This is a genomic window from Escherichia sp. E4385 (genome assembly GCF_963883145.1).
GTDB lineage: Bacteria > Pseudomonadota > Gammaproteobacteria > Enterobacterales > Enterobacteriaceae > Escherichia.
The window spans coordinates 1-57,671 of the sequence record NZ_CAWOOJ010000006.1 but is presented as its reverse complement, the minus strand read 5'-3'; the positions used below and the strand labels follow the sequence as shown (position 1 = coordinate 57,671).

Here is a 57,671-nt window from a genome sequence, read left to right as displayed (position 1 = left end):
GCATGGCTGATGCAGGCAAATGAAATTCACGAAAAGCAGATTATTTTGCTGACGGGCAATGACAGCGAACGAGAAGCGAATATTGAGCTGCAATTGCGTGAGCTAACGATACTGCCGCTCAATATTAAACACATGTCTGTGAAGACATTTTTGCAGATTGGCGCGCCGCGCAATGCCGCACTTATTATTGCGCCTTATACCATGCCGCTACCGCTTTTTTCACCACCGCTGATTTATACGGATCTGACCCTGACGGCACATCAACAGGAACAAATCCGCAAAATACTTGAATCAGCATGAGGGAACGACTTTCGGGCGCAAAAACATTGCCGGAAACGCCACCAATGCCATCACCCAGAACACGCCATTCCCCAGATATTGATACAAAAAACCGGCGAAGACGGTCATGATGGCGATACTGCCGCCCATCGCGACGGCAGAATAAACTGCCTGCAAGCGGATAACCTCACTTCCCTGACGAGCGGCAATGTAGCGCATAGCGGCCAGATGGCACACGGTAAAGGTGCCGCAATGCAGAACTTGCACCATAATCAACCACGGCAACTCAGTGGTTGCCCCCATAATGCCCCAACGTACTACCCCGCATACCGCCGAGATCAGCAACATATCACGGGCGCTACAACGGCGGAAAAGCTTATTACTCAGCGCAAAGATAATGACTTCCGCCACCACGCCCAGCGACCACAAATAGCCCACCGCCGAGGCCGAGTAGCCAGCTGCCTGCCAGTAAATGGCGCTAAAACCGTAATAGGCCGCATGCGCCCCCTGCAATAAACAAACGCAGGCCAGAAAACGCCAGTTCTGGCGGACCAGCGCCAACCACGCTGGCCACCCCGTGCTCTCCTGTTGACGGCTGGCCCCTTGTGGCTGAATCGTCGGACGGATAAGAAAGCCGAGCAGCATGGATGCCACGCCCAACGTCAGCAATGCCAGAATAACCCGATAATCGAATACGCTGACCAGTTTCCCCGTTAGCGCCGAGCCAATGACAAACGCCACCGAGCCCCAAAGTCGCACTTTGCCATAATCAAGCGGGAACTGCTTTTGCCAGGTATTCGCCAGCGCATCGGTCAACGGCACCAGCGGTGAGAAAAAGAGGTTAAAACCAACCATCACCACCATCAACCACGCCACATGCGCACCCGCCCAGAAGGCGATGGCAAAGAGTAGCGTCAGCAACGCCAGCACACGCAGCGCAGAAATCAGGCGAGAAGGATCGCTGACGCGAGGCGCAATTATCAAACTACCGAGAAAACGGGCAACCAGTCCGGCCCCCAACAACAGGCCGATGGTTTCTGGCGTTAAGCCAATCCCCTTAAGCCAGACGCTCCAGAAAGGTAGAAAAATACCGTAGCTAAAAAAGTATGTGAAATAACCGAGCGCCAACCAGCGCGTGGATTGCAAAACCATGAGTCCCTCCCGTCAGGAGGCGTTAGTCTGGAGTTAATCGAATGTTGGTGCAAGTTGAAAAATAAGAAAATTCGAGTCTGCTTCCAGTACACAGAGCTGGAAAAAATATCGTTAATACCGCTAACAAAATATCACCTAAAGAAAATGTGCTGGATATTGACCTGGATAATTACCAAATTTCTCATCCGCTGGGGCGTGGCGAGGTGCAAGAGTGTGTATTACGTTTAAATCATATTATCTTGCAAAGGGATTGGTTATGAACTCACTACGTTATTTTGATTTTGGTGCTGCCCGCCCCGTTTTGTTATTAATTGCCCGTATCGCCGTCATCTTAATTTTCATTATTTTTGGTTTTCCCAAAATGATGGGCTTTGACGGGACGGTACAGTATATGGCCTCGCTGGGCGCACCGATGCCGATGCTGGCGGCAGTTATTGCGGTGATTATGGAAGTACCCGCCGCGATATTAATCATACTTGGCTTTTTCACCCGTCCGCTGGCGGTGCTGTTTATTTTCTACACGCTGGGAACTGCGGTGATTGGTCATCATTACTGGGATATGACTGGCGATGCGGTTGGGCCAAATATGATTAATTTCTGGAAGAATATCAGCATTGCTGGCGCATTCCTGCTGCTGGCAATTACCGGGCCGGGGGCAATTTCTCTCGATCGGCGTTAGGAAAGATGCCGGATGCGGCGTGAACGCCTTATCCGGCCGACCGCTCCAACACCAATTGTAGGCCTGATAAGACGCGGCAAGCGTCGCATCAGGCATGGTGCGCCGAGTGCTACAAAATCGAAATTACCCTGTAGGCCTGTGCATCCGGCATTTTATAAATTACAGCCACTCTACCCGCAACGACATCTCTGAGGTTGTTGATTCCCCCGGCGCAAGCGCAATGAGGTCACCACCTTCCGGGCGATGATGGTCATCTGGCGCATGACTCATCGGCTCCAGACAGAAGAAATCAAACGCATACCCTTTATCAAACGCGGGATCGGAGACAAAGATGAAATAGCACGGCGCAGGCGGCGTCGTTTCCATGATGACGGCGTAACCCTCCTGCGGCTGCTCGATGCGGGCCTGACCATTCCATCCGGCAAAACCATTGTTCACCCACTGGCGCGGCAACGGCGCGAGCTGGTTGAAATCCAGTTCTGGCGGTAACTGCTCGCAAAACTCGCCCGCCAACCACTGCTCCCGCTCCAGCCAGTAACCATTCGCCTGTGCCTGAATCCGCGTTTTCGACGACAACGGAAAATAAGGATGCCAGCCAGTACCAAATGGCAGCGTCTCAGTGCCTTCATTGGTGACAGAGAGCGTGACCGTCAGTGAATCCGCCGTTAAATGAAATGCCTGGCTTACACGATAATGATAAACGCCACAGTGATGTTCATACGCCAGACGCAAACTATCATCGCTGCGCGAGACACATTGCCACTGCCCCAACCAGCCATCGCCGTGTAGATAGTGCGCATCCCACTCAACATTCGGTTGCAGTTGATACTCTCGCTCCTGCCAGACAAATCGGTTACCACTCACCCGGTTTGCAAATGGCACCAGCGGAAAACAAGAGGCATCGGTTGCCACACCGCTTTTTTTACCAGGACGTAGCAGCGGCGTCGTATCGCGCCAGAAGCCTTCGATTACGCCGCCCCGGTCAGAAACGTCCAGTTTTAGCGGCCCGTGAGATAAGGTATAGATGGTCATCCGCTAACTCCTTAATCCGGAAAGTTAATCACAACTTTCCCGCACTTGCCGCTCGCCATCAGTGCGTAGGCATCTCCCGCCTGTTCCAGCGAGAAGCGGTGGGTAATGGCGTTACGTGGCCATAGTTTCCAGTCGGTCAGATCGTGAGCGCATTTTTCCATATGGAACAGACTGGTTACCCAGGAGCCAATAATCCGCCGTTGATGGTGCATCAGATCGGCGCTGACTTCGAACTCCACTTTTCCGGTTTCACCAATGTAAACCACGCGCCCCCAGTCGGCGGTGGATTGCAATGCCAGCAAGCGCCCCGCAGCATTACCGGAACAATCGAGCGCAACATCCGCGCCGCCGTGAGTGAGTTCAGCAATTATCTGCGGCAGACCTTCGGTCGTCGCTAAATAACCGTGATCCATCACCCCTAACTGTTTCGCCATTGCCAGACGTTCCGGCAGCATATCAACGCCGATGATCCTTTTTGCACCACGACCTTTCGCCAGCATCATCGCCATCATGCCGACCGGTCCCAGACCGACCACCAGCACGTTATCGCTGCCGGAGACTTCGCCGCGCAAAATCCCTTCATAGGCCGTGCCAACGCCGCAACTGATAAACGCACCATCTTCGTAACTCAGTGCATCCGGCAGGAGGATCAGATCTTTTTCTTCCGCCAGCAGATATTCGGCATGACCACCGTCACGCTGCCAGCCGTAAGCCGCTTTTCCTTTGCCAGTACAAGAGATAGGAAAGCCGCGGCGGCAATTCGGGCAAAAACCACAGCCAGAAATGTGATACACCAGCACGCGATCACCCTCTTTAAAATGGCGACAGCCTTGCCCCATCGCCACAATTTGCCCGCACGGCTCATGACCGTTGATAAAGCCCTGGTATAACGGTTTATCGGGCGCCGCCGCCGTGGCGCGGTGTTGATGGTAGATATAGTGGACATCGCTTCCGCAAATCCCGGAGGATTTCATTTTGATCAGCACCTGGTTAATCCCCGGCGTCGGCACCGCAACTTCCCGCAGATCGACGGTCGAATTTCCTGGTAAATAAGCTGCCAGCATCGTTTTCATAAATCCCTCATTAACAATACGATTAATTTTCATCCCTGCCGCACCCGCGCCAGGGGCGTTAAGGTTTAGCGTTTCGCTTTATTGCTTCGCTGGGTCAGCAAGATATTCGCCAGGACTGCCACCACGATGATGACGCCGCGTACCACCTGCTGGAAAAAAGAGTTAATCCCGAGCAATACCAGACCGTTACCGATTAGCGTAATCACCAGCACACCAAGCAATGTACCGAACAGGGAACCGCGACCGCCGGAAAGTGCCGTACCGCCGACCACGACCGCGGCGATGACGTCAAACTCCAGACCGTTTGCGGCACCTGCGTTACCAGAACCAAGACGCGCCGCCAACAAAATGCCGGTCACCGCCGCTAATAATCCCGAAAGGGTAAAGATAAGAATGCGCACCCGACGAACGTTGATGCCGCACAACTGCGCCGCCGTAGCATTACCGCCAACGGCAAAAACCGAGCGCCCGAAGGCGGTTTTGCGGCTGATGAACACAAACAGCGCAAACAACACCATCATGATCAGCGCGGATACCGGCACTCCGAGAAATTGTCCACCCAGCCAGTCCAGTACCTCGTTTTCGTCAATCGGCACTGGCAGGGCGTTAGTCATAAACAAGCCCATTCCGCGCAGGGCGCTCCACAGCCCCAGTGTGGCCACGAAACTTGGTACGTTAAACACGCCGCGCAGCACCCCGGCCAGCGTTCCCATCAGCGCACCTAACAGCAACACCAGCAGACAAGCAATCGCCAGCGGAACTTCAAATTGCAGCAAAAACGCCAGGCACACTGAAACAAAAGCCACCATCGGCCCAACACTGACATCAATTTCCCCGGAGATAATAATCAGCGTCATCGCCCAGGCGGCGATCCCAATGGTAGCGGCATCGCGCAGCACGTTCATTTGGTTATTCAATGAGATAAAGCCAGGCGCGTTCAGAGAGAAGACCAGATACAAAATGGCAATCACCACCAGCAAACCGATCTCATTAATATGGCGACTGACAAATTGTTTGAGCGAGACGCTCTTGCCCTGCGGCAATGGTAATGACGAAGCAGACATCTTCAGGTTCCTCGGTAAAATTCATCAGTGCACAGACAGAATGGCGGACATCAGCTCATCCACATTGACCGGAGAGTGAAACTCCTGCGAGAACGTACCGTGCTGTAACAACAGGATGCGGTCACACACCAGCGGCAACTCCTCCACTTCACTGGAGATAAACACCACGCTTTTCCCTTCGGCAGCCAGCTCGCGGACGATACGGTAAATCTGCTGTTTGGCTTCGATATCGACGCCGCGCGTTGGCTCGTCGAGCAACAAAATCTGGCTGGCGGCATAGACCCAACGACCGATCACCACTTTTTGCTGATTGCCGCCAGAAAGCGTGCCGATGGGTGTTTCGCTACTGGCAGCCTTAACCGTCATCCGCTGCATCACCTCTTCGGTCAGGCGGCGGATGGTGGACCATTGCAGTACGCCGTTGGCGCTGATTTTTTGCCGATTGGTCAGCACTGTATTTTCGTCAACGCCCAGCCAGGGAATGATCCCCGCTTCTTTGCGGTTTTCTGGCGTATAGCCAATGCCGCGTTTCAGCATGTCGCCGTAATCGGGGCGCGTGATTTTCTCGCCGTTGATAACAATTTCGCCCTGTTCATACGCTTCCAGCCCAACTATCGCTTTCAGCAATTCACTGCGCCCTGCCCCCAGCAGGCCGGCAATGCCGAGCACTTCGCCACGACGCAGTGAAAAACTGATCTCCGTAAGTTTTGGTCTGTGGCGTAACGCGCGAACTTCCAGTACGGTCTGGTCCGCAATCTCCTGAGCTGCAACCGGTGCAATATCAACGTGATCGCGTCCGAGCATCAACGACACAATATGGCGAGTTGAGGTGTTTTCGAGCATCACATCGCCCGCCACCTGCCCGTCGCGCATGACGGTGGCACAGGAAGCGATACGGCGGATTTCCTCCATCCTGTGGCTGACGTAAATCACCGCCACGCCCAGTGCCGACATTTTTTTCACGGCGCTGATCACCAGTTCAACTTCCGCACTGGCAAGCGAGCTGGTGGGTTCATCAAGGATGACCACGCGCGGCTCGCCCTTCATCACCCGCGCAATTTCCACCAGTTGCTTTTGCGCCGGGCTTAGCGTTGAAACAAGTTGTTCAGGGCTAACGTCAACGCCCAGCGCCTGTAAGCAACGTTGGGCATCCTGCGCCATTTGCGGGTAATCAATCATGCCGTTGCGGCGAGGCCATTGACCAAGGCAGAGGTTTTCTGCCACCGTCAGCCCTTCCACCAGACTTAATTCCTGATAAACCGCGCGTACCCCCAGTTCAGCGGCACGGCGAGTCAGCGTAGCTTCGTCGCCTTCCAGTCGCGTCTCGCCAATCCAGATATCACCGCTATCCGGACGTTCGCTACCGGTAAGCATTCGAATGAGGGTCGATTTTCCCGCACCGTTTTTGCCTAACAGCGCGCGAACTTCGCCTTTATTGAGCGTGAAGTTAACGTTATCCAGCGCAACGACGCCGGGGTAACGCTTATTTCCTGCCACCACTTTTGCTACCGGGACTGCCTCTGTTGCCGTGAACATAGGGACCTCTGCGAATCAGCTATTAGGGCAGACCATCAACGTGCGTTGCCAGCCACTGTTTACCGTCTTCAGTTTTGGTATAGAGATCGATTGGCACCTGAATCACTTTTTCACCGTCGGCTTGTTTATTGATAACCTTCAATGTTTGCGCGAAAACAGCATTGCCCATTTTCTTACCGGAAATATCCACTACCGCTTTCAGCACCTGGTTGTTTTCCAGCTCCTGAGCAATTTCAGTGGTCATGTCCGAACCGAAAACGGCAATTTTTCCGGCCTGATTTTGGTTGCGTACTGCTTTTACCGCACCGAGTGTCGCTCCGCCCGATTCACCCATAATGGCGTTGAGATCTGGCGTGGAGATAATCAGTTTTTCACCGACAGAAATCGCTTTATCTAAAACAGTCCCTTCCTGATTAGCGACAATTTGCGCGCCGGGAACGCGGGCTTTTAATACTTCTTCAAACCCTTTACGTCGTTGCACACAAACTTCAAAGGCTTCGCAATTGATGACGGCAATTTTCGGTTGGTCAATTTTGTTGGCAATAAAATAATCGGCGGCAGCGTTACCCAGTTTTTTACCAAATTCCAGCGGATCGCCTACCAGATATGCCGAAACATATTTATCGACACCCTTTTGATTAATACAGGTGTTGTAGCAAATCACCGGAATACCCGCTTCACTGGCGCGACGAACGGTACGGCTGCTACCATTTTCAGACACTGCCGATAAAATAATGGCATCGACATTACGCGCCACGAGGGTATCTACAAAAGTACTTTCTTTCGAAATATCGCCCTGGGCGTTAGTTTCAATTAACTGTACCTGTACTGAAGAATCTTTTGCCGCATCCTGAACGCCCTGACGCACTCCAGCGTAATATCCCTGGGTATCAAGGTATATTGCGCCAATGGTCATTTCTTTATCCGCAGCGTTGGCAAATAGTGCGCTACCTAATAGCGTAGCCATTAATAATAGATTACGGGTTGTTCTCATTTTTTTAGGCATAGTGCCTCCTGTAGGGTTTTTATTTACAACGGCTTATTTTAATTATTTGAGCGTGAGCGGCAGCGCGTGCCGCTCAAATATTACAGTTAATAGGGTTTAGTGAACGCGGTTAAAAATAAAAGGCATCACGGTGGTGAATAATGCCGCTTTCGGCCAGGCCGGATTAATCGCAGTCAATTCAGCGCGAGCAGATTCGTATTGCGCAATCTCCCCTAGTCCCGCGGCCGCCAGCATCGCCACCATCAGGCATTTTTCTTTATGCTGCTGTTGTAAATCGCCATACAGCGACAACAAGTCAGGTTGCGAGACGGCAAAGAAATCCGCCTCGATACTGGTTTTCGCCATCTCTTGCGCCCACTGTTTCATTTCACTAAACAGTTGCTGTGCGGTTTGTTGTTCGCCCAGCAGTCGCAGCGCCATTCCTTGCCAGAAGAGATAATCAACCGGCTGATCGTTGTAATAACTGTGGATGTTAATGGTACGATCGCCGGTCGCCGCCAGACGTAAACAACGCGTCGCTTCAGTTTCATCGCCCTGAGCTTTGGCACATATCGCCTGCCAGAACCAGATGTCGTTGTCAGTTTGCCCCGGTAAACGGCCTTCGCTTAAATTCTCCGGATAGTGCAGCGCGGCATGAAGCAGTTCGCTGGCCTGCTGCGGTTGTCTGGCATCAAGGTGTTGCCAGGCGCGTAACATTTGGTTAAGGATAAACTGACTGGTGACCTTCCCTTCCCCGCCTTCCCACGGGTGGAATTTTCGCGTGGCGAGAATATCCGCCGCTTTGTCGGCCTGACCTGTGAGATGCCACAAATTGAGCAGTTCTGCGGTCATGTCGTCGCGTTTCAGAGCAATTTCCAGATTATTTTCCAGACGTGCCAGTCGTTTCTCCGGTGTGGCTCCGCTTAACTTATCCAGCAAATCCCGTTCGAAAAGCAGACGTGCATCCTGCGGCGCAAGCTGATAAGCATTATCAAGATAACGCGCGGCCAGCTCATAATCGTGTTGCTTATTCCACGCATGGATCGCTAACCCGCGCCAGCCGTCGGCAAACTCCGGTGACATCTCTACGCAACGCAGCCATAAAGAAATGGCTTTGTTGTAGCTACGCTTGTTGTAATAGAAGCAGGCCAGTAAATGACGGGCAAACCAGCACTCTTCAATACTCTCCAGCGCCGCCACTTCTTCCAGCGTATTCGGGAAACGGACAAACTGTGGGAAGACATCAATGGCTTTTGCGACCAGTTCGCCGCGTTCGGCTTTCGGCAGCAAGCTGGCTTGCAGGTAAAGCGGAAGCGTGCGCTGGCAGTCCAGTACGTTCAGCATCTCTGCCGCCAGGGCGGGCATTCCCCAGTTAATCAGTTGCCCGGCGGTCATCAGGGCGTTAACGTCGCGTCCCTGACACAGACCGCGCCACTGCGCGAGGGCTGATTCGCTACGACCATCGAACCAGTTCAGCCACCACAGAGTGGCGTTCAGCGGATAATCACGCAGCAGTTTCTCGCGCTGCAAACGCGCGTTGTCCTGACGACCACTTAACACCAGCAGCAGGTTATGCAGGCAAAGCACTTCCTGATTGGTTGGGCAGGCACGAAGACTTTGTTGGCAAAAATCCAGACCCGCGTCGAAGTTACCATTACGCGCAGCCAGCCGTGCCAGACCATAATAGCCGCCCGCTTTACTATTGCCGCTCCAGACCGCACGCCAGAAATCCTCTTCGGCCTGTTGATATTGTCCCTGACGTTCATAAGCACTGGCGCGAATCAAACTTGCCTGTCCACACTGCGGGTTTTTGTTCAGCGCATGTGCGCGTTTCAGCGCCTGACTGGCATACGCCACCGCTTGCGGGAAATCTGCGCGGTTATATTCCAGCATCGCCAGCGCCAGGTTACAGCGATAATCCAGCGGGTCCAGCGCCACGCCGCGCAGGTAGTAATCGAACGGTGAACGACTGGCGTGATGATATTGCTCCAGATGCTGACCGATAAACCAGGCTTCATCTGTACTGGCAATGTCTTGTGCAGCCAGTGGCGCTTTGGCAACGTCCGGCAACGGCAACTCTTGCGGCTGATGTTCCTGATAACTCAGTACAATATTGCCGTCAGCATCGGAAAGTTCGATGGTCAGTCTGTCAGGATTGATACCGTGCAACACGCCCTGGATGGCGGTCGCTGGTGTCAGGGCCACGGCATCATCGAGCAACGCGTTGCATTTGCCGATTTCGCGGATCGCCAGACGATATCCACTCAACGGGGAGATGGCATACAGCCCCCACTCAATCCCCCGCTCGCTACGCTGGAGTTTTATCACCGCATCGCGGGAGGCATTTTGCACCATGCCCAGAGAATGATAAGGCAGGAAATACTGCTCGAAACGCTTCTCTTCGTAAGCATCAAGCCAGGTAAAATCGGGCTGGTTATCGGCAAAAATACCGGTCATCAGTTCGATATACGGGCCGTTATTGTCAGTCAGGCTCTTATCCCACGCCTGGCCAAATTCACTGTGTCCCCAGCTCCACTGTTTTTTACCTGGCGCAATATGGTGGTTGGCAACGTGCAGCAAACCGCCATCTTCATCGTGACACCACGCACCGACAAAATCGTACTGCGATTTTTCGGCCATATATGAGGTTGGAACAGGCACATTTTTATAGCGAGAAATGTCCACTCCGGCGGAGTAGTCCACTTTGTAGTAGGTGCCGGTGGCGATGGGGAAAGCTGAAACAGCCCGTTTGCCGTGATCAAACACCGCAGTCACATCCGGCGGGAAAACGCTCTGATGCCCTTCACCACCTTTCACTGCCGGGTTGGCCCACCACAAGAAATGACGCGGCGTGGCGTTGCCGTTATAGACGCGGCTGGCGATTTCCAGCGCCGCCCGGTCAGGGCGCAGTGTGAAACCAGTCATCACTTGTAAACCGTGCATCGGCTCCGTTTCGCCGACCCACACCGTCTGTGCGCCGTCGTCATGGGCTTCGATGGTGAAATCAACGGGCATAAAGGTGGTCGGGCGATGGTGTTGTGGCCAGTTAAACTCAATCCCGCCCGAAATCCACGGCCCCAGCAGCCCCACCAGCGCCGGCTTAATGACTTCATTGTGATAGACAAAATCTCGCTGTTTCACTTTATCCCATGCGCGATGCACGCGACCGCCCAGTTCCGGCAGGATCATCACTTTGATGTAGTCGTTTTCCAGCCACACCGCCTGCCAGGATTTCAGGGTTTTCTGCTCGCTCAGCGTATCGGTCACGCCATAGGGATAAACCGCGCCGGACGATCCCTGATAAACGCGATTTTCCAGGAACATGGGATGTATATCCTGCGGCCCGGTTTCATAGGTCGGGATCTCAACGCGCTCTTGCCACACTTTTACTGGAGTCATGGTGCCCTCAATATTAACAAGACATACTGAATTAAAAGATTTGTGGCAGTGTATTGAACAATCTGGCACTGTTTTCGCGGAATAATCACGCAATTAACTAAACAAGGTTTAGTGAAGATGAGAGCCTGCATTAACAATCAACAGATCCGCCACCATAACAAATGCGTGATTCTGGAACTGCTGTACCGGCAAAAGCGTGCCAACAAGTCGACGCTGGCCCGGCTGGCGCAAATTTCAATTCCGGCGGTCAGTAATATTTTGCAGGAACTGGAAAACGAAAAGCGAGTGGTGAATATCGACGATGAAAGCCAGACGCGCGGGCATAGCAGCGGCACATGGCTGATTGCGCCGGAAGGTGACTGGACGCTATGCCTGAACGTGACGCCCACCAGCATTGAGTGCCAGGTCGCTAACGCTTGTTTAAGTCCGAAAGGCGAATTTGAATATTTTCAGATTGATGCACCGACACCGCAGGCACTGCTGTCCGAAATCGAAAAATGCTGGCATCGTCATCGCAAACTGTGGCCGGGCCGCACCATCAACCTGGCGCTGGCAATTCACGGTCAGGTTGATCCGGTAACTGGTGTATCGCAAACCATGCCGCAAGCCCCGTGGACCACGCCAGTTGAGGTGAAGTATCTGCTGGAAGAGAAGCTGGGCATTCGGGTGATGGTCGATAATGACTGCGTGATGCTGGCGCTGGCGGAGAAATGGCAAAATAATTCGCAGGGACGGGATTTCTGCGTGATCAACGTTGATTACGGCATTGGCTCGTCGTTCGTGATTAACGAGCAAATTTATCGCGGTAGTTTGTATGGTAGCGGGCAGATTGGTCACACCATTGTTAATCCGGATGGCGTCGCCTGCGACTGTGGACGTTATGGCTGCCTGGAAACCGTCGCCTCGTTAAGCGCATTAAAAAAACAGGCGCGAGTATGGCTAAAATCACAACCTGGCAATACTCAACTTGATCCAGAAAAACTGACTACAGCGCAATTAATCGCTGCCTGGCAGAGTGGAGAACAGTGGATCACCAGTTGGGTTGACCGCAGTGCCAACGCCATTGGTTTGAGTCTGTATAACTTCCTCAACATCCTCAATATTAATCAGATTTGGTTGTACGGTCGCAGCTGTGCCTTTGGTGAGAACTGGCTTAATACCATTATTCGCCAGACAGGATTTAACCCGTTCGACCGCGACGAAGGACCGAGCGTGAAAGCGACGCAAATTGGCTTCGGGCAATTAAGCCGCGCACAACAGGTGCTGGGAATTGGCTATTTGTATGTTGAGGCGCAGTTACGACAGATTTGATGGCGCGATAACGTAACAAGGCTTCCCGAAGGAAGCCTTGACGATCACAAACGTAAGATTGCCTGATGCGCTACGCTTATCAGGCCTACACGGATATTGCAATATATTGAATTTGCAAAGTTTTGTAGGCCGGATAAGGCGTTCACGCCGCATCCGGCATGAACAACGAGCACGTTGTCAGCAAATCACCGTTTCTCTTATGCGTAAACCGGGTAACGTGCGCAGATGTCGAGAACTTTACCTTTGATGCGCTCGATAACCGCTTCATCATTGATGCTGTCCAGCACGTCACACATCCAGCCAGCCAGTTCTTTCGCTTCTGCTTCTTTGAAGCCACGACGCGTAATCGCCGGAGTACCTACACGAATACCAGAAGTTACAAACGGGCTCTTCGGATCGTTCGGTACGCTGTTTTTGTTCACGGTGATATTGGCACGGCCCAGAGCGGCGTCTGCTTCTTTACCGGTCAGTTTTTTATCAACCAGATCAACCAGGAACAGGTGGTTATCAGTACCGCCAGAAACCACTTTGTAGCCGCGTTCCAGGAACACTTCTACCATCGCTTTAGCGTTTTTCGCGACCTGCTGCTGGTAAGTTTTGAACTCAGGCTCCATCGCTTCTTTCAGCGCTACTGCTTTACCCGCAATAACGTGCATCAGCGGACCGCCCTGACCACCAGGGAAAACGGCAGAGTTCAGTTTTTTGTACAGTTCTTCGCTACCGCCTTTCGCCAGGATCAGGCCGCCGCGCGGACCCGCCAGGGTTTTGTGAGTAGTGGTAGTCACTACGTGAGCATGAGGAACCGGGTTCGGGTAGACGCCAGCAGCAACCAGGCCCGCAACGTGCGCCATATCAACGAACAGGTAAGCACCGATGCTGTCAGCGATTTCACGCATTTTCGCCCAGTCAACCACGCCGGAATATGCAGAGAAACCACCGATAATCATTTTCGGTTTGTGTTCTTTGGCTTGTTTTTCCAGATCGGCGTAGTCGATATGGCCGGTAGCATCAATACCGTAAGGAACGATGTTGTACAGTTTACCGGAGAAGTTAACCGGAGAACCGTGAGTCAGGTGACCGCCATGCGCCAGGTTCATACCCAGAACGGTATCACCTGGTTCCAGCAGCGCGGTGTAGACCGCAAAGTTAGCCTGGGAGCCGGAGTGCGGCTGAACGTTAGCGTAATCAGCGCCGAACAGTTCTTTCGCGCGATCGATCGCCAGTTGTTCGACGATATCAACATACTCGCAACCGCCGTAGTAGCGCTTGCCCGGATAACCTTCAGCATATTTATTGGTCAGCTGAGAACCCTGCGCCTGCATTACGCGCGGGCTGGTGTAGTTTTCGGAGGCGATCAGTTCGATGTGCTCTTCCTGACGTACTTTTTCCTGCTCCATAGCCTGCCACAGTTCGGCATCATAATCGGCAATGTTCATTTCACGCTTTAACATCCGCATCTCCTGACTCAGCTAACAATAAAATTTTTTCGCCTAATTTTGGCGGTCCTGATGGACAACGGCGAACAGTATAACCGAATCATTGTGCGATAACAGGTCTTGACAAAGGAATTTACGCAAACGATTACCTTCAAGCTATGCAAGGCTTTGGAGAATAAAGGGCCTGCAACCGGAAACGGATTTCTTTTCAGGTTTGTGATGCAAATTTTTCACTTCATCACATTCTTGATGAAAAACACCAAAAGAACCATTTACAGTGCAGGGCTATTTTTTATAAGATGCATTTGAGATACATCAATTAAGATGCAAAAAAAGGAAGACCATATGCTTGACGCTCAAACCATCGCTACAGTAAAAGCCACCATCCCTTTACTGGTGGAAACAGGGCCAAAGTTAACCGCCCATTTCTACGACCGTATGTTTACTCATAACCCAGAACTCAAAGAAATTTTTAACATGAGTAACCAGCGTAATGGCGATCAACGTGAAGCCCTGTTTAACGCTATTGCCGCCTACGCCAGTAATATTGAAAACCTGCCTGCGCTGCTGCCAGCGGTAGAAAAAATCGCGCAGAAGCACACCAGTTTCCAGATCAAACCGGAACAGTACAACATCGTTGGCGAACACCTGTTGGCGACCCTGGACGAAATGTTCAGCCCAGGCCAGGAAGTGCTGGACGCGTGGGGTAAAGCCTATGGCGTACTGGCTAATGTATTTATCAATCGCGAGGCGGAAATCTATAACGAAAACGCCAGCAAAGCCGGTGGCTGGGAAGGTACTCGCGATTTCCGCATTGTGGCTAAAACGCCGCGCAGCGCGCTTATCACCAGCTTCGAACTGGAACCGGTCGACGGTGGCGCAGTGGCAGAATACCGTCCAGGACAGTATCTCGGCGTTTGGCTGAAACCAGAAGGTTTCCCGCATCAGGAAATTCGTCAGTACTCTTTGACTCGCAAACCTGATGGCAAAGGCTATCGTATTGCGGTGAAACGCGAAGATGGCGGGCAGGTATCCAACTGGCTGCACAATCACGCCAACGTTGGCGATGTCGTGAAACTGGTCGCTCCGGCGGGTGATTTCTTTATGGATGTGACAGATGACACGCCGGTAACACTGATCTCTGCGGGTGTAGGGCAAACGCCAATGCTGGCTATGCTCGATACGCTGGCAAAAGCAGGCCATAACGCCCAGGTAAACTGGTTCCACGCGGCAGAAAATGGCGATGTTCACGCCTTTGCTGATGAAGTTAAGGAACTGGGGCAAGCACTACCGCGCTTTACCGCGCATACCTGGTATCGCCAGCCGAGCGAAGCCGATCGCGCTAAAGGTCAGTTTGATAGCGAAGGCCTGATGGATTTGAGCAAACTGGAAGGTGCGTTCAGCGATCCGGCCATGCAGTTCTATCTCTGCGGTCCGGTTGGCTTCATGCAGTTTGCCGCGAAACAGTTAGTGGACCTGGGTGTGAAGCAGGAAAACATTCATTACGAATGCTTTGGCCCGCATAAAGTGCTGTGATTTGATGTTGCCGGATGGAAACATCCGGCAACCATGACGCGGTTTAAATCGCCGCGTCGTCCTCTTCGCCGGTACGGATACGAATGACCCGTGCCACGTCAAAGACGAAAATTTTACCGTCACCAATTTTACCGGTTTGCGCCGTACGAATAATCGTGTCTACGCAGATATCGACAATGTCGTCCGGCACGACGATCTCAATTTTCACCTTCGGCAGAAAATCCACCATATATTCCGCACCGCGATACAGCTCAGTGTGGCCTTTCTGACGCCCAAAGCCTTTCACTTCGGTCACGGTCATGCCGGTAATACCGACTTCGGCCAGTGCTTCACGGACATCGTCCAGCTTGAAGGGTTTAATAATCGCATCAATCTTTTTCATGCTATTCCTTGAAAAGGTCGCCTGTCTTTTGATCTGCTAAACGTAACACATTACACCGATTCATTCCTTGAAATCGTTTGCATCCAGCTCGTGTCGGGAAAGCAGTTTATAAAATTCTGTCCGGTTGCGCCCCGCCATTCTCGCCGCGTGAGTGACGTTGCCTTTAGTGATTTGCAGCAGCTTGCGCAGGTAGTTGAGTTCAAACTGATTACGCGCCTCAACAAAGGTGGGCAGCGCCGTGTTTTCGCCCTCCAGCGCTTGCTCCACCAGCGCATCACTAATCACCGGAGATGATGTCAGCGCCACGCACTGTTCAATCACGTTCACCAACTGGCGCACATTTCCCGGCCAGCTGGCAGTCATCAGGCGTTTCATCGCATCCGTGGAGAACGCGCGGACAAACGGTTTATGCCGTACTGCTGCCTGACGCAATAAGTGGTTTGCCAGTAGCGGAATGTCTTCCGTGCGCTCCGCCAGTGCCGGAATTTTAAGGCTGACAACGTTGAGGCGGTAATAGAGATCTTCGCGAAATTCCCCGCGCGCCATCGCTTTTGGTAAGTCGCGGTGGGTCGCAGAAATAATCCGCACGTCGATATCAATATCGCGGTTACTGCCCAGCGGGCGGACTTTTCGCTCCTGCAATACGCGCAGCAATTTTACCTGTAACGGCGTAGGCATATCGCCAATCTCATCGAGAAACAGCGTACCGCCTTCCGCCGCCTGGAATAAACCTTCGCGATTGCTGACGGCACCAGTAAACGCGCCGCGTGCATGACCAAACAGCTCCGACTCCAGCAACTGCTCGGGCAATGCGCCACAGTTAATGGCAATAAACGGCTTGCTGTTACGCGGGCTGGCGTTGTGGATAGCCTGGGCAAAAATCTCTTTCCCGGTGCCGCTCTGACCGTTAATCAAAACGCTAACGTCTGATTGCGCCACCAGCCGCGCCTGTTCCAGCAAACGCAGCATCAGCGGGCTGCGAGTGACAATCGCCTCGCGCCAACGTTCGTCGGTGGCTGGGGCGGATTGCTCCAGCGCATCATCAATTGCCTGATATAACGCGTCTTTATCGACGGGCTTAGTGAGGAAACTAAACACGCCCTGCTGTGTCGCGGCAACGGCATCGGGAATGGAACCATGCGCGGTGAGGATGATTACCGGCATACCTGGCTGCACTTTCTGGATTTCAGCAAACAGTTGCATACCATCCATTTCATCCATCCGCAGGTCGCTGATGACTAAATCCACTTTTTCACGATTCAGTATCCGCAGCCCCTCGGCACCACTTTCTGCCGTGACCACGCTGTAGCCTTCGCTGGTCAGGCGCAGGCCAAGTAATTTCAGTAATCCCGGATCGTCATCGACCAATAATAAATGCGCAGGTTTATGGCTCATCAGGGGTGACCTCATGGGTGGATGGCGCGTTTTTTTCACTCTCGTGCGGCGTGTCCGGTGGGAAATTTCCGGCCGGTTTGCGAGTCGAGAGTTGGCGTTCAATATCCGTCAGGTTCTCCAGCTTGCGGGTGGTAAGTTCCAGTTGTTGCTGTAGAACGTGATGCTGCTGGCGCAGGGCGTCCAGTTCGCTGTCGCTGGATTGCTGGAGTTTACTGTAACGTAGGCGCTCTTCCGCCAGTTGCAGTTGCAGCGCCTGTCCGTCGCGCCAGAGTTGATACAACGGGCGAACCTGCGCCGGGATCTCTGTACTTAACGCATCAATGCGCGCGACCAGTTGGCGGCGCTCAAAAGGCGTGATTTTGGCATCGGCAAGCAAAATCCCCTGCTTAAAGGTATTTTGCCAGCTGCCATCACCATACTTGCGCGCTTCCTGACGCGACTGCGCTGGCATCAAGCGGTTGGCGCAATCCATCGCCCGTAGCCAGTAAAGCGGGTTAGTTTCAGTTGATTTACCTTGCAGCGCCCAGATGTCGCTACATTCAGTAGGAAGATAATCAGCCAGTTGATAAACCGGGATTTTTTCTTCCACTGGCGCATTAATGGCTGGCTTATTGTGATTCTGCACGCAGCCCAGCAGCGCCAGACAAGGCAACCCTGCCAGCCACAGCCGTCGGGATAAAAATCGTTGAAAAATGTGTCGCATATTCACCAGACTCAGAGCCTATCCCAGTGGGCGTAATTGTTGCAGGCAGTTTGGACACGGACAGCGCGGAGAAACCGGAGCGTACACGTAGTACGTGAGGATTTCGAGCACTGCCCGGGGCCGAACTGGCAAATAAAATAGCCTAATGGGATAGGCCTTAACATTATTTCGTGTTTTTCGACGAAGGCAATTCAATGCGGAAGCAAACGTCTTGCCCGCTCTCGTCGACCAGATACAGTTCCCCCTGCATACGGCGAATACAATCCCTGGCAATGCTTAATCCCAGACCGCTCCCCTTCACCGCCCCTTTTCGCTGGTGACTTCCCTGAAAAAAGGGTTCGAAGATCATGGCGCGTTCCTCTTGCGGAATGGGCGTGCCTGTATTGGTGACATCAATATAAACCCGTGCGCCATGTAAACTGCTGCGAAGGCAAATGTTACCGGATTCAGCCCCGTAGTGCACCGCATTGGAGTAAAGATTATCCAGCACGCTCATCAGCAACATGGGTTCCGCCAGGCATGCTGTTGCCTTGAGATCAACGTCGGTATGCATCATTTTAGTCCGAGCTGGCAGACTGTGAGCGGAAACTACCGTCTCCACCAACGGTGCTAACTCAACATTCTCCAGTTCCACCGCGCCATCTGCCTGTTTACGGTTGTAATCAAGCAGTTGTTCTATCAGTTTTTGCAAATTGCGGCTGCTGCTATCAAGGATGCTCACCACCTCTTTTTGCTCTGGCGTAAGCGGCCCGACAACCTGGTCAGCCAGTAATTCAGTGCCCTCGCGCATACTCGCCAGTGGCGTTTTTAATTCATGAGATAAATGTCTTAAAAATTGATGGCGCTGGGATTCCAGCCATGACAGGCGTTCACTTAACCAAAGAATACGTTGCCCTACCGAGCGTAACTCGCTCGGTCCACTAAACGAGACGCTATTACCCAGTGAGCGTCCTTCCCCCAGACGGTTGATCATCCGCTCGATATTTTTCACCGGACCAATAATCATTCGGGTGAAAAGCAGCACCATTATCAGACTCACCAGAAACAACACCAGTGACTGCCAGCCGAAATACTGCCCGCGTTCGGCTATCTCTCGCTGGAGTTGCTGCCCGCGTGAAAACACCACGGTGCGCGTGGCCTGTACCATTTCGGCATTGGCATTGGCAAAAGCTTCCAGACGCGCGGCAGCCGCCGCATCCGGCCCACTGTTGTTACACTGGAGTTGGGCAAGATTGTTCAAATCCTGACGCAATGCCTGGTAAAGTTTATCGTCCGGCAGCACGCCAGCGTGGGCATCGAGCATTTCGCTGTAACGTTTACGCTGGCTTTGATAGACCTTCGCCAGGGTTGAGTCGTCCAGCACGCAATACTGACGGTAGCTACGCTCCATCTCCAGTGCCGCATTAGTCATTGCCTCACTGCGCCGGGCGTCAATAAGCGTTGTGCGATTGACCAGCGCCGCCTGATCGCTAAGCGCATTAAGGCTTTGCCAGGCTTGCCATGCCAGTACCAGCAGAGGCAGCAGAATCAGCAAGAATGCCAGCATGACTAATTGTCGTAATGAACGGGGAAAAACAGGCCAGCGTTTCAAGGTGTTACTCTCGTCAGACGCGAATAGCCTGATGCTAACCGAGGGGGAGTTCAGATACAACAAAGCCGGGAATTACCCGGCTTTGTTGTGGAATAAGGCGGTGCCTAACTCGACGTTTCGCCCGATGGTTGATATAGCTACGCTGATATCAGAAGTTGGACGGCAGGCACCTTGTTGTGCGTCATTCGAATTTTATGTAGCACGTCCCGAAGGGGCTGACATAAGTGGGTGAATGAGCCACTGGTTATTATTATGCAGTAACTGTGCCAATAAATAAAATGGTTTGATAACGTACTGATAAAACATAGCTTTAATGGATTAATGGCTGTTCCACTGGTTGACTATAAATCAGCCAGTGTGTCGCTTAAAAGAGACGCCCAAAGCTTAAATTATTCGTTTTAAATTAAATCAATAAGTTATATGTCACCTATAAGCGACACGGCAAACCACCCATTGTCGTGATTTACAGACACAAAAAAAGCTCCCGGAGTTGGGAGCTTATAATTGTTGGCGAAGTGGTTGTGTGTAATGCCGGATGCGGCGTGAAAGCCTTATCCGACCTACAAAACAATGGGTTGCGTGGAATTTCCGCAGCCTTACCCCAGCTGCTTACGCGCATTACGGAAAATACGCATCCATGGGCCATCCTCGCCCCAGTTTTCCGGATGCCAGGAGTTGCTGACAGTACGGAAAACACGTTCCGGGTGCGGCATCATAATGGTGACACGACCGCTTTCGGTAGTGACCGCCGTAATACCGTTCGGGGAACCGTTCGGGTTAGCCGGGTAGGTTTCGGTGACTTTGCCGAAATTATCGACATAGCGCAGCGCAACCAGCCCTTTGCTTTCCAGTGCCGCCAGATGCGCCGCGTCGCGTACTTCAACGCGCCCTTCACCGTGAGACACAGCAATCGGCATCTGCGAGCCCACCATCCCCTGCAACAGCAGAGACGGGCTTTGGGTCACTTCAACCAGGCTGAAACGCGCTTCAAAGCGATCGGAGGTGTTACGCACGAAACGAGGCCACAGCTCGCTACCTGGGATCAGCTCACGCAGATTAGACATCATCTGGCAACCGTTACATACCCCCAGCGCCAGCGTTTGCGGACGATGGAAGAAGGTTGCAAACTCATCGCGTACACGGTTGTTGAACAGAATAGACTTCGCCCAACCTTCACCGGCACCCAGCACATCACCGTAGGAGAAACCACCGCACGCGACCAGGGCGTGGAAATCCTCCAGACCAGTGCGTCCAGCCAGCAGATCGCTCATATGCACGTCGATAGCATCGAAGCCCGCACGATGGAAAGCTGCCGCCATTTCAACATGCGAGTTCACGCCTTGCTCACGCAGTACGGCAACTTTCGGGCGCGCGCCAGTAGCGATAAACGGAGCTGCTACATCTTCGTTAATATCGAACGACAGTTTCACATTCAGGCCCGGATCAGCGTCGTTGGATTTCGCCTGATGTTCCTGATCGGCGCACTCCGGGTTGTCACGCAGGCGCTGCATCTGCCAGGTGGTTTCTGCCCACCAGACACGCAACGTAGTACGGCTTTCGCTGAATACAGCCTGCCCGTTGGCGGTAATCACAAAACGGTCACCGGAAACCGCCTGGCCAACATAATGGACGCACTCAGCAAGGCCATGCTGTGCCAGTACCGCTTCGACCGCTTCACGGTCAGCGGCACGAACCTGAATCACCGCTCCCAGTTCTTCGTTAAACAACGCCGCCAGGCGATCGTCGCCCAGAGAGGCGATATCCGCTTCAATGCCGCAATGACCGGCAAATGCCATTTCCGCCAGCGTCACCAACAGACCACCATCAGAGCGGTCGTGGTACGCGAGCAGCTTACGCTGTGCAACCAGCGCCTGAATCGCGTCATAGAAGCCTTTCAGTTGTGCGACGTCGCGCACATCAGCCGGTTTGTCGCCAAGCTGACGATAAACCTGCGCCAGCGCCGTTGCGCCCAGCGCATTATTGCCAAGGCCCAGATCAATCAGCAACAGTGCGTTATCTTCGGTAGAAAGCTGCGGCGTGATGGTGTGACGCACATCTTCCACGCGGGCAAATGCAGAAATCACCAGCGACAGCGGCGACGTCATTTCACGCTCTTCGTTACCTTCCTGCCAGCGGGTTTTCATCGACATAGAGTCTTTACCCACCGGGATCGTCAGGCCCAGCACCGGACAAAGCTCTTCACCCACGGCTTTAACAGCTTCATACAGGCCAGCATCTTCGCCAGGGTGGCCTGCCGCCGCCATCCAGTTGGCGGAAAGTTTAATGCGTTTGATATCGCCAATTTGTGTTGCGGCGATGTTGGTTAACGCTTCACCGACCGCCAGACGGGCAGAAGCGGCGAAATCCAGCAGCGCAACTGGCGCACGTTCGCCAATTGCCATCGCTTCACCGTAGTAGCTGTCGAGGCTGGCAGTAGTGACCGCACAGTTAGCGACCGGCACCTGCCACGGGCCAACCATCTGATCGCGCGCCACCATGCCGGTTACGCTACGGTCGCCAATGGTCACAAGGAAGGTTTTCTCCGCCACGGTCGGCAGATGCAGCACACGTTTCACCGCGTCAGCAATGGTGATCCCTTCACGGACCAGCGCGTCGCCTTTCGCTTTCAGCGTTTGCACATCGCGGGTCATCTTCGGTGTTTTACCAAGCAGTACGTCCAGCGGCAGATCGATCGGCTGATTATCAAAATGACGATCGTGTAGGGAGAGATGCAGTTCTTCGGTCGCTTCACCAATCACCGCGTAGGGCGCGCGTTCACGCTTACACAGTTCGTCAAACAGCGGTAACTGATCGGCAGCAACCGCCAGCACGTAACGTTCCTGGGATTCGTTACACCAGATTTCCAGCGGGCTCATGCCCGGTTCGTCGCTCAGGATGTCGCGCAGTTCAAATTTACCGCCGCGCCCGCCGTCGCTTACCAGTTCCGGCATCGCGTTAGAAAGACCGCCTGCGCCAACGTCGTGGATAAACAGGATTGGGTTGGCATCACCAAGCTGCCAGCAACGGTCGATCACTTCCTGGCAACGACGTTCCATTTCCGGGTTGTCGCGCTGAACAGAAGCAAAGTCGAGGTCGGCATCAGATTGACCAGACGCCATAGAAGACGCTGCACCGCCGCCAAGACCAATGTTCATAGCCGGACCGCCGAGAACGACCAGCTTCGCACCAACGTTGATCTCGCCTTTTTGTACGTGATCGGCGCGAATGTTGCCGATCCCGCCCGCCAGCATGATCGGTTTGTGATAACCGCGCAGCTCTTCGCCGTTGTGGCTGTTCACTTTTTCTTCATAAGTACGGAAGTAGCCGTTCAGTGCCGGACGACCAAATTCGTTGTTAAATGCCGCGCCGCCCAGCGGACCTTCGGTCATGATGTCCAGCGCGGTGACAATGCGCTCAGGCTTACCGAAATCTTCTTCCCACGGCTGTTCAAAGCCAGGAATACGCAGGTTGGAAACGGAGAAACCGACCAGACCGGCTTTCGGCTTCGCGCCGCGTCCGGTGGCGCCTTCATCACGGATTTCACCACCAGACCCCGTCGCCGCGCCCGGCCACGGAGAAATCGCCGTCGGGTGATTGTGAGTTTCGACTTTCATCAGAATATGCGCCGGTTCCTGATGGAAATCGTAGCGGCCCGTTTCGTGGTCAGCAAAGTAGCGGCCTACTTCAGAACCTTCCATCACCGCGGCGTTATCTTTATACGCAGAGAGAACGTGATCCGGCGTGGTTTCGAAGGTATTTTTGATCATCTTGAACAGCGATTTCGGCTGCTGTTCACCGTCGATAATCCAGTCGGCGTTAAAAATTTTGTGGCGGCAGTGCTCAGAGTTCGCCTGGGCGAACATATACAGCTCGATGTCGTTCGGATTACGACCAAGCTTTGTGAAAGCATCCTGCAGATAGTCAATTTCATCGTCCGCCAGTGCCAGGCCGAGACGCAGGTTAGCGTCGATCAGCGCCTGACGGCCCTGCCCCAGTAAATCAACGCTGGTGACTGGAGTCGGTTGATGATGCGCAAACAGCTGCTCTGCATCATCTAAAGCAAAAAAGACCGTTTCCATCATACGGTCGTGTAGTTCAGCGGTAACCTGCTGCCACTGTTCATTGGTCAGCGTAGCGGCTTCTACATAGTAAGCCACGCCGCGCTCAAGGCGGTTTACCTGTTGCAGCCCGCAGTTATGGGCGATATCGGTCGCTTTTGAAGACCAGGGAGAGATGGTGCCTGGGCGCGGGGTCACCAGCAGTAATTTGCCTTCCGGGGCATGGCTGGCGAGTGCCGGACCATATTTCAACAGGCGTTCAAGTTGCGCGTGCGCTTCTTCGTTTAACGGCGCATTGAGGTCAGCAAAATGGACATACTCGGCGTAAATGTTGTGAACCGGGAGCCTGGCAGCCTGAAAACGCGCCAGCAGTTTATTGATTCGGAATGCCGACAGTGCAGGCGAACCACGCAGAATTTCCATCATAAGTCTCTCGTCTTCTAAGCTTTCGGTGTACCCAAGGGGGGGAAACGGGCGTCATTATAAAGAATCTGCTGCGCTGACGAAACCGTTTGCGTGGAAATAAAATCACCATCGTGAATTAGCAACGCGTGCCGCCAATGGCTGTAATAAGTTGCCAACTGGCACAGGTTTACGCAAAATGCCGCTCATTGATGATTATACCTTTGTTTAGCATATCGTTTTTTCAAGCCAGGACACGAACGACACAGAGAATTAACTAATTGAAAAAATTAAAGATTAATTATCTGTTCATTGGCATTCTGGCACTGCTTCTCGCGGTAGCTCTCTGGCCATCTATTCCTTGGTTTGGTAAAGCCGACAACCGTATCGCCGCCATTCAAGCGCGGGGAGAATTGCGCGTGAGCACCATTCATACTCCCCTCACATGGAATGAGATTAACGGTAAATCTTCCGGGCTGGATTATGAGTTGGCCAAACAATTTGCCGACTACCTCGGCGTGAAACTGAAAGTGACCGTACGGCAGAATATCAGCCAGTTGTTTGACGATCTCGACAACGGCAACGCCGACCTGCTGGCAGCAGGTCTGGTTTATAACAGTGAGCGGGTAAAAAACTATCAGCCTGGTCCTACCTATTATTCCGTTTCACAACAACTGGTTTACAAAGTGGGTCAATATCGCCCACGCACGCTGGGCAATTTGACGGCGGAACAGCTCTCCATCGCACCTGGACACGTCGTCGTTAACGATCTACAAAGACTGAAAGAAACTAAATTCCCGGATTTAAGCTGGAAGGTGGACGACAAAAAAGGCTCAGCGGAATTACTGGAAGATGTCATCGGAGGTAAGCTGGATTACACCATTGCTGATTCTGTCGCCATCAGCCTGTTCCAGCGAGTTCACCCGGAACTCGCCGTGGCACTCGATATCACCGATGAACAACCAGTGACCTGGTTTAGCCAGTTAGATGACGATAATACCCTTTCCGCAGCTCTGCTCGACTTCTTCAACAAAATGAATGAGGACGGCACGCTGGCACGCATTGAAGAGAAATACCTGGGGCATGGCGATGATTTTGATTATGTCGATACGCGCACATTTTTACGCGCCGTCGATGCGGTGCTGCCACAATTAAAACCTTTGTTTGAGAAATACGCCGAGGAAATTGACTGGCGTTTGCTGGCGGCTATTGCTTACCAGGAATCACATTGGGACGCGCAGGCCACCTCGCCGACCGGTGTGCGCGGCATGATGATGTTGACCAAAAATACCGCGCAAAGCCTGGGCATTACCGATCGTACCGATGCTGAACAAAGCATCAGCGGCGGCGCGCGTTATTTGCAGGATATGATGAGTAAAGTGCCGGAAAGCGTGCCAGAAAATGAACGGATTTGGTTTGCGCTCGCCGCTTACAATATGGGTTATGCGCATATGCTGGATGCTCGCGCCCTGACGGCAAAAACCAAAGGTAATCCAGACAGTTGGACCGATGTTAAACAACGTCTGCCTTTACTTAGCCAGAAACCCTATTACAGCAAGCTGACTTACGGTTATGCGCGGGGACATGAAGCTTACGCCTATGTCGAGAATATCCGTAAGTATCAGATTAGTCTGGTGGGGTATCTGCAAGAGAAAGAAAAGCAGGCAACAGAAGCGGCGATGCAGCTGGCTCAGGATTATCCGGCAGTGTCGCCAACAGAATTGAGTAAAGGGAAATTTCCTTTTCTCTCGTTTCTTTCACAGTCGTCATCTAACTATCTGACACACTCCCCTTCGCTGCTGTTTTCCAGGAAGGGAAGTGAAAAGAAGCAAAATTAATCCGCAGAAGATTGCGCTTTTTTCTGCGCTTTGATTTCCTGACGGCGCATGCGAAAGAAGTCGCTGAGCAGCGCTGCACACTCTTCCGCCAATATCCCTTCCGTGATTTCCACCCGGTGATTCATGCCCGGATGGTGCAACACATCCATTAATGATCCGGCAGCCCCCGTTTTCGCATCTCGTGCACCAAAAACTACACGACCAATCCGGCTGTGAATCATCGCTCCGGCGCACATCACACACGGCTCCAGCGTGACATATAATGTGGCGTCGATCAGGCGATAATTTTGCATCACCAGACCGCCCTGACGCAGGGCCATGATTTCAGCGTGCGCGGTAGGATCATGCCGACCAATCGGACGATTCCAGCCCTCGCCGATTACCCGGTTGTTATGCACCAATACCGCGCCGACCGGTACTTCCCGCTCGTCCCAGGCACGCTTTGCCAGCGTCATGGCATGGCGCATCCAGTATTCGTGACTAAATTCGACTTCAGACAAAAAGAAAACTCCGGTTATAAAAGCGCGGCGCATTATACACGGACGCTATGCTTTACTCTATTCCAGTTGCTGGAGTTCACCGCGCGGGGTTACTCGCCAACGATGCTGGCAGAAATAAAGCAGCGGGTTGTCCTGATTACTGTCGCTGTAACCACTGTACAACCGCAGTGGCGTGCCGATTTTGCGTTCCAGTTGCGCGACCTTCTCATGCCCGAGGCAACGCATTGTCAATACCCAGCCGCCATAACCACGCTGAATTTGGCTGGCGATAAGATTCACCCGCGGTAACCAGGGCGTATCGAAATAGACCGCCTCAACCAGCGGCTGTGGAGAACCGGTAATCAACCAGATATCAGCATCGGAACTGAGCAAGTAGGTGGTCAGGCGCTCTTGCACCAGCGGAAAGGCAGTAACATTGTCGCGAAACCAGTGTACAAAATCGGCTTGTAATGCCTGTAAACGCGCTTCGCTGTGACCAAAAGTGCATCCCCACAATAGCAGACTCATCGGCCAGCGCGCAGCACGGCCTTTTATCAATAATGCCATGGCAATAACCGGCAATAGCGGCAGGACAAGCAGTGTATTCAGCGGTTGGCGACGCAGTAAGTAGCGCAGAAAACTACCGAACATATCCTGTTGATGCAATGTTCCATCTAAGTCAAAAAACACCACACGACGCTCGTGAGTTGCCAAACCATACTCCTCTGGACTGAAACATCCTGATTAATCATCGCTACTACATAGCCTAACAGATAGATCATCACTTTTCCGGCAACAATCTACCGTATAATGCTGAATGGAATTTTTAATTCATAGATCTTACAAGCTATGGAATATAATATTCACTCGCTTATGTCTCATATTGCCTGTTGTCGCCATTATTTCATCGCGAGGAAAGATATGAACGGCTTACTTCGTATTCGTCAGCGTTACCAGCAGCTTGCCCAGAGTGATAAAAAACTGGCGGACTATCTCCTGCTACAACCTGATACGGCGCGCCATTTAAGTTCGCAGCAATTGGCCAACGAAGCTGGGGTCAGTCAATCCAGCGTGGTGAAATTCGCACAAAAACTCGGCTATAAAGGTTTTCCAGCCTTAAAACTGGCGTTAAGCGAAGCTCTGGCGAGCCAGCCGGAATCCCCTTCTGTCCCCATTCATAACCAAATTCGCGGTGATGATCCGCTGCGACTGGTGGGTGAAAAACTCATAAAAGAAAACACGGCAGCCATGTATGCGACGCTGAACGTTAACAGTGAAGAGAAATTGCATGAATGCGTGGTGATGCTGCGTTCTGCGAGGCGGATTATTTTAACTGGCATTGGTGCTTCGGGTCTGGTAGCGCAAAACTTTGCCTGGAAACTGATGAAGATTGGTTTCAATGCTGCCGCAGAACGCGATATGCATGCGTTGCTCGCTACTGTACAGGCATCTTCACCGGACGACCTGTTATTAGCCATCTCTTACACTGGTGTACGACGTGAGTTAAATCTCGCGGCAGATGAGATGCTGCGCGTGGGTGGAAAGGTGCTGGCAATTACCGGTTTCACGCCGAATGCTCTGCAACAACGAGCGTCCCACTGCCTGTATACGATTGCCGAAGAACAGGCGACGAATAGTGCATCGATCTCCGCTTGTCACGCTCAGGGAATGCTTACAGATTTGCTGTTCATTGCGCTAATTCAGCAGGACCTGGAACTGGCCCCTGAGCGCATTCGCCACAGCGAGGCACTGGTGAAAAAACTGGTTTGAGCAAAGAATGCGCGTATAATGCCCGCCCGGTTTGTGTTGTTTTGAGAGTTTCCTTATGGCGCTGTTAATCACTAAAAAATGCATCAATTGTGATATGTGTGAACCTGAATGCCCGAATGAGGCGATTTCAATGGGTGATCATATCTACGAGATTAACAGCGATAAGTGTACCGAATGCGTAGGTCACTACGAGACGCCAACCTGCCAGAAGGTGTGTCCGATCCCTAATACTATTGTGAAGGATCCGGCGCATGTCGAGACAGAAGAGCAGTTGTGGGATAAATTTGTGCTAATGCATCACGCAGATAAAATTTAATATTCTGCTCCTGAAGTAGAATATTAATTATTTATAGACAAAAGCTTAACGCTATTATATTTATTAAAATGATGACAACAGCATAATCATTTATCAAATGAATTCATATAATATCTGCGCAGACGTTTATTTATAATTATTAAAGGCGCGCCTGGCTGGTTAACCTGACGCGCCTTAAGTACGTTTCCTTGTGTTATAAGAACAGAAGGATCAGCTGTAAAACAGCAATGATGACTTTAATGACCCGTTTAAACAGGTATCGACAATCAGCCATTCGTTTTTCCTTAAACAAGGAATGCAGCCGTTCAGATTAGCCCTTACATCTCCCCAAAACCGAACGTGCGAGTTATTGAGGATGCATGCTGCACTCCACACCAGAGCTTTGACGACACCACTCGTTTCAATGGGGGAATTCAGTGGCATGGTGTAAAGCACAGCAAAATCGCCAATAACGAAACCAATTTTAATGTACTTACGAATTTGCGGTCACGTTAATATTTCCATCAATATCGCTTTCTTCGTAAAGGCTCGAGTTTTTATGATAAAGATTGCAAGTTGCTTGTAAAAGATAACCACCCTGATCCATAATCGCTGTTGTTGAGGGTGCATGCTGTACAAAATTAAAGTTATAAAGTAAAACCCCCGTTCCTTACCAGTTCGGGGGTTTTACTTTATAAAGAGAACGGTATTATTTTAACTTTCAATAATTACCGTGGCGCAAGCATAATGACGTTCATCTGCAAGCGTCACATGCATATGTGCGACGCCCAGCTTTTCCGCCAGTTTTAATGCCTCGCCCCACAGTCGCAACCGTGGCTTACCAAGCTCATCGTTGAATACTTCAAACTGATTAAACGCCAGGCCATTGCGGATCCCGGTTCCAAACGCTTTTGCCGCCGCTTCTTTCACAGCAAAACGCTTCGCCAGAAAACGCACTGGCTGTTGGTGCGTTTTCCAGATTTCCCATTCGTTATCGCTTAATACGCGGCGAGCCAGGCGCTCACCGGATCGGGCGATCACCGCTTCAATGCGAGCGATCTCCACGATATCCGTGCCTAAACCTAATATTGCCATTAGCCACGCGCTTCCAGCATCAGACGCTTCATTTCTGCCACCGCATCTTTCAGTCCGGTCATCACTGCACGACCAATAATGGCATGGCCGATATTCAGTTCATGCATCTCAGGAATGGCGGCAATAGCTTTCACGTTGTGATAGGTCAGACCGTGGCCGGCGTTAACTTTCAGACCGAGGCTTGCGGCAAAGGTCGCAGCTTTAGCAATGCGCGCCAGCTCTTGCGCCTGTTCAGCGTCAGTTTTGGCATCGGCATAACAACCAGTATGGATCTCGATAAACGGGGCGCCTACCTCTGCTGCAGCTTTGATCTGCTCTTCATCTGCGTCAATAAACAGAGAAACCTGAATCCCGGCACCCGCCAGACGTTTACAGGCATCGCGCATTTTGTCACGCTGACCTGCGACGTCCAGGCCTCCTTCAGTTGTCACTTCCTGGCGCTTTTCCGGTACCAGGCAGCAAAAATGAGGCTTCGTCTCAATGGCAATCGCCAGCATCTCTTCGGTCACCGCCATTTCCAGATTCATGCGGGTATCCAGCGTCTGACGCAGGATGCGCACGTCGCGGTCAGTAATGTGGCGACGATCTTCACGCAAATGCACGGTAATGCCATCCGCGCCAGCCTGCTCGGCAATAAACGCGGCCTGCACCGGATCGGGGTAAGCAGTACCACGTGCATTACGCAGCGTTGCGATATGGTCAATGTTGACGCCCAACAGTAATTCAGCCATGACAATCCTCATCAGTCATTATGTGTTTGCACTGTTCGCTTAGGTATAAACTGCCGGAACAGTTCCCTGCTCTTTAATGGTTTACCGCCAAGATACGGCTTAAGCGCCATGCGGGTAAAGCGTTTCGCGGCACGCAATGTGTCTGCGTCAGGAAATTCCCGCGTGTGTAACGCTTTCAACTGCCTCCCGGTGAAGGTTTTATTGTCGATAACGACGCTTGCGATAAACCCTTTTTCTTCGCGATAACGATACGTCATGGTGTCATCCACCGGTTCGCCGCTACCTGCACAATGGGTAAAATTGACGCCATAACCCAGATGCCCGAGCAATGCCAGCTCAAAGCGGCGCAACGCGGGTTCCGGTGTGCCAGTAGCCCCTGCCAGAGACTGGATGCAGTGTAAGTAATCGAAAAAGAGTTCCGAAAAGCGAGTCTCGTATTCCAGCACGCGGGAGAGAAGCTCGTTGATGTACAGACCGCTGTAAAGCGTGATACCGCTTAATGGCAGCGCCAATGAGACAGCTTCAGCACTGCGCAGTGTTTTGACTTCACCGCGCCCACCGAAGCGAAGCAAGAGAGGCGTGAAAGGCTGTAATGCACCTTTCAGGGTAGAGCGTTTAGAACGTGCGCCTTTGGCAACCAGACGCACGCGACCCGATTCCTCCGTGAAGACGTCCAGCATCAGGCTGGTTTCGCTCCACGGGCGACTATGCAGGACAAATGCGCGCTGCCAGCCTTCCATCATACTCGTCGCCTTTCAAGTTGCAGGTGCCCTGGCTGCACCCGTTCACCCTGGTCACTTACTTTAGTAAGCTCCCAGGGATTCACGGTTTTGCCGCCTTCCTGCACCTCGAAAGTCATAGAGTATGCTAATTAAAGATCGTCAACGTAACCGAGACTACGCAGTGCGCGTTCGTCGTCGGCCCAGCCGGATTTCACTTTTACCCACAGTTCAAGATGGACAGGCGCTTCGAACATTTCCTGCATGTCTTTACGCGCTTCAATACCGATGGTTTTAATCTTGGCTCCTTTGTTGCCAATGACCATCTTCTTCTGCCCTTCACGCTCAACGAGAATCAAACCGTTGATGTCGTAACCACCACGTTCATTGGTGACAAAACGTTCGATCTCCACGGTCACGGAGTACGGCAGTTCTGCACCGAGGAAACGCATCAGTTTTTCACGGATGATTTCAGAAGCCATAAACCGCTGTGAGCGATCGGTGATGTAATCTTCCGGGAAGTGATGCGTCGCTTCAGGCAGATGCTTACGCACGATTGCCGCAATAGTGTCAACATTCAGCCCGGTTTCGGCAGAGATCGGCACAATATCGAGGAAATTCATCTGGCTTGACAGGAACTGCAGATGCGGCAGCAGATCGGCTTTCTCCTGCACGTTGTCCACTTTGTTCACCGCGAGGATCACCGGCGCTTTGCCATCACGCAGCTTGTTGAGCACCATTTCATCGTCCGGCGTCCAACGGGTGCCTTCAACGACAAAAATCACCAGCTCAACGTCGCCAATGGAGCTGCTCGCCGCTTTGTTCATCAGGCGGTTAATAGCACGCTTCTCTTCCATATGCAGGCCCGGGGTATCGACGTAGATCGCCTGATACGCGCCTTCAGTATGGATACCCACAATGCGGTGACGCGTTGTCTGCGCTTTGCGGGAAGTGATGGAGATTTTCTGCCCCAACAGTTTGTTCAGCAGCGTGGATTTGCCAACGTTCGGACGTCCGACGATGGCAATAAATCCGCAGTAACTTTTATCGATGCTCATTCCAGCTCCAGTTTTTTCAACGCCTGTTCGGCGGCAGCCTGCTCAGCCTTACGACGGCTTGAACCTGTGCCAACCACCGGTTCACTCAGGCCGCTGACCTGGCAGTGGATAGTAAATTCCTGATCGTGCGCTTCGCCACGTACCTGAACTACCAGATAAGTCGGCAGCGGCAGATGGCGACCCTGCAAATATTCTTGCAAGCGCGTTTTCGGATCTTTTTGTTTATCGCCTGGGCTAATTTCGTCCAGACGGGTTTGATACCAGTTAAGGATTAACTTCTCGACAGTTTGAATATCACTGTCGAGGAATACGCCGCCAATTAATGCTTCGACGGTGTCGGCGAGAATTGACTCGCGACGAAATCCACCGCTTTTAAGTTCACCCGGCCCTAAACGCAAGCACTCACCTAACTCAAATTCGCGTGCCAGTTCTGCCAGCGTATTGCCACGGACCAACGTGGCGCGCATCCGGCTCATATCGCCTTCATCCACACGCGGGAAACGGTGATACAACGCATTAGCGATAACGTAGCTCAAGATTGAGTCGCCTAAAAATTCTAAACGCTCGTTATGTTTGCTGCTGGCGCTGCGGTGAGTTAATGCCTGCTGCAGCAGTTCCTGATGATTAAAAGTGTAGCCCAGCTTCCGTTGAAGCCGATTAATTACGATGGGGTTCATGCGATACCAATAAATAAATGCGTCAACAATTCAGCACACGAAACAGACCTGATACACATAGGCTCTGTTAACCGCTTTGTCGCGGATTCATTACGCCATATATGGAAACCAACGCTGTTTCGTGTGCCGTGGCAACCAGAAGGCGCCAACCTTAAACTTCGGGGGAATATTCTATACACAACGATAAGGGATGTCGTTAGCCTGGGGAGATTTATCTCATAAATAATTCACGTTGCCGCCAGAATGACGACAACGTGAACGAGAAGCAGCAATTAATGGATGCCGCCAATGCGACTTAAGCGCACACCTGTCGGCCATTCACCTTCTTGCTTATCGAAACTCATCCAGATTGCCGTTGCCCGACCTACCAGATTCGCTTCCGGCACAAAGCCCCAGTAACGGCTGTCCGCGCTGTTGTCGCGGTTATCGCCCATCATGAAGTATTGACCCGGCGGGACAATCCAGGTTGCCAGTTGTTGTCCTGGTTGCTGGTAATACATCCCTACCTGATCCTGGGCGATTGGCACAGTCAGGATACGATGCGTTACATCGCCCAACGTCTCTTTACGTTCGGAAAGACGAATACCATTTTCTTTGGTTTCGTTTTTCGGCACTTCAAAGAAGCCACTGGTCGCTTCCCCGCCGTTACGACGCGAGAAGGTCTGTACGAAATCGCTCGGTTCAACGTTGGAATAAGTTACCGGCAGCGCGTTTTCACACGCTTGACCAGAACTGCATCCAGGTTGAATGGTCACTTCTTTCGCGACCGGATCATAAGTGACCTTATCGCCCGGTAAACCTACCGCTCGCTTGATGTAATCAAGCTTCGGATCTTCCGGGTATTTGAAGACCACGATATCGCCACGTTTCGGATGACCGGTTTCGATCAATGTTTTCTGGTAAATAGGATCTTTAATGCCGTAAGCAAATTTCTCTACCAGAATGAAGTCACCGATTAACAGAGTCGGCATCATCGAACCTGACGGGATCTGGAACGGTTCATAAATAAATGAACGCACAATCAATACGATAGCCAGCACCGGAAATACAGAAGCCCCGGTTTCCAGCCAACCTGGCTTCGGCGCAACCTTTTTCAGTGTTGCTTTATCCAGTGAATCCCCGGCAGCCGCTTGCGCCGCTGCCTGACGTTCCCGTCGTTTAGGTGCGAAAAAGAATTTATCCACGCACCATAAAATGCCCGTCACCAGTGTGGCAATCACCAGAATCAGGGCAAACATATTCGCCATGCCAACTCCTAAGGGTTATTTGTTGTCTTTGCCGACGTGCAGAATGGCAAGGAACGCTTCCTGCGGCAGCTCAACGTTACCGATCTGCTTCATACGTTTCTTACCTTCTTTCTGTTTCTGCAGCAGCTTTTTCTTACGGCTGATATCACCACCATAGCATTTAGCCAGTACGTTTTTACGCAGCTGCTTCACGGTGGAACGCGCAATGATGTGCGTACCAATCGCTGCCTGAATAGCGATATCAAACTGCTGGCGAGGGATCAGATCTTTCATCTTCTCCACCAGCTCGCGGCCACGGTTTTGCGAATTATCACGGTGGGTGATCAATGCCAGCGCATCAACACGTTCACCGTTGATTAAGACGTCAACACGCACCATGTCAGAAGCCTGGAAGCGTTTGAAGTTGTAATCCAAAGACGCATAGCCACGCGAGGTTGATTTCAGTCGGTCGAAGAAATCAAGCACCACTTCCGCCATCGGGATCTCGTACGTCAGCGCTACCTGGTTTCCGTGATAGACCATGTTGGTCTGTACACCGCGTTTTTCAACGCACAAGGTAATGACGTTACCGAGATACGCTTGCGGCAGCAGCATGTGACACTCTGCAATCGGCTCGCGCAGTTCGTAGATGTTATTTACCGCTGGCAGCTTGGATGGGCTGTCGACGTAGATAACTTCTTTTGCCGTAGTTTCAACTTCATACACTACTGTCGGTGCTGTGGTAATCAGGTCAAGATCGTATTCACGTTCCAGACGTTCCTGAATGATCTCCATGTGCAACAGGCCGAGGAAGCCGCAGCGGAAACCAAAGCCCAGCGCCGTTGAGCTTTCTGGCTCATAGAACAGTGAAGCGTCGTTCAGGCTGAGTTTGCCCAACGCGTCACGGAAGGCTTCATAGTCGTCGGAACTTACCGGGAACAGACCGGCATATACCTGCGGTTTAACTTTCTTAAACCCAGGCAACGCTTTTTCTGCCGGATTACGCGCCAGCGTTAAGGTATCGCCTACCGGTGCACCGTGGATGTCTTTGATCGCACACACCAGCCAGCCTACTTCGCCGCATTTCAGTTCAGTACGATCAACCTGTTTCGGCGTGAAGATCCCCAGGCGGTCGGCGTTATAGGTCTGCCCGGTGCTCATAACTTTCACTTTGTCGCCCTTACGCAAGGTGCCGTTTTTAATACGGATAAGTGAAACCACGCCCAGGTAGTTATCGAACCAGGAGTCGATAATCAGCGCCTGTAACGGACCTTCTGGATCGCCTTCCGGCGGCGGAATGTCGCGCACCAGACGTTCGAGAACGTCCTGCACGCCCACGCCGGTTTTCGCTGAACAGCGCACCGCATCGGTGGCGTCGATACCAACAATATCTTCAATTTCTTCCGCCACGCGTTCAGGATCGGCTGCCGGTAAGTCAATCTTGTTCAGTACCGGCACCACTTCGAGATCCATTTCCATGGCGGTGTAGCAGTTCGCCAGTGTTTGCGCTTCTACGCCCTGCCCGGCGTCGACCACCAGCAATGCACCTTCACAGGCAGCCAGCGAACGGGAAACTTCATAGGAGAAGTCTACGTGGCCCGGGGTGTCGATAAAGTTAAGCTGATAGGTTTCACCGTCAGACGCTTTGTAGTCCAGCGTCACGCTTTGCGCTTTGATGGTAATGCCACGCTCACGCTCAAGATCCATGGAATCGAGAACCTGCGCCTCCATTTCACGGTCAGACAGGCCACCGCAGATCTGGATAATACGGTCAGACAGCGTCGATTTACCGTGGTCAATGTGAGCTATGATCGAAAAGTTACGTATATTCTTCATAAAGTATGATTATTGTGCCTTAACGCCCGGTTAACCAGGCTTTTAGAAGTCGCTGTTCTGAGCTTAACGTCTGTATTAATAGAAAGGCCGCATTCTACACTACAACATTGAGGCGAGGAAATGTTCATACCGTATGGATTGTGGTATCTGGAAACGTCCTCGCATTTGTTATGCAAAATGCAACAAAGCCAGTGAAATCACTGGCTCGCGTCTTCCGAAGATGTTTCAAACCGCACAAGGCCTGGCGGCAATGCCACGCTTAAAATGATCGGTTGCCATTCAGCCCGGGCAGCAAACTTTCGCGAGAAGCTGCGCGCAATCAGGAATCCACCAACGCCACCAAGAATTGCGCCGCATAACGCCGCGATGTCTGAAGCAAAGAGTAGCTGAAATAACGAAGCAACAAGGAATAATCCCAACAGTGGCGACATATAAACCAGTAATGCGGAACTAAGCAGGCTACCTTCAGCGATTCCTAATTCGACTTTTTGCCCCGGCACTAACGGTTCATCACAGGGTACGACGATGGTATGTGTGGTTTGCGGACCAAGTTTATTCAACACGCGACTGCCGCAGCCAGCGCGGGAAGCGCAGCTGCTGCATGAGGCTTTGACATCACAACTGACCAGCGCCTGCCCGTTTTGCCAGGAGACCACGGTAGCCCACTCTTTGATCATTGCGCTGCCCCGAACTTAATGTTCTCGGCAATGCGTTTCGCCGTTTGCGGCGGTAGTTCACCAACAATAGTGATTTCCGCGTTGTCACGTATGCTGGTGCTGACTGTTCGGCGTCCGGTACGCAACATCTGATCGGTGCTCGATGGCGTCGCGCGGTTAACGTTTACCGAGAAGCTGAACAAGCCGTCGGAATAGAGACGTGATTCGATGGGCATATTGTCCATCGTGGGCAACGGGCGTCGGCTACTGGAGACTTCGCTAAACCCCTGCGGCAACCAGGTTGGAGTCCAGTTGAATTTGGCTTTTTCACCTACAGGAACAGAAAGCAACGGCGGCAAATTTGCCTTCGCCAGCGTCTGCATACTGCTGCTGATATCCTGATTGACGTTAAACGCAATCACGCGAAATTGTTCCAGCGTTTCACCATCGCGATCAAGGAGATCAACCCGCATCGGTAATTTCGATTCGGTGTCCATCCACACAATGTAGCTGTAGCGTGTACCATCACGGGCGACTACGCGAATGACTTCGCAAAGACGATCAGCAATACGCGTGCGTCCCACGGAGATAAAGTCGTAGTAAGGAGAAAGGCGTTTGAAATCGGTATAAATGAGCGATGGCAGAGAATCAACAATGTAATCGCCATTAAGAGTAAACGGTTCAAGGCCCGGCTCAAAGTAGCTGATTTCATTGCCGCGCTGTACCACTTCCCGGCGCGGGCCATCCATTTGCAACAACTGAGCAAGCGGACGGTTATCGAGGCGTGCATGTCGATAACGCAGAGACTCAACACCTTGTTTATTGATGCTGATGAATGACAGCTCGTAATTCAGTGACTGGCTAGCCAGGTTCATCTGCTGTAATAACGCCCCGGACGCGGGAGTGGCCGAGGCGTTAGCAGAGAATAACAGGCTACCTGTCACTAATGACATGGCAAACCAAAGTTGCTTCATTACTGCGATTGCGTTCCTAAAGTTTGAATTCCTGGCACCTGTACAGCGGCTTGCTGTGTTTGTGCCTGCTCAAACTGAAGCTGTTCGGAGTGGAGTCGACGTTGCAGTTCGTAATCCTGCAACATGGCATTAATGCGACGACGCTGCTCCTGTACCTGCTGCTGTTGACCATTGTTTGCGGTCGCTTCAGAAGGTACTCCCAGACTTACCGGACTGGCTTTCCCCATCATCGGCAGAGTATTGAATACCGGTGTTTCGGGCTGCTGGGACGTTTCAGATTGTCCATTATAGTGCTGGACGCCAACGATAACTGCAAGCGATACACATGCCGCTACGCCCATTTGGGTAAGCTGTGCCGCCCATGGACGTACTTTCTGCCAGAATGGCATTTTCTGCCATTGATGCGGAGCAGGCTGGGCCTCTGGGATCAATATCGTCGGTTGACGAACTGGCTCTTCTTCAATGGCGGCCATCACGCGCGATGAGATATCGAAATGAAGCAACTCAGGAGTATCACCCCGCATAGAGTCACGGATTAAGTGATAGCTTTCCCAGGTTTTCTGCATTTCCGGGTTGTGAGCCAGTTCGTTAAGCAGCTCACTATCCAGCGTTTCGCCATCCATTAAAGCGGAAAGTTGTTCTTTCTGCATGCCTAATACCCTTATCCAGTATCCCGCTATCGTCAACGCCTGATAAGCGGTTGAACTTTGTTATCAATAGCTTCCCTCGCTCGGAAGATACGTGAACGCACCGTACCTACCGGACAATCCATGATAGCGGCTATCTCTTCATAGCTCAGGCCATCCAGCTCCCGCAAGGTTATTGCCATGCGTAAATCTTCCGGGAGGGACTCAATAGTTCGGAAAACTATCTGTCTCAGTTCTTCTGACAACATTAAGTTCTCAGGGTTCGAAATTTCTTTCAGCGCGCCGCCACTTTCGAAGTTTTCTGCTTCAATGGCATCCACATCACTGGAAGGTGGACGACGCCCCTGAGCAACCAGGTAATTTTTCGCTGTATTTACAGCGATCCGATACAGCCATGTATAAAAAGCACTATCTCCCCGGAACGAATCCAGCGCACGATAGGCTTTAATAAAAGCTTCTTGTACCACATCGGGAACATCACCCGACGGCACATAGCGGGAAACCAGACTCGCCACTTTATGCTGATAGCGCACTACCAGTAAGTTAAAAGCTTTCTGATCTCCCTTCTGGACCCGTTCAACCAGGACCTGGTCCGTTAACTGCTCGCTCATCCGAGGTAAAGTCTCCCCAAACCAAATTTCCACGCGCTATCGAAACGCCACTCCATTAGCTGCAATTTGAGCAAGCAAAACGTTAGAGTGTCTCGTTTTTGTAAAGTTCCGTAACGCATCTGTTTTTGTTTGTCATGCTGTAGACGGATCATTATCTATCATTATAAGTCTACAGAATCTGAACATCGCATTATCTGTGTAGAAATGCCCATTTAACTGCCTGAAGAGTACCCCAACGGCCTTTTTATTTCACCACCTAATCCTCCGCCAGCAAGCAACTTCTCTTTTTTCCACCGTCCAGGATCTCCCTGTTTAGCCATTGTAACAAATATTAAAATAGCAGGTGTTTAATTACACAACGTGATGCTATGCTGACCAAACCGTGTTTAGTAAATTAAACAAACAAAATGAATACTCTTCCTGAACATTCTTGTGATGTGCTGATTATCGGTAGCGGCGCAGCCGGGCTTTCACTGGCACTACGTCTGGCTGACCAGCATCAGGTCATCGTTCTTAGCAAAGGCCCGGTAACGGAAGGCTCAACATTTTATGCCCAGGGCGGAATCGCCGCCGTGTTTGATGAAACTGACAGCATAGACTCGCATGTGGAAGACACATTAATTGCTGGTGCCGGCATTTGCGATCGCCATGCGGTTGAATTTGTCGCCAGCAACGCGCGTTCCTGCGTGCAATGGCTAATCGATCAGGGAGTGTTGTTTGATACCCACGTTCAGCCGAATGGCGAAGAAAGCTATCATCTGACCCGTGAAGGTGGGCATAGTCACCGTCGCATTCTTCATGCTGCCGACGCCACCGGCAGAGAAGTAGAAACCACGCTGGTGAGCAAGGCGCAGAACCATCCGAATATTCGTGTGCTGGAACGCAGCAATGCGGTTGATCTGATTGTTTCTGACAAAATTGGCCTGCCTGGAACGCGACGGGTTGTCGGCGCGTGGGTGTGGAACCGTAATAAAGAAACCGTGGAAACTTGCCATGCTAAAGCGGTGGTGCTGGCAACTGGCGGCGCGTCGAAGGTTTATCAGTACACCACCAATCCGGATATTTCCTCTGGTGATGGTATTGCCATGGCCTGGCGTGCGGGTTGCCGGGTCGCCAATCTCGAATTTAATCAGTTTCACCCTACCGCGCTGTACCATCCACAGGCACGGAATTTCCTGTTAACGGAAGCCTTACGCGGCGAAGGCGCTTATTTGAAACGCCCGGACGGCACACGTTTTATGCCTGATTTTGATGATCGCGGCGAACTGGCCCCGCGCGATATTGTCGCCCGCGCCATTGACCATGAGATGAAACGCCTCGGCGCGGATTGTATGTTCCTTGATATCAGCCATAAGCCCGCTGAATTTATTCGCCAGCATTTCCCAATGATCTATGAAAAGTTGCTGGGGTTGGGTATTGACCTCACGAAAGAACCGGTGCCGATTGTGCCTGCTGCGCACTATACCTGCGGCGGCGTAATGGTTGACGATCATGGACGTACGGACGTTGATGGCCTGTATGCCATTGGCGAAGTGAGTTATACAGGCTTACATGGTGCTAACCGCATGGCCTCTAACTCCTTGCTGGAGTGTCTGGTCTATGGCTGGTCGGCAGCGGAAGATATTACAAAACGTATGCCTTATGCGCGTGGCGTCAGTACGTTACCGCCGTGGGATGAAAGCCGTGTTGAGAATCCTGACGAACTGGTGGTGATTCAACATAACTGGCATGAGTTACGCCTGTTTATGTGGGATTACGTAGGTATTGTGCGCACAACAAAACGCCTTGAGCGCGCTCTGCGGCGTATCAATATGTTGCAACAGGAAATAGACGAATATTACGCACACTTCCGCGTATCAAATAATTTGCTGGAACTGCGTAATCTGGTGCAGGTTGCCGAGTTGATTGTTCGCTGTGCAATGATGCGTAAAGAGAGTCGGGGGTTGCATTTCACGCTGGATTATCCGGAACTGCTCACGCATTCCGGTCCATCGATCCTTTCCCCCGGCAATCATTACATAAACAGATAAAAAGCCTGGGTCAGCGCCGTATACGCTTCGGAATAGTTCTGGTCTGGCCCACGAATGACTAAGCGATCGCTAAAGCATTCTCCCGCCTGCGGGGAGAATGCCAGCAGCACCCGATGCGGCAGTCGCGCTTCGTTTTCCGCCACATCCGTCCGCAAACGTAAATGCCAGCCCATGCTTAATGCCAGTTCAGTAAAACCATTACCAATCTGCTCTGGCAGCACCACGCAGAAAAATCCCTCTTCGGTAATGCACTCCGCCGCACAGGTCAGCAACGATGGGTGATCAAGCGTAGTGGTATAGCGGGCCTGTTCCCGTTGAGGTGTCGCGCACTCTACTCCCTGCTGATAGTAAGGTGGGTTACTGATGATTAAATCGAAGCGTACTGTCTGCTGTGTGAGCCACTGCTGAATATCCGCCGTATGGACGTTAATCCGCTCTGCCCACGGGGACTGGTTGATATTTTCCTGCGCCTGCGCGGCAGCTTCACTTTCCAGTTCAACTGCATCAATCATCACGCTGTCATCGGTTCGCTGCGCCAGCATTAATGCCAGCAACCCGCTACCCGCGCCGATATCAAGGCAACGTTTTACCCCAGCTACCGGTGCCCATGCGCCCAGTAAAATACCATCCGTTCCCACTTTCATCGCACAGCGATCGTGAGCAACAAAAAACTGTTTAAAAGTAAATCCATTACGACGAAGCACGGATGTAGACTGTGACATGAAAATAAAACCTTGCAGGAAAAACGGCGATAGCACCGGGTGAGAACAATACCCGAGAAGCGATATCCATACAAACAGATGAAGATTGCAGCCGTAACGTCTATAATCAGCGCCCCACACAGAGGTAGAACATGACTGTAACGACTTTTTCCGAACTTGAACTCGACGAAAGCCTGCTGGAAGCCCTCCAGGATAAAGGTTTCACTCGCCCGACCGCCATTCAGGCTGCCGCCATTCCGCCTGCGCTCGATGGCCGTGATGTACTCGGTTCTGCGCCGACAGGCACCGGTAAAACGGCGGCGTATCTGCTGCCAGCGTTGCAGCACCTGCTCGATTTCCCACGTAAGAAATCCGGTCCGCCGCGTATTTTGATCCTCACCCCGACTCGCGAACTGGCGATGCAGGTGGCCGATCATGCCCGCGAACTGGCGAAACATACGCATCTGGATATCGCCACCATCACTGGCGGCGTGGCCTATATGAACCACGCAGAAGTTTTCAGCGAAAACCAGGACATTGTGGTCGCCACGACCGGACGTCTGCTGCAATACATAAAAGAAGAGAACTTCGATTGCCGCGCAGTTGAAACGCTGATCCTCGACGAAGCTGACCGTATGCTGGATATGGGCTTCGCTCAGGATATCGAACATATTGCTGGCGAAACGCGCTGGCGTAAACAGACCCTGCTCTTTTCAGCAACGCTGGAAGGCGATGCGATTCAGGACTTTGCAGAGCGTCTGCTGGAAGATCCGGTGGAAGTTTCTGCGAATCCTTCCACTCGTGAGCGCAAAAAAATTCATCAGTGGTATTACCGCGCCGATGATCTTGAGCATAAAACCGCATTGCTGGTGCATCTGTTAAAACAGCCTGAAGCGACTCGCTCAATCGTATTTGTGCGTAAGCGTGAGCGTGTGCATGAGCTGGCAAACTGGCTGCGCGAAGCGGGCATCAACAACTGCTATCTCGAAGGTGAGATGGTACAAGGCAAGCGTAATGAAGCGATTAAACGCCTGACCGAAGGTCGCGTTAACGTGCTGGTTGCAACCGACGTTGCCGCACGCGGTATTGACATTCCGGATGTCAGCCACGTCTTTAACTTCGATATGCCGCGCAGTGGCGATACTTATTTGCACCGTATCGGTCGTACCGCTCGCGCCGGTCGTAAAGGCACCGCAATTTCGCTGGTGGAAGCTCATGACCATCTGCTGCTGGGCAAAGTTGGTCGCTATATTGAAGAGCCAATTAAAGCTCGCGTAATTGATGAGTTACGCCCGAAAACGCGTGCACCAAGCGAGAAACAGACTGGCAAGCCATCGAAGAAAGTACTGGCAAAACGCGCCGAGAAGAAAAAGGCTAAAGAGAAAGAGAAGCCGCGGGTGAAAAAACGCCATCGCGATACCAAAAATATTGGTAAGCGCCGTAAACCAAGCGGAACGGGCGTGCCACCGCAAACAACAGAAGAGTAATCATAATGCCGGGTTTAAGCCCGGCATTTTTTTATCCAGCCACAAAACACTCTTCAACACACTGAATAAAAGTGTACATCGCCGGGCTAACCGCTTTTCCGGCATGGTGTGCGCACATTGCTGTAATGGTCTGCGATGGCTCGCCAAAGGGCAATTCAATTAATTCACCGCTCGCAAGTTCTTTTGCCACCGCAAAGCGTGGCAGGTAGCTGACACCGATATTGGCCGCGACACAACGCTTGATGCTTTCGATACTTATAAGCTCTATGGTGTTTTCCACCGTGATCCGCTGCTGGCGAAGCGTGCTCTCAAATATCTGGCGGAAGATACATTGTGGTTCGTTGATAATAAAACTACAGGCGTTATGTCTTCCCGACTCAGTAAAATCGACATCTGCAATTTGCGGTGAAGCCACCAGCACCAGCGATTGTTCACCCAACTCACGTCGGTTCAGTGCATCATCATTCCCTACGCGATAAAAGATGCCGACATCGGCCTCATCATTCAGTAGTGCATCACGAATCACGTAACAGTTCAGTGACTGCAATGATAAACGCACTTTTGGTGCGCGTTGCCGAAAACGCTGCAACACCTCCGGCATACGGTAAGAGAGCAACGTTTCGCCCGAAACAACGCGCAGTTCTCCGTCCGGCTCCGACTCTTTTTTGGCAGCTACGCGAAGCGTATCCATTACTCTGGTGAGTTCATAGATGTGCGGCAGCAGCTTTTTGCCTTCGCGAGTGAGGCACATCCGTCGACCAATTTTCTCAAACAACTGGACCGAGAACTCCTGTTCAAGCTGCTGAATATGAAAAGTCACCGTCGACTGTGTGCAGCACAATTTTTGCGAAGCTCGCAAAAAAGAACCCTCTTCCACCACGGTTTTTAGGGTAATAAAACGGCGCAGATCCATAATCCCAAACCTATCGAAAATATCGAACTTAGAATGTGAAAACATTCATTTTTTTAAATGTTTTGTGTCGGGTACTGTCTACCAAAACAGAGGAGATAACAAGTGACGCCGACCCTTTTAAGTGCTTTTTGGACCTACACCCTGATTACTGCCCTCACGCCAGGACCAAACAATATTCTCGCCCTTAGTTCTGCAACGTCGCATGGGTTTCGTCAGAGTACCCGCGTACTGGCGGGGATGAGTCTGGGATTTTTAATCGTCATGCTACTGTGCGCGGGAATTTCGTTTTCACTGGCTGTTATTGACCCGGCGGCAGTGCATCTGTTGAGTTGGGCGGGGGCGGCATATATTGTCTGGCTGGCGTGGAAAATCGCTACCAGCCCAACAAAGGAAGACGGGCTTCAGGCAAAACCGATCAGCTTTTGGGCAAGCTTTGCGCTACAGTTTGTGAACGTCAAAATCATTTTGTACGGCATTACGGCACTATCGACGTTTGTCCTGCCGCAAACGCAGGCGTTAAGCTGGGTAGTTGGCGTCAGCGTTTTGCTGGCAATGATTGGGACGTTTGGCAATGTGTGCTGGGCGCTGGCGGGGCATCTGTTTCAGCGATTGTTTCGCCAGTATGGTCGCCAGTTAAATATCGTGCTGGCACTGTTGCTGGTTTATTGCGCGGTACGTATTTTCTATTAATGAAAAAAAACGGAAGAGGTCGCCCTCTTCCGCTTAGTAACTTGCTACTTAAGCCTTACAGGCTTTCAGTAAAGGTACGAGCGATAACGTCGCGCTGCTGTTCCGGAGTCAGAGAGTTAAAGCGAACTGCATAACCGGATACACGGATGGTCAGCTGCGGATATTTTTCCGGATGCTTAACTGCATCTTCCAGAGTTTCACGACGCAGAACGTTTACGTTCAGGTGCTGACCACCTTCTACGCGAACTTCTGGTTTAACTTCTACTGGAACTTCACGGTACTCAATGTCACCCAGTTTGCTTACTGCAACCACTTCGTCTTCTGCAAAACCTGCTTTCGCAACGATGCAACGCGCTTCGCCTTTTTCGCTGTCCAGCAGCCAGAAAGAGTTCAGCAGATCGTCGTTAGCGGCTTTAGTAATCTGGATACCTGTAATCATGTGATGCCTCCCCGGCAAAATTATTTGATTTGTTCAGCCTGTCGCGGCCAATTGGTAAAACCATTGTTGCTTGAGTGTATATATACTCCTCAAAGACCCCTGATTCTTTGATTTAAATCAATAAAAAACACAGATTAAGTGTAGCGACAAGTGGATTTTATTGTTTTACATCAACTTATGCGGGTGTGAAATTTTACCAATTTACATTTTTTTACAGTCGATTATGTCTAAAAAATGAGCTTGATTTTGTTCTGTAGAAAGAAGCAGTTAAGCTAGGCGGATTGAAGATTCGCAGGAGAGCGAGATGGCTAACGAATTAACCTGGCATGACGTGCTGGCTGAAGAGAAGCAACAACCCTATTTTCTTAATACCCTTCAGACCGTCGCCAGCGAGCGGCAATCCGGCATCACTATCTATCCGCCACAAAAAGATGTCTTTAACGCCTTTCGTTTTACCGAGTTAGGCGATGTCAAAGTCGTGATTCTCGGCCAGGATCCTTATCACGGCCCCGGACAGGCTCACGGCCTGGCGTTTTCTGTTCGCCCCGGTATCCCCACTCCGCCGTCATTACTGAATATGTATAAAGAGCTGGAAAATACTGTTCCAGGCTTTACCCGCCCGGCGCATGGCTATCTCGAAAGCTGGGCGCGTCAGGGCGTTCTGCTGCTCAATACCGTATTGACGGTACGCGCAGGTCAGGCGCATTCCCACGCCAGCCTCGGTTGGGAGACGTTTACTGATAAAGTCATCAGCCTGATTAATCAGCATCGCGAAGGCGTGGTGTTTTTGTTGTGGGGATCTCATGCGCAAAAGAAAGGGGCGATTATAGATAAGCAACGCCATCACGTACTGAAAGCACCGCATCCGTCACCGCTTTCTGCGCATCGTGGATTCTTTGGCTGTAACCATTTTGTGCTGGCAAATCAGTGGCTGGAACAACGTGGCGAGACGCCGATTGACTGGATGCCTGTATTACCGGCAGAGAGTGAGTAAATTTGCGGGAAAATGCCGGATGGCAGAGTTGCCACCCGGCTGATTTATCAGGCTTTATTCTGACGCCACCATTCGCCAAGCAGAACGCCAGTTGCGACAGAAATATTCAGTCCAGCAACGTTGCCAGTACCGTCAATCTTCACGCGTAAATCGTTCGGATCGCGTGCTGCATCCGGTAACCCTTCATATTCCTGCCCCAGCACCAGCACCATTTTTTCTGGCAGACTGGTTTTGAACAGCGGTTTACCTTGCTCGCTGGAAGTGGTCACCACGGTGTAGCCCGCCTGACGGAAATCATCCAACACGTCAACAATGTTGTCGCCAGTAATCGGCTGAACATGTTCTGCGCCGCCTTCTGCGGTACGAATAGCCGCCCCCGATTCCAGCAATGCCGCATCCTGCACCACAACGCCTTTCACGCCAAAGTGCGCACAGCTACGCATCATACCGCCCAGGTTATGCGGGTTAGATTCGTTTTCCAGCGCCAGTACACAATCCTGCGCACCAGCCTTGCTTACCCACTGCTGCACGGTTGTACCGTTACGCTTTTTGATCAGGAAGCACACGCCTCCGTGATGCTCCGTACCTGACGCCTTTGTCAGTTCAGCTTCATCCACCACATGGTACGCTTTGCGGTTTGCCGCCATCCAGCGCAATGCTTCTTTAAAACGTGGCGTTACGCTCTGGATAAACCAGGCGCGAACAATTGCTTCCGGACGGCTCTGGAACAGTGCCTGACATGCGTTTTCGCCGTAGACGCGGGTTTCTTCCGCACGCTGACGACGCAACACTTCCGGATCAATAAAACTTTTACCACTGATGCCACCGTGATCGGCCTTTTCCGGCGCATCATCACCAGGCGCGCGGGAAACTGTGCGCCACGGCGACTCTTCCCACTTGCGGTCACGGGGCTGACTCTGTTTGTCATCGCGGGCGGGGCGACGGCCACCGTCGGCACGAGATTTTCCTGGACGCCCGCCCCCTTTCCCGGTACGCGGGTTATGGGTACGTTTATCAGAATCATCATCACTGCGGACATACATCACTTTGACCTTGCCGCTTTTGCTTTTCATTTCATCGTTCATGCTTTTCTCCACCAGCGCTGCGCGAAGCGCGCAGATTACCCGAAGTGCGCGCGGTTCGCCATGATTTCGTTCCAAAGCCTACGTCTATCATACCCATTGAATAAAACAGATTGTTGTCTAGAACAATGTTCCCGATAATATGTAACATATTAGAAACATACCGGCGTCGTTGCCGATAAGTCTCCTTACTCATCCCGAGGTTAGTTATGAATACCGTTTGTACCCATTGTCAGGCCATCAATCGCATTCCCGACGATCGGATCGAAGATGCGGCAAAATGCGGACGCTGCGGTCACGACTTGTTTGACGGAGAGGTGATTAATGCGACCGGTGAAACGCTCGACAAATTGCTGAAAGATGATCTACCTGTGGTGATCGACTTCTGGGCGCCGTGGTGCGGCCCCTGCCGTAACTTCGCGCCAATTTTTGAAGATGTTGCGCAAGAGCGTAGCGGTAAAGTGCGCTTTGTGAAAGTGAATACCGAAGCTGAACGTGAATTAAGCAGCCGCTTTGGTATTCGCAGTATTCCGACGATCATGATTTTCAAAAATGGTCAGGTTGTCGACATGCTTAATGGCGCAGTACCGAAAGCGCCGTTCGACAGCTGGCTGAACGAATCTCTTTAATCTTACCGGGGCGCATCTTGTGCCCCGTTTTCTCCTCTGCGACAATGGCGTTTTTTCGACGCTCTCTTATGACCGAAAACGCTGTTCTCCAGTTACGCGCCAAACGCATTGCGCGCGCAACACGTCCTTTTCTTGCCCGCGGTAATCGCGTTCGTCGCTGCCAACGCTGTCTTTTGCCAGAGAAATTATGTCTCTGTTCGACAATTACCCCAGCGGAAGCAAAAAGTCGCTTCTGTTTGCTGATGTTCGACACTGAGCCAATGAAGCCAAGTAACACCGGGCGTCTGATTGCTGATATTTTACCTGATACCGTTGCGTTTCAATGGTCGCGTACCGAACCATCACAAGAACTGCTGGCTCTGGTGCAAAACCCGGATTATCAACCAATGGTGGTCTTTCCCGCCTCATATGCTGATGAGCACCGGGAAGTGATCTTCACCCCGCCTTCCGGTAAGCCACCGCTGTTTATCATGCTCGATGGTACCTGGCCGGAAGCGCGCAAGATGTTTCGTAAAAGTCCGTATCTGGATAATCTCCCCGTCATTTCCGTCGATCTTTCCCGGCTTTCTGCCTATCGCCTGCGTGAAGCCCAGGCTGAAGGCCAATATTGTACCGCTGAAGTGGCTATCGCACTTTTAGATATGGCGGGCGATACCAGGGCTGCGGCCAGCTTAGGCGAGCATTTCACTCGCTTTAAAACACGCTATCTGGCAGGAAAAACGCAACATCTGGGTAGTATCACAGCAGAACAGTTAGAAAGCGTTTAAAATCATTCGGTCACTTCTGCGGGAGACCGGTATGAGTCAGCGAGGACTGGAAGCACTACTGCGACCAAAATCGATTGCGGTAATTGGCGCATCGATGAAACCCAATCGCGCAGGTTACCTGATGATGCGTAACCTGCTGGCGGGAGGCTTTAACGGACCGGTGTTACCGGTGACGCCGGCCTGGAAAGCGGTACAAGGCGTACTGGCCTGGCCGGATATCGCCAGTCTGCCATTTACGCCCGACCTTGCTGTGCTGTGTACAAATGCCAGCCGCAATCTGGCGCTTCTGGAAGAACTCGGCGAAAAAGGCTGTAAAACCTGCATTATTCTTTCTGCCCCGGCATCGCAACACGAAGCTCTCCGAGCCTGCGCCCAGCGCCATAACATGCGCCTGCTTGGACCAAACAGTCTGGGATTACTGGCGCCGTGGCAAGGTCTGAATGCCAGCTTTTCGCCCGTACCAATTAAGCGCGGCAAGCTGGCGTTTATTTCGCAATCGGCTGCCGTCTCCAACACCATTCTCGACTGGGCGCAACAGCGTGAAATGGGCTTTTCGTATTTTATTGCGCTCGGCGATAGCCTGGATATCGACGTTGATGAATTGCTCGACTATCTGGCGCGTGACAGTAAAACCAGCGCCATCCTGCTCTACCTCGAACAATTAAGCGACGCGCGGCGCTTTGTTTCGGCGGCCCGTAGCGCCTCGCGTAATAAACCGATTCTGGTAATTAAAAGCGGACGTAGCCCGGCAGCACAGCGACTGCTCAACACGACGGCAGGAATGGACCCGGCATGGGATGCGGCTATTCAGCGTGCCGGTTTATTACGAGTGCAGGACACTCACGAACTGTTTTCGGCAGTGGAAACCCTTAGCCATATGCGCCCATTGCGTGGCGACCGACTGATGATTATCAGCAACGGTGCAGCGCCAGCTGCGCTGGCGCTGGATGCCTTATGGTCACGCAATGGCAAGCTGGCAACGCTAAACGAAGAAACCTGCCAGAAACTACGTGATGCGCTGCCAGAACATGTAGTAATCTCTAACCCGCTCGATCTGCGCGATGACGCCAGCAGTGAGCACTATATTAAAACGCTGGATATTCTGCTCCACAGCCAGGATTTTGATGCGCTGATGGTTATTCATTCGCCCAGTGCCGCGGCTCCCGCCACAGAAAGCGCACTGGCATTAATTGAAGCGGTAAAACATCACCCTCGCAGCAAGTATGTCTCTCTGCTGACGAACTGGTGCGGCGAACACTCCTCGCAAGAGGCGCGACGTTTATTCAGCGAAGCCGGGCTGCCGACCTACCGCACTCCGGAAGGAACCATCACCGCTTTTATGCATATGGTGGAGTACCGACGTAACCAGAAGCAACTACGCGAAACGCCGGCACTGCCCAGCAATCTGACCTCTAATACCGCAGAAGCGCATCTTCTGTTGCAACAGGCGATTGCCGAAGGAGCAACGTCGCTCGATACCCATGAAGTTCAGCCCATCCTGCAAGCGTATGGCATGAACACGCTTCCCACCTGGATTGCCAGCGACAGCACCGAAGCGGTGCATATTGCTGAACAGATTGGTTATCCGGTGGCACTGAAATTGCGTTCGCCGGATATTCCACATAAATCGGAAGTTCAGGGCGTCATGCTCTACCTGCGTACAGCCAATGAAGTCCAGCAAGCCGCGAACGCTATTTTCGATCGCGTAAAAATGGCCTGGCCGCAGGCGCGGATCCACGGTCTGCTGGTGCAAAGTATGGCTAACCGTGCTGGCGCTCAGGAGTTGCGGGTTGTGGTTGAGCACGATCCGGTTTTTGGGCCGTTGATCATGCTGGGTGAGGGAGGTGTGGAGTGGCGTCCTGAAGATCAAGCCGTCGTCGCACTGCCGCCGCTGAACATGAACCTGGCCCGTTATCTGGTCATTCAGGGGATCAAAAGTAAAAAGATTCGTGCGCGCAGTGCGCTACGCCCATTGGATGTTGCAGGCTTGAGCCAGCTTCTGGTGCAGGTTTCCAACTTGATTGTCGATTGCCCGGAAATTCAGCGTCTGGATATTCATCCTTTGCTGGCTTCTGGCAGTGAATTTACCGCGCTGGATGTCACGCTGGATATCGCGCCGTTTGAAGGCGATAACGAGAGTCGGCTGGCAGTGCGCCCTTATCCGCATCAGCTGGAAGAATGGGTAGAATTGAAAAACGGTGAACGCTGCTTGTTCCGCCCGATTTTGCCAGAAGATGAGCCACAACTTCAGCAATTCATTTCGCGAGTCACCAAAGAAGATCTTTATTACCGCTACTTTAGCGAGATCAACGAATTTACCCATGAAGATTTAGCCAACATGACGCAGATCGACTACGATCGGGAAATGGCGTTTGTAGCGGTACGACGTATTGATCAAACGGAAGAGATTCTCGGCGTCACGCGTGCGATCTCCGACCCTGATAACATCGATGCCGAATTTGCCGTGCTGGTTCGCTCGGATCTCAAAGGGTTAGGCTTAGGTCGACGCTTAATGGAAAAGTTGATTACCTATACGCGAGATCACGGACTACAACGTCTGAATGGTATTACGATGCCAAACAATCGTGGCATGGTGGCGCTGGCCCGCAAGCTCGGGTTTAACGTTGATATCCAGCTCGAAGAGGGGATCGTTGGGCTTACGCTAAATCTTGCCCAGCGCGAGGAATCATGAGTAAGGTACTGGAAATGTTGACCACTTAATCGGGACTGGTGTTATTATTGCCCGCTTATGTCGTCTGCATTGCACAGAGGACCCTTCAATGAACAGAGAAGAAATGCACTGTGATGTTGTCAAAATTTAAGCGTAATAAACATCAACAACACCTTGCCCAACTACCCAAGATTTCTCAATCAGTTGATGATGTCGATTTCTTTTACGCTCCCGCCGACTTCCGGGAGACGCTGCTGGAAAAAATCGCCAGCGCGAAGCAGCGCATTTGCATTGTCGCCCTGTATCTCGAACAGGATGACGGTGGCAAAGGCATTCTGAACGCGTTGTATGAGGCTAAAAGGCAGCGTCCGGAACTGGATGTACGGGTGCTGGTCGACTGGCATCGTGCGCAACGTGGACGCATTGGCGCTGCGGCATCTAACACTAATGCTGACTGGTACTGCCGCATGGCGCAGGAAAATCCGGGCGTAGATGTTCCGGTTTATGGTGTACCCATCAATACCCGTGAAGCCCTGGGCGTTCTGCATTTTAAAGGCTTTATCATCGACGATAGCGTACTTTACAGCGGTGCCAGCCTGAACGATGTTTATCTGCATCAGCACGATAAATACCGCTACGACCGTTACCATCTGATTCGTAACCGCAAGATGTCAGACATTATGTTTGAATGGGTTACGCAGAATATTATGAATGGTCGCGGTGTTAACCGTCTGGATGATGAACATCGCCCAAAAAGCCCGGAAATCAAGAACGACATTCGCCTGTTCCGCCAGGAGCTGCGCGATGCCGCTTATCATTTTCAGGGAGATGCCGACAACGATCAGCTTTCCGTAACGCCGCTAGTGGGGCTGGGGAAATCGAGTCTGTTGAACAAGACCATTTTCCATCTGATGCCCTGTGCAGAACAGAAACTGACTATCTGTACGCCATACTTCAACCTGCCGGCAATCCTGGTGCGCAATATCATCCAGCTGCTGCGTGAAGGGAAAAAGGTCGAAATTATCGTTGGTGATAAAACCGCGAATGACTTCTATATTCCGGAAGATGAGCCATTCAAGATAATTGGCGCGTTGCCTTATCTTTATGAGATTAATTTGCGTCGCTTCCTGAGTCGTTTGCAGTATTACGTCAATACTGACCAGTTAGTGGTCCGTTTGTGGAAAGATGACGATAATACTTATCACCTGAAAGGAATGTGGGTTGATGATAAGTGGATGCTGATAACCGGTAATAACCTGAACCCACGCGCCTGGCGTCTGGATCTGGAAAACGCCATTTTGATCCACGATCCACAACTGGAGCTTGCGCCGCAGCGTGAAAAAGAACTGGCTCTGATCCGCGAGCATACCACCATTGTTAAGCACTACCGCGATCTGCAAAGTATTGCCGATTACCCGGTAAAAGTTCGCAAACTTATCCGCCGTTTGCGCCGCATCCGCATCGACCGATTAATTAGCCGTATCCTGTAATCTGAACCCCGTCCTGTACGGGGTTTGTTTTTTGGAGGCCGCGTTGCGTATTCTTTTTGTCTGTTCGCTATTGTTACTTTCTGGATGCAGCCATATGGCTAACGATAGCTGGAGCGGGCAGGATAAAGCTCAACACTTTATCGCCTCGGCGATGCTTTCCGCCGCAGGAAATGAATACGCGCAACATCAGGGGATGAGCCGCGACCGCAGCGCGATGTTCGGGCTGGTGTTCTCTGTAGGGCTGGGAGTGTCAAAAGAGCTTTGGGATAGCCGCCCTGAGGGGAGCGGCTGGAGCTGGAAGGATTTTGCCTGGGATATAGCCGGTGCAACTACCGGCTATACCGTCTGGCAAATAGCGCATCACTAAAGACGCATCCCCTTCCCTTTGCGGTGCAGCATCAAAGAAACCAGAAACGCTACCACGGCCATCAATGTCACATACCAGAAAAATGCCGTTTCCATTCCTATCGATTTCAGCGACAACGCTACGTACTCCGCCGAACCACCAAATATAGCATTGGCGACCGCATATGACAGACCAACACCTAATGCGCGAACCTGCGCCGGGAACATCTCAGCCTTCAGTATTCCACTGATTGATGTATAAAAACTCACTATCAGCAGGGCGCACATCACCAGACCAAAAGCGGCATAAGGAGAGGAGACGTTCTGCAATGCTGATAGTATGGGGACGGTAAAAATAGCGGCCAAAGAGCCAAAGCATAACATTGAGGTTCGGCGTCCAATCTTATCTGACAGCGCGCCAATGAACGGTTGAATGAGCATAAATACAAACAATGCCGCAGTCATAATGCCGCTTGCTACGTTAGCGTGCATTCCCGCAGTATTCACCAGATATTTCTGCATATAGGTGGTAAAGGTATAGAAACAAAGAGAACCCGCAGCAGTGAAGCCGAGAACCATGATGAATGCACGGCGATTGCGCCATAATCCTTTCATTGACCCCGCTTCTTTTAACGCTCGCGTCTCTTGTTGTGAAGTTTCATCTAACTGACGACGTAACCACAATGCCACAACGGCTAACACCGCTCCTAACGCAAAAGGAATGCGCCATCCCCACTCTCTAAGAGCAGAATCTTCCATAGTATGTTGTAGAACAACCACCACCAGTAAGGCCAGCAACTGACCGCCAATTAGCGTGACGTACTGGAACGAAGCATAGAACCCTTTGCGCCCTTCGACAGCAACTTCACTCATATAGGTGGCGCTGGTGCCATATTCTCCACCAACGGATAATCCCTGGAATAAACGCGCGAGAAGCAATAATGCCGGAGCCCAGGTACCGATAGTTTCATAACCAGGGAGGCAGGCAATAACCAGAGATCCGAAACACATCATACACACCGATAACAGCATTGATTTTTTACGACCATGTTTATCGGCTATGCGTCCAAATAGCCAGCCACCGATTGGACGCATCAGAAAGCCCGCAGCAAAAACACCGGCTGTTTGCAGTAATTGAGTGGTAGTGTTACCAGAAGGGAAGAAAATGTGGGCAAAGTAGAGGGAACAGAATGAGTAGACATAAAAATCGAACCACTCGACCAGATTACCTGAAGAGGCCCCTACTATTGCCCAGATGCGGCGACGAGTATCACTACTTGTCAGTTTGCCGTCTGCCGTTACAGTGCTTTCTGCCATGCCAATATTTCTCCTGCCATAATCCGATGCTTTTGTCGGCCAATGTTGTTTATTATTTAGTAAGACAAATGTTATACATTTGTTACTGATATTTATGCAACCATAACTGCGAATTTAGTTAGCAAGGGAATGATAGGGTTTTTATTTCTTAGTCAGAACCACATCAGGTGGTTTTTACTGCCTACGCTATTCAGGACGGACGACAGATAAAACAAAAGGCCCAGTCTTCCGACTGAGCCTTTCGTTTTATTTGATGCCTGGCAGTTCCCTACTCTCGCATGGGGAGACCCCACACTACCATCGGCGCTACGGCGTTTCACTTCTGAGTTCGGCATGGGGTCAGGTGGGACCACCGCGCTACGGCCGCCAGGCAAATTCTGTTTATTAACCCGCTTATCGCCGGTTAATTTAATCTGTTATCAAGCTGAAAATCTTCTCTCAATCCGCCAAAACATCTTCGGCGTTGTAAGGTTAAGCCTCACGGTTCATTAGTACCGGTTAGCTCAACGCATCGCTGCGCTTACACACCCGGCCTATCAACGTCGTCGTCTTCAACGTTCCTTCAGGAGACTCAAAGTCTCAGGGAGAACTCATCTCGGGGCAAGTTTCGTGCTTAGATGCTTTCAGCACTTATCTCTTCCGCATTTAGCTACCGGGCAGTGCCATTGGCATGACAACCCGAACACCAGTGATGCGTCCACTCCGGTCCTCTCGTACTAGGAGCAGCCCCCCTCAGTTCTCCAGCGCCCACGGCAGATAGGGACCGAACTGTCTCACGACGTTCTAAACCCAGCTCGCGTACCACTTTAAATGGCGAACAGCCATACCCTTGGGACCTACTTCAGCCCCAGGATGTGATGAGCCGACATCGAGGTGCCAAACACCGCCGTCGATATGAACTCTTGGGCGGTATCAGCCTGTTATCCCCGGAGTACCTTTTATCCGTTGAGCGATGGCCCTTCCATTCAGAACCACCGGATCACTATGACCTGCTTTCGCACCTGCTCGCGCCGTCACGCTCGCAGTCAAGCTGGCTTATGCCATTGCACTAACCTCCTGATGTCCGACCAGGATTAGCCAACCTTCGTGCTCCTCCGTTACTCTTTAGGAGGAGACCGCCCCAGTCAAACTACCCACCAGACACTGTCCGCAACCCCGATTAGGGGTCTACGTTAGAACATCAAACATTAAAGGGTGGTATTTCAAGGTCGGCTCCATGCAGACTGGCGTCCACACTTCAAAGCCTCCCACCTATCCTACACATCAAGGCTCAATGTTCAGTGTCAAGCTATAGTAAAGGTTCACGGGGTCTTTCCGTCTTGCCGCGGGTACACTGCATCTTCACAGCGAGTTCAATTTCACTGAGTCTCGGGTGGAGACAGCCTGGCCATCATTACGCCATTCGTGCAGGTCGGAACTTACCCGACAAGGAATTTCGCTACCTTAGGACCGTTATAGTTACGGCCGCCGTTTACCGGGGCTTCGATCAAGAGCTTCGCTTGCGCTGACCCCATCAATTAACCTTCCGGCACCGGGCAGGCGTCACACCGTATACGTCCACTTTCGTGTTTGCACAGTGCTGTGTTTTTAATAAACAGTTGCAGCCAGCTGGTATCTTCGACTGATTTCAGCTCCACGAGCAAGTCGCTTCACCTACATATCAGCGTGCCTTCTCCCGAAGTTACGGCACCATTTTGCCTAGTTCCTTCACCCGAGTTCTCTCAAGCGCCTTGGTATTCTCTACCTGACCACCTGTGTCGGTTTGGGGTACGATTTGATGTTACCTGATGCTTAGAGGCTTTTCCTGGAAGCAGGGCATTTGTTGCTTCAGCACCGTAGTGCCTCGTCATCACGCCTCAGCCTTGATTTTCCGGATTTGCCTGGAAAACCAGCCTACACGCTTAAACCGGGACAACCGTCGCCCGGCCAACATAGCCTTCTCCGTCCCCCCTTCGCAGTAACACCAAGTACAGGAATATTAACCTGTTTCCCATCGACTACGCCTTTCGGCCTCGCCTTAGGGGTCGACTCACCCTGCCCCGATTAACGTTGGACAGGAACCCTTGGTCTTCCGGCGAGCGGGCTTTTCACCCGCTTTATCGTTACTTATGTCAGCATTCGCACTTCTGATACCTCCAGCATGCCTCACAGCACACCTTCACAGGCTTACAGAACGCTCCCCTACCCAACAACACATAGTGTCGCTGCCGCAGCTTCGGTGCATGGTTTAGCCCCGTTACATCTTCCGCGCAGGCCGACTCGACCAGTGAGCTATTACGCTTTCTTTAAATGATGGCTGCTTCTAAGCCAACATCCTGGCTGTCTGGGCCTTCCCACATCGTTTCCCACTTAACCATGACTTTGGGACCTTAGCTGGCGGTCTGGGTTGTTTCCCTCTTCACGACGGACGTTAGCACCCGCCGTGTGTCTCCCGTGATAACATTCTCCGGTATTCGCAGTTTGCATCGGGTTGGTAAGTCGGGATGACCCCCTTGCCGAAACAGTGCTCTACCCCCGGAGATGAATTCACGAGGCGCTACCTAAATAGCTTTCGGGGAGAACCAGCTATCTCCCGGTTTGATTGGCCTTTCACCCCCAGCCACAAGTCATCCGCTAATTTTTCAACATTAGTCGGTTCGGTCCTCCAGTTAGTGTTACCCAACCTTCAACCTGCCCATGGCTAGATCACCGGGTTTCGGGTCTATACCCTGCAACTTAACGCCCAGTTAAGACTCGGTTTCCCTTCGGCTCCCCTATTCGGTTAACCTTGCTACAGAATATAAGTCGCTGACCCATTATACAAAAGGTACGCAGTCACCCCATAAAGAGGCTCCCACTGCTTGTACGTACACGGTTTCAGGTTCTTTTTCACTCCCCTCGCCGGGGTTCTTTTCGCCTTTCCCTCACGGTACTGGTTCACTATCGGTCAGTCAGGAGTATTTAGCCTTGGAGGATGGTCCCCCCATATTCAGACAGGATACCACGTGTCCCGCCCTACTCATCGAGCTCACAGCATGTGCATTTTTGTGTACGGGGCTGTCACCCTGTATCGCACGCCTTTCCAGACGCTTCCACTAACACACACACTGATTCAGGCTCTGGGCTGCTCCCCGTTCGCTCGCCGCTACTGGGGGAATCTCGGTTGATTTCTTTTCCTCGGGGTACTTAGATGTTTCAGTTCCCCCGGTTCGCCTCATTAACCTATGGATTCAGTTAATGATAGTGTGACGAATCACACTGGGTTTCCCCATTCGGAAATCGCCGGTTATAACGGTTCATATCACCTTACCGACGCTTATCGCAGATTAGCACGTCCTTCATCGCCTCTGACTGCCAGGGCATCCACCGTGTACGCTTAGTCGCTTAACCTCACAACCCGAAGATGTTTCTTTCGATTCATCATCGTGTTGCGAAAATTTGAGAGACTCACGAACAACTTTCGTTGTTCAGTGTTTCAATTTTCAGCTTGATCCAGATTTTTAAAGAGCAAA

At 51.8% G+C, this 57,671-nt stretch carries 49 protein-coding genes and 2 rRNA genes (1 of these 51 running past the window's edge); 16 read left to right on the top strand and 35 right to left on the bottom strand.

Annotated features, from left to right (window positions below; translation table 11 throughout):
• Nucleotides 1-300, top strand: partial view of a stationary phase inducible protein CsiE gene (gene csiE, locus AACS80_RS06595; protein ID WP_138183715.1) — the final stretch only. It extends 981 nt beyond the left edge of the window; 300 of the gene's 1,281 nt are visible here — the last part of the coding sequence; the start codon falls outside the window, past its left edge; its stop codon occupies nt 298-300.
• Here csiE and AACS80_RS06590 read toward each other — a convergent pair.
• A complete protein-coding gene (locus AACS80_RS06590) occupies nt 292-1,431 on the bottom strand; it encodes a 3-phenylpropionate MFS transporter (protein ID WP_131162562.1) in 1,140 nt (379 codons plus the stop codon). The genes csiE and AACS80_RS06590 overlap by 9 nt on opposite strands.
• A 256-nt stretch (nt 1,432-1,687) precedes the next feature.
• Here AACS80_RS06590 and AACS80_RS06585 point away from each other — a divergent pair, with 256 nt between their 5' ends.
• Nucleotides 1,688-2,110: a DoxX family protein gene (locus tag AACS80_RS06585; RefSeq protein WP_001087245.1), complete on the top strand. Its 423-nt coding sequence runs from the start codon at nt 1,688-1,690 to the stop codon at nt 2,108-2,110.
• 159 nt (nt 2,111-2,269) lie between these two features.
• Here the strand turns inward: AACS80_RS06585 and AACS80_RS06580 are convergent, their stop codons facing one another.
• From AACS80_RS06580 to AACS80_RS06555, 6 genes are all read right to left on the bottom strand, one after another.
• Nucleotides 2,270-3,142 carry an aldose 1-epimerase gene (locus tag AACS80_RS06580; protein WP_135410264.1) on the bottom strand — a complete coding sequence of 291 codons (873 nt, stop codon included), beginning with the start codon at nt 3,140-3,142 and terminating at the stop codon, nt 2,270-2,272.
• An 11-nt stretch (nt 3,143-3,153) separates the two neighbouring features.
• Nucleotides 3,154-4,248 carry a zinc-dependent alcohol dehydrogenase family protein gene (locus AACS80_RS06575; protein ID WP_000700809.1) on the bottom strand — a complete coding sequence of 365 codons (1,095 nt, stop codon included), beginning with the start codon at nt 4,246-4,248 and terminating at the stop codon, nt 3,154-3,156.
• A gap of 32 nt (nt 4,249-4,280) precedes the next feature.
• The gene (locus AACS80_RS06570; RefSeq protein ID WP_138183714.1) at nt 4,281-5,279 is read right to left on the bottom strand and encodes an ABC transporter permease; all 999 of its coding nucleotides are present in this window, start codon (nt 5,277-5,279) and stop codon (nt 4,281-4,283) included.
• Between the two features lie 24 nt (nt 5,280-5,303).
• Complete coding sequence (locus AACS80_RS06565; RefSeq protein ID WP_130260412.1) at nt 5,304-6,815, bottom strand: sugar ABC transporter ATP-binding protein; 1,512 nt, start codon at nt 6,813-6,815, stop codon at nt 5,304-5,306.
• Nucleotides 6,816-6,837: 22 nt separating this feature from the next.
• The gene (locus AACS80_RS06560; protein ID WP_105268353.1) at nt 6,838-7,821 is read right to left on the bottom strand and encodes a substrate-binding domain-containing protein; all 984 of its coding nucleotides are present in this window, start codon (nt 7,819-7,821) and stop codon (nt 6,838-6,840) included.
• A gap of 96 nt (nt 7,822-7,917) precedes the next feature.
• Entirely contained in the window at nt 7,918-11,199 is a 3,282-nt protein-coding gene (locus tag AACS80_RS06555) for a DUF5107 domain-containing protein (protein ID WP_135410265.1), read from the bottom strand.
• A gap of 117 nt (nt 11,200-11,316) precedes the next feature.
• Between AACS80_RS06555 and AACS80_RS06550 the strand changes: the two genes are divergently transcribed.
• Nucleotides 11,317-12,510, top strand: a complete 1,194-nt coding sequence (locus AACS80_RS06550; RefSeq protein ID WP_135410266.1) for an ROK family protein — start codon at nt 11,317-11,319, stop codon at nt 12,508-12,510.
• A gap of 197 nt (nt 12,511-12,707) precedes the next feature.
• Here the strand turns inward: AACS80_RS06550 and glyA are convergent, their stop codons facing one another.
• Entirely contained in the window at nt 12,708-13,961 is a 1,254-nt protein-coding gene (gene glyA / locus AACS80_RS06545) for a serine hydroxymethyltransferase (RefSeq protein WP_052909536.1), read from the bottom strand.
• 330 nt (nt 13,962-14,291) lie between these two features.
• Here glyA and hmpA point away from each other — a divergent pair, with 330 nt between their 5' ends.
• Nucleotides 14,292-15,482, top strand: coding sequence for an NO-inducible flavohemoprotein (hmpA, locus tag AACS80_RS06540; RefSeq protein WP_130214657.1), 1,191 nt, complete (start codon nt 14,292-14,294; stop codon nt 15,480-15,482).
• A 43-nt stretch (nt 15,483-15,525) separates the two neighbouring features.
• Here hmpA and glnB read toward each other — a convergent pair whose 3' ends face one another.
• The 5 genes from glnB to purL form a co-directional block, all read right to left on the bottom strand.
• Nucleotides 15,526-15,864, bottom strand: coding sequence for a nitrogen regulatory protein P-II (glnB, locus tag AACS80_RS06535; protein WP_000717691.1), 339 nt, complete (start codon nt 15,862-15,864; stop codon nt 15,526-15,528).
• A 60-nt stretch (nt 15,865-15,924) separates the two neighbouring features.
• Entirely contained in the window at nt 15,925-17,259 is a 1,335-nt protein-coding gene (glrR, locus tag AACS80_RS06530) for a two-component system response regulator GlrR (protein ID WP_130207538.1), read from the bottom strand.
• Nucleotides 17,249-17,962, bottom strand: coding sequence for a two-component system QseEF-associated lipoprotein QseG (qseG, locus tag AACS80_RS06525; protein ID WP_138183713.1), 714 nt, complete (start codon nt 17,960-17,962; stop codon nt 17,249-17,251). The genes glrR and qseG overlap by 11 nt, the downstream gene beginning before the upstream one ends.
• 163 nt (nt 17,963-18,125) lie before the next feature.
• Nucleotides 18,126-19,553, bottom strand: a complete 1,428-nt coding sequence (gene qseE / locus AACS80_RS06520; protein ID WP_138183712.1) for a two component system sensor histidine kinase QseE/GlrK — start codon at nt 19,551-19,553, stop codon at nt 18,126-18,128.
• A 596-nt stretch (nt 19,554-20,149) separates the two neighbouring features.
• Nucleotides 20,150-24,037, bottom strand: a complete 3,888-nt coding sequence (gene purL / locus AACS80_RS06515; protein WP_138183711.1) for a phosphoribosylformylglycinamidine synthase — start codon at nt 24,035-24,037, stop codon at nt 20,150-20,152.
• Between the two features lie 257 nt (nt 24,038-24,294).
• Between purL and mltF the strand changes: the two genes are divergently transcribed.
• Nucleotides 24,295-25,851 carry a membrane-bound lytic murein transglycosylase MltF gene (mltF, locus tag AACS80_RS06510; RefSeq protein ID WP_131162555.1) on the top strand — a complete coding sequence of 519 codons (1,557 nt, stop codon included), beginning with the start codon at nt 24,295-24,297 and terminating at the stop codon, nt 25,849-25,851.
• On the opposite strand, the gene tadA is transcribed toward mltF, so the two are convergent.
• Both tadA and yfhb read right to left on the bottom strand, forming a co-directional pair.
• Nucleotides 25,848-26,351, bottom strand: coding sequence for a tRNA adenosine(34) deaminase TadA (tadA, locus tag AACS80_RS06505; RefSeq protein WP_064526984.1), 504 nt, complete (start codon nt 26,349-26,351; stop codon nt 25,848-25,850). The two genes, mltF and tadA, sit on opposite strands and share 4 nt — an antisense overlap.
• A gap of 57 nt (nt 26,352-26,408) precedes the next feature.
• Nucleotides 26,409-27,044, bottom strand: a complete 636-nt coding sequence (gene yfhb / locus AACS80_RS06500; protein WP_130222054.1) for a phosphatidylglycerophosphatase C — start codon at nt 27,042-27,044, stop codon at nt 26,409-26,411.
• 207 nt (nt 27,045-27,251) lie between these two features.
• Here yfhb and AACS80_RS06495 point away from each other — a divergent pair, with 207 nt between their 5' ends.
• Together AACS80_RS06495 and yfhL are read left to right on the top strand one after the other, a co-directional pair.
• On the top strand, nt 27,252-28,100 hold the full coding sequence (locus tag AACS80_RS06495) for a MurR/RpiR family transcriptional regulator (RefSeq protein WP_130207550.1): 849 nt from the start codon (nt 27,252-27,254) through the stop codon (nt 28,098-28,100).
• 55 nt (nt 28,101-28,155) lie between these two features.
• A complete protein-coding gene (gene yfhL / locus AACS80_RS06490) occupies nt 28,156-28,416 on the top strand; it encodes a 4Fe-4S dicluster ferredoxin YfhL (RefSeq protein ID WP_001196283.1) in 261 nt (86 codons plus the stop codon).
• Between the two features lie 193 nt (nt 28,417-28,609).
• Here the strand turns inward: yfhL and AACS80_RS06485 are convergent, their stop codons facing one another.
• The 13 genes from AACS80_RS06485 to rseD all read right to left on the bottom strand — a co-directional run bounded on the left by AACS80_RS06485 (nt 28,610) and on the right by rseD (nt 38,777).
• Nucleotides 28,610-28,690, bottom strand: a complete 81-nt coding sequence (locus AACS80_RS06485; RefSeq protein WP_130207596.1) for a small toxic protein shoB — start codon at nt 28,688-28,690, stop codon at nt 28,610-28,612.
• A gap of 419 nt (nt 28,691-29,109) precedes the next feature.
• Nucleotides 29,110-29,490, bottom strand: a complete 381-nt coding sequence (gene acpS, locus AACS80_RS06480) for a holo-ACP synthase (RefSeq protein ID WP_064526159.1) — start codon at nt 29,488-29,490, stop codon at nt 29,110-29,112.
• Nucleotides 29,490-30,221 (bottom strand): pyridoxine 5'-phosphate synthase, encoded by a 732-nt coding sequence (gene pdxJ, locus AACS80_RS06475; RefSeq protein ID WP_135410267.1) that lies wholly within the window; start codon nt 30,219-30,221, stop codon nt 29,490-29,492. Before pdxJ ends, acpS begins: the two co-directional genes overlap by 1 nt.
• Before the next feature lie 11 nt (nt 30,222-30,232).
• Nucleotides 30,233-30,961: a DNA repair protein RecO gene (gene recO, locus AACS80_RS06470; protein ID WP_130207598.1), complete on the bottom strand. Its 729-nt coding sequence runs from the start codon at nt 30,959-30,961 to the stop codon at nt 30,233-30,235.
• 131 nt (nt 30,962-31,092) lie between these two features.
• On the bottom strand, nt 31,093-31,998 hold the full coding sequence (gene era / locus AACS80_RS06465) for a GTPase Era (RefSeq protein WP_135410268.1): 906 nt from the start codon (nt 31,996-31,998) through the stop codon (nt 31,093-31,095).
• Nucleotides 31,995-32,675 (bottom strand): ribonuclease III, encoded by a 681-nt coding sequence (rnc, locus tag AACS80_RS06460; RefSeq protein ID WP_001068343.1) that lies wholly within the window; start codon nt 32,673-32,675, stop codon nt 31,995-31,997. Before rnc ends, era begins: the two co-directional genes overlap by 4 nt.
• Nucleotides 32,676-32,947: 272 nt before the next feature.
• Complete coding sequence (lepB, locus tag AACS80_RS06455) at nt 32,948-33,922, bottom strand: signal peptidase I (RefSeq protein WP_000002532.1); 975 nt, start codon at nt 33,920-33,922, stop codon at nt 32,948-32,950.
• Nucleotides 33,923-33,937: 15 nt separating this feature from the next.
• Nucleotides 33,938-35,737 carry a translation elongation factor 4 gene (gene lepA / locus AACS80_RS06450; RefSeq protein ID WP_000790173.1) on the bottom strand — a complete coding sequence of 600 codons (1,800 nt, stop codon included), beginning with the start codon at nt 35,735-35,737 and terminating at the stop codon, nt 33,938-33,940.
• A 197-nt stretch (nt 35,738-35,934) separates the two neighbouring features.
• The gene (rseC, locus tag AACS80_RS06445) at nt 35,935-36,414 is read right to left on the bottom strand and encodes a SoxR-reducing system protein RseC (RefSeq protein WP_130260421.1); all 480 of its coding nucleotides are present in this window, start codon (nt 36,412-36,414) and stop codon (nt 35,935-35,937) included.
• A complete protein-coding gene (gene rseB / locus AACS80_RS06440; protein WP_064526144.1) occupies nt 36,411-37,367 on the bottom strand; it encodes a sigma-E factor regulatory protein RseB in 957 nt (318 codons plus the stop codon). Before rseB ends, rseC begins: the two co-directional genes overlap by 4 nt.
• Nucleotides 37,367-38,017 (bottom strand): anti-sigma-E factor RseA, encoded by a 651-nt coding sequence (gene rseA / locus AACS80_RS06435; protein WP_130260422.1) that lies wholly within the window; start codon nt 38,015-38,017, stop codon nt 37,367-37,369. Before rseA ends, rseB begins: the two co-directional genes overlap by 1 nt.
• A 32-nt stretch (nt 38,018-38,049) precedes the next feature.
• Nucleotides 38,050-38,625: an RNA polymerase sigma factor RpoE gene (gene rpoE, locus AACS80_RS06430; protein WP_001295364.1), complete on the bottom strand. Its 576-nt coding sequence runs from the start codon at nt 38,623-38,625 to the stop codon at nt 38,050-38,052.
• The gene (rseD, locus tag AACS80_RS06425) at nt 38,622-38,777 is read right to left on the bottom strand and encodes a rpoE leader peptide RseD (RefSeq protein ID WP_064526141.1); all 156 of its coding nucleotides are present in this window, start codon (nt 38,775-38,777) and stop codon (nt 38,622-38,624) included. The genes rpoE and rseD overlap by 4 nt, the downstream gene beginning before the upstream one ends.
• Before the next feature lie 255 nt (nt 38,778-39,032).
• Here rseD and nadB point away from each other — a divergent pair, with 255 nt between their 5' ends.
• On the top strand, nt 39,033-40,655 hold the full coding sequence (nadB, locus tag AACS80_RS06420; protein ID WP_135490548.1) for an L-aspartate oxidase: 1,623 nt from the start codon (nt 39,033-39,035) through the stop codon (nt 40,653-40,655).
• Here the strand turns inward: nadB and trmN are convergent.
• Entirely contained in the window at nt 40,640-41,377 is a 738-nt protein-coding gene (trmN, locus tag AACS80_RS06415) for a tRNA(1)(Val) (adenine(37)-N(6))-methyltransferase TrmN (protein ID WP_004969696.1), read from the bottom strand. The genes nadB and trmN overlap by 16 nt on opposite strands.
• 131 nt (nt 41,378-41,508) lie before the next feature.
• On the opposite strand from trmN, the gene srmB reads away from it, so the two are divergent.
• Nucleotides 41,509-42,843: an ATP-dependent RNA helicase SrmB gene (srmB, locus tag AACS80_RS06410; protein ID WP_000219193.1), complete on the top strand. Its 1,335-nt coding sequence runs from the start codon at nt 41,509-41,511 to the stop codon at nt 42,841-42,843.
• Between the two features lie 31 nt (nt 42,844-42,874).
• Here srmB and AACS80_RS06405 read toward each other — a convergent pair whose 3' ends face one another.
• Nucleotides 42,875-43,756 (bottom strand): LysR family transcriptional regulator, encoded by an 882-nt coding sequence (locus AACS80_RS06405; protein WP_135410270.1) that lies wholly within the window; start codon nt 43,754-43,756, stop codon nt 42,875-42,877.
• Nucleotides 43,757-43,858: 102 nt separating this feature from the next.
• Here AACS80_RS06405 and eamB point away from each other — a divergent pair, with 102 nt between their 5' ends.
• Entirely contained in the window at nt 43,859-44,446 is a 588-nt protein-coding gene (gene eamB / locus AACS80_RS06400; protein ID WP_130214681.1) for a cysteine/O-acetylserine transporter, read from the top strand.
• Nucleotides 44,447-44,501: 55 nt separating this feature from the next.
• On the opposite strand, the gene grcA is transcribed toward eamB, so the two are convergent.
• The gene (grcA, locus tag AACS80_RS06395) at nt 44,502-44,885 is read right to left on the bottom strand and encodes an autonomous glycyl radical cofactor GrcA (RefSeq protein WP_000627804.1); all 384 of its coding nucleotides are present in this window, start codon (nt 44,883-44,885) and stop codon (nt 44,502-44,504) included.
• A 304-nt stretch (nt 44,886-45,189) separates the two neighbouring features.
• On the opposite strand from grcA, the gene ung reads away from it, so the two are divergent.
• Nucleotides 45,190-45,879: a uracil-DNA glycosylase gene (gene ung, locus AACS80_RS06390; protein WP_130214686.1), complete on the top strand. Its 690-nt coding sequence runs from the start codon at nt 45,190-45,192 to the stop codon at nt 45,877-45,879.
• A gap of 47 nt (nt 45,880-45,926) precedes the next feature.
• On the opposite strand, the gene AACS80_RS06385 is transcribed toward ung, so the two are convergent.
• Nucleotides 45,927-46,964 carry a tRNA/rRNA methyltransferase gene (locus AACS80_RS06385; protein WP_130207570.1) on the bottom strand — a complete coding sequence of 346 codons (1,038 nt, stop codon included), beginning with the start codon at nt 46,962-46,964 and terminating at the stop codon, nt 45,927-45,929.
• 206 nt (nt 46,965-47,170) lie between these two features.
• On the opposite strand from AACS80_RS06385, the gene trxC reads away from it, so the two are divergent.
• The 5 genes from trxC (at nt 47,171) to AACS80_RS06355 (ending at nt 52,885) form a co-directional block, all read left to right on the top strand.
• Nucleotides 47,171-47,590: a thioredoxin TrxC gene (gene trxC / locus AACS80_RS06380; protein WP_001098726.1), complete on the top strand. Its 420-nt coding sequence runs from the start codon at nt 47,171-47,173 to the stop codon at nt 47,588-47,590.
• A gap of 68 nt (nt 47,591-47,658) precedes the next feature.
• Nucleotides 47,659-48,357, top strand: coding sequence for a tRNA-uridine aminocarboxypropyltransferase (gene tapT / locus AACS80_RS06375; protein WP_130207572.1), 699 nt, complete (start codon nt 47,659-47,661; stop codon nt 48,355-48,357).
• Nucleotides 48,358-48,388: 31 nt separating this feature from the next.
• A complete protein-coding gene (gene patZ, locus AACS80_RS06370) occupies nt 48,389-51,049 on the top strand; it encodes a peptidyl-lysine N-acetyltransferase PatZ (RefSeq protein ID WP_135410271.1) in 2,661 nt (886 codons plus the stop codon).
• Between the two features lie 113 nt (nt 51,050-51,162).
• The gene (pssA, locus tag AACS80_RS06360) at nt 51,163-52,518 is read left to right on the top strand and encodes a CDP-diacylglycerol--serine O-phosphatidyltransferase (RefSeq protein ID WP_135410272.1); all 1,356 of its coding nucleotides are present in this window, start codon (nt 51,163-51,165) and stop codon (nt 52,516-52,518) included.
• A gap of 43 nt (nt 52,519-52,561) precedes the next feature.
• Nucleotides 52,562-52,885 (top strand): YfiM family lipoprotein, encoded by a 324-nt coding sequence (locus tag AACS80_RS06355; RefSeq protein ID WP_130207576.1) that lies wholly within the window; start codon nt 52,562-52,564, stop codon nt 52,883-52,885.
• Here the strand turns inward: AACS80_RS06355 and kgtP are convergent.
• From kgtP to AACS80_RS06340, 3 genes are all read right to left on the bottom strand, one after another.
• Nucleotides 52,882-54,180, bottom strand: coding sequence for an alpha-ketoglutarate permease (kgtP, locus tag AACS80_RS06350; RefSeq protein ID WP_130222062.1), 1,299 nt, complete (start codon nt 54,178-54,180; stop codon nt 52,882-52,884). The genes AACS80_RS06355 and kgtP overlap by 4 nt on opposite strands.
• 255 nt (nt 54,181-54,435) lie before the next feature.
• Nucleotides 54,436-54,551, bottom strand: a 5S ribosomal RNA gene (gene rrf / locus AACS80_RS06345).
• Nucleotides 54,552-54,647: 96 nt separating this feature from the next.
• Nucleotides 54,648-57,549: ribosomal RNA gene (locus AACS80_RS06340) — 23S ribosomal RNA — on the bottom strand.
• Nucleotides 57,550-57,671: the final 122 nt, after the last annotated feature.

Coding starts and splice junctions, on each gene's coding strand:
- AACS80_RS06575 (WP_000700809.1), bottom strand. CDS start 4,248: ATGAAAATTAATCGTATTGTTAATGAGGGATTTATGAAAACGATGCTG.
- tapT (WP_130207572.1), top strand. CDS start 47,659: ATGACCGAAAACGCTGTTCTCCAGTTACGCGCCAAACGCATTGCGCGC.
- rseD (WP_064526141.1), bottom strand. CDS start 38,777: ATGATCCGTCTACAGCATGACAAACAAAAACAGATGCGTTACGGAACT.
- era (WP_135410268.1), bottom strand. CDS start 31,998: ATGAGCATCGATAAAAGTTACTGCGGATTTATTGCCATCGTCGGACGT.
- patZ (WP_135410271.1), top strand. CDS start 48,389: ATGAGTCAGCGAGGACTGGAAGCACTACTGCGACCAAAATCGATTGCG.
- AACS80_RS06580 (WP_135410264.1), bottom strand. CDS start 3,142: ATGACCATCTATACCTTATCTCACGGGCCGCTAAAACTGGACGTTTCT.
- pdxJ (WP_135410267.1), bottom strand. CDS start 30,221: ATGGCTGAATTACTGTTGGGCGTCAACATTGACCATATCGCAACGCTG.
- AACS80_RS06560 (WP_105268353.1), bottom strand. CDS start 7,821: ATGCCTAAAAAAATGAGAACAACCCGTAATCTATTATTAATGGCTACG.
- AACS80_RS06590 (WP_131162562.1), bottom strand. CDS start 1,431: ATGGTTTTGCAATCCACGCGCTGGTTGGCGCTCGGTTATTTCACATAC.
- rseC (WP_130260421.1), bottom strand. CDS start 36,414: ATGATCAAAGAGTGGGCTACCGTGGTCTCCTGGCAAAACGGGCAGGCG.
- nadB (WP_135490548.1), top strand. CDS start 39,033: ATGAATACTCTTCCTGAACATTCTTGTGATGTGCTGATTATCGGTAGC.
- purL (WP_138183711.1), bottom strand. CDS start 24,037: ATGATGGAAATTCTGCGTGGTTCGCCTGCACTGTCGGCATTCCGAATC.
- trxC (WP_001098726.1), top strand. CDS start 47,171: ATGAATACCGTTTGTACCCATTGTCAGGCCATCAATCGCATTCCCGAC.
- recO (WP_130207598.1), bottom strand. CDS start 30,961: ATGGAAGGCTGGCAGCGCGCATTTGTCCTGCATAGTCGCCCGTGGAGC.
- AACS80_RS06565 (WP_130260412.1), bottom strand. CDS start 6,815: ATGTTCACGGCAACAGAGGCAGTCCCGGTAGCAAAAGTGGTGGCAGGA.
- yfhL (WP_001196283.1), top strand. CDS start 28,156: ATGGCGCTGTTAATCACTAAAAAATGCATCAATTGTGATATGTGTGAA.
- hmpA (WP_130214657.1), top strand. CDS start 14,292: ATGCTTGACGCTCAAACCATCGCTACAGTAAAAGCCACCATCCCTTTA.
- AACS80_RS06405 (WP_135410270.1), bottom strand. CDS start 43,756: ATGGATCTGCGCCGTTTTATTACCCTAAAAACCGTGGTGGAAGAGGGT.
- rseB (WP_064526144.1), bottom strand. CDS start 37,367: ATGAAGCAACTTTGGTTTGCCATGTCATTAGTGACAGGTAGCCTGTTA.
- qseG (WP_138183713.1), bottom strand. CDS start 17,962: ATGCGACACATTTTTCAACGATTTTTATCCCGACGGCTGTGGCTGGCA.
- AACS80_RS06385 (WP_130207570.1), bottom strand. CDS start 46,964: ATGAACGATGAAATGAAAAGCAAAAGCGGCAAGGTCAAAGTGATGTAT.
- kgtP (WP_130222062.1), bottom strand. CDS start 54,180: ATGGCAGAAAGCACTGTAACGGCAGACGGCAAACTGACAAGTAGTGAT.
- rpoE (WP_001295364.1), bottom strand. CDS start 38,625: ATGAGCGAGCAGTTAACGGACCAGGTCCTGGTTGAACGGGTCCAGAAG.
- trmN (WP_004969696.1), bottom strand. CDS start 41,377: ATGTCACAGTCTACATCCGTGCTTCGTCGTAATGGATTTACTTTTAAA.
- AACS80_RS06550 (WP_135410266.1), top strand. CDS start 11,317: ATGAGAGCCTGCATTAACAATCAACAGATCCGCCACCATAACAAATGC.
- rseA (WP_130260422.1), bottom strand. CDS start 38,017: ATGCAGAAAGAACAACTTTCCGCTTTAATGGATGGCGAAACGCTGGAT.
- glrR (WP_130207538.1), bottom strand. CDS start 17,259: ATGAGCCATAAACCTGCGCATTTATTATTGGTCGATGACGATCCGGGA.
- glyA (WP_052909536.1), bottom strand. CDS start 13,961: ATGTTAAAGCGTGAAATGAACATTGCCGATTATGATGCCGAACTGTGG.
- AACS80_RS06485 (WP_130207596.1), bottom strand. CDS start 28,690: ATGGCTGATTGTCGATACCTGTTTAAACGGGTCATTAAAGTCATCATT.
- acpS (WP_064526159.1), bottom strand. CDS start 29,490: ATGGCAATATTAGGTTTAGGCACGGATATCGTGGAGATCGCTCGCATT.
- grcA (WP_000627804.1), bottom strand. CDS start 44,885: ATGATTACAGGTATCCAGATTACTAAAGCCGCTAACGACGATCTGCTG.
- AACS80_RS06570 (WP_138183714.1), bottom strand. CDS start 5,279: ATGTCTGCTTCGTCATTACCATTGCCGCAGGGCAAGAGCGTCTCGCTC.
- lepB (WP_000002532.1), bottom strand. CDS start 33,922: ATGGCGAATATGTTTGCCCTGATTCTGGTGATTGCCACACTGGTGACG.
- AACS80_RS06495 (WP_130207550.1), top strand. CDS start 27,252: ATGAACGGCTTACTTCGTATTCGTCAGCGTTACCAGCAGCTTGCCCAG.
- glnB (WP_000717691.1), bottom strand. CDS start 15,864: ATGAAAAAGATTGATGCGATTATTAAACCCTTCAAGCTGGACGATGTC.
- ung (WP_130214686.1), top strand. CDS start 45,190: ATGGCTAACGAATTAACCTGGCATGACGTGCTGGCTGAAGAGAAGCAA.
- rnc (WP_001068343.1), bottom strand. CDS start 32,675: ATGAACCCCATCGTAATTAATCGGCTTCAACGGAAGCTGGGCTACACT.
- AACS80_RS06585 (WP_001087245.1), top strand. CDS start 1,688: ATGAACTCACTACGTTATTTTGATTTTGGTGCTGCCCGCCCCGTTTTG.
- AACS80_RS06555 (WP_135410265.1), bottom strand. CDS start 11,199: ATGACTCCAGTAAAAGTGTGGCAAGAGCGCGTTGAGATCCCGACCTAT.
- pssA (WP_135410272.1), top strand. CDS start 51,163: ATGTTGTCAAAATTTAAGCGTAATAAACATCAACAACACCTTGCCCAA.
- srmB (WP_000219193.1), top strand. CDS start 41,509: ATGACTGTAACGACTTTTTCCGAACTTGAACTCGACGAAAGCCTGCTG.
- lepA (WP_000790173.1), bottom strand. CDS start 35,737: ATGAAGAATATACGTAACTTTTCGATCATAGCTCACATTGACCACGGT.